This is a genomic window from Litorivivens sp. (assembly GCF_057445395.1).
This window is the reverse complement of record NZ_JBVBUV010000006.1, coordinates 1-54,625: the sequence shown is the minus strand read 5'-3', so window position 1 is coordinate 54,625 and position 54,625 is coordinate 1. Positions and strand designations below refer to the sequence as shown.

The following is a 54,625-nucleotide window of genomic DNA, read 5'->3' as shown; positions in this document are numbered from 1 at the left end:
TGCCAGGCAGATTGCGCAGCAGTTTGGTTTGCCTCTCAGCGAGGCCGTTGCCTATGGTGATTCAGTAAACGACGCCGCCCTGTTTCGCAATGTCCGACGCTCAATTGCGATTATGCCGGGTCAACGATTGCGCGCCATGGCCCGGGCTGAGGGGTGGGAAGTGATTGCCGGTTAATCAATCAAGAGGAGCAATGTTATGGTCAGGTTAGTGCTATTCGTAAGTGCCGCGCTGTGCAGTCTATCGCTGGTTGCCCAGGGCATGCCGCAGGCACAGCCGCATCAGCAGGTTAAGCAGCTTGATGCGGTAGTCAAACTGGATGCTCAGCAGGAGCGTGATATTGAAAGGATGCTCACTGATTCGCGTGAAAAAACGGACAAGCTATACGGGCGTATGCAGGCGCTGAAAATGGCGCTGGGGGGTGAAATAGGGCCCGAGTTTGATGAGGATGCGATTCGCGAGAAAGCAAAGGCGCTGGGTGAACTCAGTGGTGAGCTCACTGCCGAAACCGCGCTGCTGCAGGCCAGAATTCAGGGAGCCCTGACGGATCAGCAGCGCCGGAAATTACGACAGCACGCCCAGCCGCAATAGTGCGCCGAGGTGCGCTTCAGGAGAGGTACGCAACGCCGCTCAATGATTCTGAAATATTCCACAGTTGCTTTGCGGCGACTTCATCGCGGCACTGAGGGTTTAGCTTGGCTTTGCCGGGCTTGCCGCCAATCTCAAACAGGCCGCGCGGTCCGTAGTAGTCGCCACCCTGAACCGAATCGCCGCAGGCGGCAAGCAGTGCCGATCTGGCGGCGGCATCAGCAGTGGGAATCAGTGGGGTAAGTATGGTCTGCATTTTTCGGCGGATGGGCCCCTTGGGGGCTACCGACGGGCTGTTGCCAGCGTTGGTGTTAGCGAACCCCGGGTGGGCCGCCAACGCGGTCACCGGACTGCCGGCAGCCTTCAGGCGGCGGTCCAGTTCGAGGGTAAAGGTGAGCATCGCAACTTTGCTGCGAGCGTAGCCCTGCCACTCGTTGTACTCTTCTTTTTCCCAATTCAGGTCATCCAGAACCAGCTTGCCGAAGCGGTGGGCCAGGCTGCCAATGTTGACGACGCGCGGTGAGCCGCTGTCACGAAACAGGGGCAGCATCGTGCCGGTGAGGGCAAACGCGCCGAGATAGTTGGTGGCAAACTGCATTTCGTGGCCCTGGCTGTTTCTCTCAAACGGCATGGCGACGATGCCAGCGTTGTTGATCAGCAGGTCAAGGGCGCCGACCTGTGCTTTGAATTGCTCGCCAAACGCGGCGATCGACTTCAGATCTGATACATCAAGTTGAATAACCAGAGCGTTGGCGCCGGGTACTCGTGTCAGTAGTTGTTGCTTGGCGTCCGCGGCCTTTTGCAGGTTGCGGCAGGCCATTATCACCTGATAGCCGCGCTCAGCCAGCGCGCAGGAGATTCCAAATCCGAGGCCAGAGTTGGCGCCGGTAACAACGGCAGTCTTGTGGGGCACGATTTTGCTCCGGATGTTGGTTGGTCAAGTGCTCAAGGATAGTATATTACTATCCAACATTGGTGATTAATAGTGCCGCCTGTACCTGTGCCTGTCCCGCACCCTAGAATAGCGGGTACTGGATTTGGAAATCGCAACCCGAGAGATTTTATGCTGACACCACGCGATGCCGAAGATTGGCTGCGGCTGCAAGCTCTGGCCGGCGAATTGCCGGAGCCAGGTTGCCTGGTTCTGGATTGTCGGGGGGCGGGTGTTTCTGAGCGTCTGTCAGCCAGTCTGGCGCAATTACTGGTAGGCTGGACGCAGCCAGTGATAGCGCTAACGGCGCAGCCACTGCCGCGTGTGTTGGCCCGCGCTGTGGATTGCGTGCTGGAAGACGAGCGCGCGCTACGGGCTATTGAGGACAATGTGCGCCATGCGCCGATTGCGGCAATGAGTCTGGTCAGATTGGCTCGGGCGATCGAGCAACTGGATGTGGATGCCGGGCTGGATATGGAATCTGTCACCTATGGCTGTTTGCAGGATGGCCCGGAATACAAGCGTTGGCTTGCTGCCCATAAGCCCGAACCAATGCCCGCGTTGGCAGATGGGCCGCCGCTGCGACTTGAACGCGAAGGAGCGATGTTACGGGTTAGCCTGAATCGACCAGAACTGCGTAATTCGATGACAGTGGAAATGCGCGATGCGCTGGTGGAGGTCTTCAGTATGGCTTTGCTGGACGACTCGATAGTGAAAGTCATCCTCACGGGTGAGGGTAAGTGTTTCAGCGTGGGCGGCGAGCTGCGTGAATTTGGTCAGGTGGCTGACGCGGCCACGGGGCATTGGATACGCGCATTACGGTTGCCCGGCCGCTGGCTAGCGCGGCTGGGAGACCGCGCTGAAGTGCGGGTACACGGCGCGTGTATCGGTGCGGGCGTGGAGTTGCCAGCGTTTGCGGCGCGCGTGACGGCTGTAAAGAATAGTTATTTTCAGTTGCCGGAACTGCAGTTTGGTCTGGTGCCGGGGGCTGGCGGTTGCGTCAGTATTGCGCGACGAATTGGCCGCCATCGCTTTAACTATATGGCGCTGTCGGGAAAGCGAATCACTTGTCAGACGGCGCTGGACTGGGGGCTGGTAGATGAGGTTCTCACCTGAGTAGCTTGCTTACAGCTGGTTGCGCCAGACCTCGAAGCCGCCATCCACGCTATAGACTTCACTGAAGCCCTGCTCTGAAAAATACTGTGCGGCGCTTTGACTGCTGTTGCCGTGATAGCAGTAGATGATCAGGGGTTGGCTTTTGTCGGCTGTCTGCAAGAATTGGTCAACATTATTGCCGTCAAGGTGCGAGGCCTCGGGCACGTGGTTTTGGGCAAAGGATTGTGAATCTCGAATATCCAGTAGCGCACAGGTTTGGTTGTTCAGCAGCTCCTGGGCTTTGCTGACGGAGATGCGTTGGAAGCCAGGTTGGTTCATGGGTGTTTCCAGTATGAATTGCGAAAGTCATAGAGTAACCGCTATGCTCTTGCGGACAAAGCCCGGACAGGTGTGTTCTGTGCCGGTAAGCCAATAATAATGTTGTTAAGGAAGATTTTGCCCGCTTCACCACGCTTTACACTTTCCGCCCGCTGGCGCAGCTTCAAGCATGCGCTGAACGGGCTGCGCCTGCTACTTGTAGAGCAGCACAATGCGCGCCTGCATGCGGTATGTGGCTTGATGGTGCTTGTGCTTGGTGTTGCGCTTGGGCTCAGCCGCCTGGAGTGGCTGCTGGTCGTGTTGGTCATTGGCTGGGTTATCAGTCTGGAGGCGCTGAATTCGGCGTTGGAGTATGTGTGTGATCGACTCAGTCCCGCTCAGGATGAGCTGATTGGAAAAGCCAAGGATGTTGCGGCTGGGGCTGTACTGATCAGCGCCGTGAGCGCAGCGCTAATCGGGTTGGTTATCTTTGTGCCTAAAGTGGCCGCAATCTGGTCTTTGTAGGCCGCGTTTCCGTGTTGGAGGAGGTAAGGGATGCCTCAACACTGCGCTACGGTTCGCTGGCACTGTCGGGACGGCGAGCGCTTTCTCGACAATCAATACAGTCGGCGTCACAGTTGGCATTTTGATGGCGGACTGGTGGTGCCGGCGTCCGCGTCGCCACACATCGTTCCCTTGCCGTACGCTGCGGCAGAAAATGTCGATCCGGAGGAAGCCTTCGTCGCCGCGCTGTCGAGCTGTCATATGCTGTTTTTCCTGGCCTTTGCCGCCAAGCGTGGACTCGATGTCGAGGGTTATGATGATGAGGCCGTAGGTGTCCTGGCCAAGCCAGTCAGCGGTAAGCTGCGTATGGTGCAGGTTACTTTACGCCCGAAAGTAACCTTTGTGGGGGAGGCGCGGTTCGCGCGCGACGTGATAGAACAGCTTCACAGTCAATCGCACGAGGCTTGCTTTATCGCGAATTCGGTCAATAGTGAGGTTATCGTCGATCTGTCGCGACAGCCGTAGCTTGCTTGTGGCATTTGCGGTGATTGGCTCTTCTCAATAGCTATCAATAAATACACGGACACTGTCATGCTTTCCTACGACGAAAAAAAAGACTTTATCGATAAATACATCCGTTATCACGCTGAAGCTGACCGCCGCAACGAATGGACCTTTTTTGTGGATGAAATCTATGCTCCCGACTGTATTTATACCTGTGAGTATGCGGGCGTTATGTTGGTTGAGGCGCGTGGCACCGAGCAGATTAAGGCGACGCATTACGGTCGCGACATGCAGCACGGTTGGGAAGACTGGAGCTTTCCCTATAAAGGATTCTATGTGGGGGAGGGCAATGAGATCGTCACCCATTGGGTGAATCGGGGGCCGGGCTTGCGAGAAGATGGCAGTCACCGAGAAACGCCTGGGATTTCCTTTCTCACGCTGGACGACAATTGTCAGATCTGCCGTCAGTTTGACATGTTTGATCTGGCGCACCAGATGGCCTTGTGCGACGAACTCGAGGCGGCGGGACTATTGTCGCCGGCGTTGAAGGAAAACTGGGTGATGCCAATGAAAAGGAAACTAATCAGCCAATTGCAGGAGAATCTCTGAAGACGGTGGCGAGGGCTACAGCTGTAAGCCCTCGCGCGATGGGCAGTCCTGGTGGCTGTAAGGGCTAGCTCATTTGTGACTGCAGGTAATTTTGCAGGCCGACTTTCTCGATCAGGCCAAGTTGGGTCTCCAGCCAATCGACGTGCTCTTCTTCGGATTCAAGAATCTCCTTGAGCAGGTCGCGACTCACGTAATCGGCCACTTCCTCACAGTAGGAAATACCTTCCTTGAGATCGGGGATGGCTCTGAGCTCAAGCTTCAGATCGCATTTCAGCATCTCTTCGGTATTCTCGCCGATGAGCAGTTTGCCCAAGTCTTGTAGATTGGGCAGCCCCTCAAGAAACAGGATTCGCTCAATTAGCCGGTCGGCGTGTTTCATCTCGTCGATGGATTCGTGGTACTCGTGTTCCCCGAGTTCTTTCAGGCCCCAGTCTTTGTACATGCGGGAGTGGAGAAAATACTGGTTAATGGCAACCAGTTCGTTCCCCAGTACCTTGTTGAGCAACGCGATGACTTTTTTGTCGCCTTTCATAGGGGCCTCTAATCCATAAAAAGTGATGGAGTGAGGCTACCCCTAAAGGGTTAGCGTGTCAATCTAAGCTATTGATTGTTAAGGAATTATGAATAATAGTGAGAATGCGAGCCATTAGTGTTTACACGGCGGCATAGAAAGGCGCGCTGCCGGTGGTCTGCAGTTTGTAGTCTTCAATGATTTCGCGCGCCAACTCCTCACAGGAGCCGCACTGGCTCGCCACCCCCAGAGATTTGCTCACCTGGCGGAAATTGCGGCTGCCACTTTCCAGGGCGCGATGGATGTCGCGATCGGTCACACCATTGCAAACACAAACGTACATAACTGTGAAACTCGGGTTGTCCTGATGGTGCGTAAATACTAATGAGAATGATTGTCAGTTGCAAGTCCGAGCGGTAACCTGTCGTAAATTTAATCAATAGAATTTATCTATCGATGACGCGCAATATTCACCTGTGCCTGATTGCTGATGGCGTGTATCATGCCTGCACACACTGGGCCGGCAGCAGCTGGCTGATCTACTTTCTAACACTAATTTCAATCTTGGAGGTTTTATCACCATGGGTGTACTCGTAGGTAAACCTGCTCCCGACTTTACTTGTGCCGCTGTTCTGGGCAACGGCGAAATTGTTGACGAATTTACGCTGAGCGAAACGATCAAGGGTAAGTACGCACTGATTTTCTTTTACCCGCTGGATTTCACGTTTGTCTGCCCTTCTGAGCTGATTGCACTGGATCACCGTGTAGCCAAATTCAAAGAGCTGGGTGTGGAAGTGATTGGCGTGTCCATCGATTCTCAGTTTACCCACAATGCCTGGCGCAATACGCCCGTGGACAAGGGCGGTATTGGTGCTGTGGGTTACACTCTGGCGGCCGACGTACGCCACGACATCTGCCGTGCCTACGACGTAGAGGCTGACGGTGGTGTTGCTTTCCGTGGTGCATTCCTGATCGACAAAGAAGGCCTGGTGCGCTCTCAGATCGTTAATGACTTGCCATTGGGTCGTAACATCGATGAGCTGATCCGTCTGGTTGAGGCTCTGCAATTCCACGAAGAGCACGGTGAAGTTTGTCCTGCTGGCTGGAATAAAGGTGACAAGGGCATGAATGCTTCACCGGATGGTGTTGCAGCTTACCTGTCGGAGAATGCCGAAGGGCTGTAAGCGTTTCTCGCAGGCAGCATCGCAAAAGGCCGCACAAAGTGCGGCCTTTTTTATGCTCTGGTGTTCTGCGTTGGCGCTGCATGCAGATTGAAGGCGTACGCTTGGTGGTTGTGCTGTGGCCGGTTTTTCAGCGGCATCAGCGAACAGTTGCTGCCAAATTTCTGCTGCGCCCAGGTAAGTACCATGGCGATGGCTTTGTTACGGTTGCTAGCGTCTATGCGGTGGGAAATTGTTTGTTGCGGCGCGGTTGCTACTTTATACGATACTACCGCGTGAAATGATTTGCCGTGTTCTCGGAGAATGCGAACATGTCCAAGTGTTTCGCCCTTTTGGGACAGCCGAAACAGATCTATCGTGACCATGCAACAAAACCTCGTTACTACCGTATTCATCACGTAGCAGGATAGGACAATCGGGCTGATGGTTGCGCGGTGAATGTCAGGTAATATTTAGTTAATCGAGGTTATTTTCGGCAATATTGCGTAAAGCCTATTCGTCGGTGTCGGGCTCCGGCCACACCCAGCCTCCCATCTCGTGCCAGCGATTGACGATAGTGCAAAATAGTTCGGCAGTTTTTTCGGTATCGTAAGCTGCGCTGTGTGCTTCACGGTTGTTGAAATGAATTCCCGCGGCATCGCAAGCCTTAGCCAATACGGTCTGGCCATAGGCAAGGCCGGCTAAGCTGGCGGTATCGATGACCGAAAAAGGATGGAAGGGGTTGCGCTTTATGGCGCTGCGTTCGGCGCCGGCCATCACAAAGCCCAGATCGAAGTGCGCATTGTGGCCTACCAGAATTGCGCGGTTGCAGCCGCTATTTTTGACCTTCTGCCGCACGGCTTTCAGCAATTCACCAAATACAACGACTTCTTTACGTGCCTCGCGATCCGGGTGTTCGGGATCGATACCGGTGAATTCCAGTGCAGAGGGTTCCAGGTTGGCACCGGCGAAAGGTTCGACCTGATAGTCGAGAGTCTCGGTGACTACGAGTTGGCCGGCGTCGTCAAAATCGACAAAGCTGGCAGCAATTTCCAGTATCGCATCGGTCGACGATTGAAAGCCGCCGGTTTCAACATCAACAACGACGGGCAAGAAGCCGCGGAATCGAGTGGCGATTGGAAAGTTGGTGTCATCCATCGATAACCGCCCACGTCAGTGTCTCGCCAGCGCGCAGAGGAGTTAGTGGCTGTTCTCCCATGGGAAGTTCAGCAGGCACCTGCCAAGGTTGCTTGACGAGGGTAATGTGATCGCTATTGCGCGGCAGGCCATAGAAATCCGCCCCGTAAAAACTGGCGAACGCTTCGAGTTTGTCGAGCGCGCCAGCATGCTCAAATGCCTCGGCGTAGAGTTCAATCGCGGCGTGGGCGGTGTAACAGCCCGCACAACCGCAGGCAGTTTCTTTTTTGTTTTTGGGGTGCGGCGCTGAATCTGTACCCAGAAAAAACTTGGGCGAGCCAGAGGTGGCTGCGGCAATCAGTTTCTGCTGGTGGCTGCCGCGCTTGAGGATGGGCAGGCAATAGTAGTGGGGGCGAATACCACCTACTAGCATGTGATTGCGATTGTAGAGCAGGTGATGGGCCGTGATAGTGGCGCCCACCTTATCGTGTGCGGTGGCAACAAAGTCTGCTGCATCACCGGTGGTGATGTGTTCCAGCACTAGCTTGAGGCTGGGGAAGTTCTTCACCAGGGGGGTGAGCGTATCGTCGATAAAACGCTTCTCGCGATCGAAGATGTCCACGTCATCGTGTGTTACTTCACCATGCACCAGTAGCGGGAGGTCGTACTTTTCCATTGCCGCCAGCACTGGAGCTAGCGCGCTGATATCGGTGACGCCCGAATCTGAGTTGGTGGTGGCTCCCGCCGGATACAGTTTTGCGGCGTAAACGTTAGCGCTTTCGGCAGCGCGTCTGATTTCATCTGGCGAGGTGTTGTCCGTCAGATAGAGCACCATCAGGGGCTCCATTTGGCGGGGCAGCCCGGTCATGGCGGCAAGGATGCGCTCGCGGTAGGCCTCAGCCTGCGCCACCGTGCAAATCGGTGGCGTCAGGTTGGGCATAACGATTGCGCGCCCCATATAGCGGCTCATATCACGCGTCGTAAGGGGCAGGGCGTCACCATCGCGCAGGTGAACATGCCAGTCGTCAGGGCGGGTAAGGTGTAAACGGGTCGGGCTAGAATCGGCCATGAGAGGTGTGGAACTCCTGTCTGTGCGCGCATGCTACCGGATTCGGCAGCGGTGTTAAAGCTGGTGGCGCTGGATAGGTGGGGGCTTTTAGACTCGTCGGAGCAGCGTCAACGGGCATCGGACGGGTCGCGGCAGGGCCCCAGGTTGGGGCTAGGCACTGTTGTCGACGCCCCGAATACGGTAGAATTCGCCCCCTTTTGATGACGCTAAACCGCAGTTTCTGGAGAATTGAATGTCTGCTATCAACAAAGTCGTTCTCGCCTACTCAGGCGGTCTCGATACCTCGGTAATCGCCAAGTGGTTGCAGGAAACCTATAACTGCGAAGTGGTGACTTTTACAGCCGATATTGGTCAGGGCGAAGAAGTAGAGCCCGCGCGCGCCAAAGCCAAGGCGTTGGGTATCAAAGAGATTTACATTGACGACCTGCGTGAAGAGTATGTACGCGATTTCGTCTATCCCATGTTTCGTGCCAACACGATTTATGAGGGTGAATACCTGCTGGGCACCTCCATTGCGCGCCCGCTAATTGCCAAACGGCTGATTGAGATTGCCAACGAAACTGGTGCTGATGCAATTTCTCATGGAGCCACGGGCAAGGGTAATGACCAGGTGCGTTTCGAGCTGGGTGCTTACGCCCTGAAGCCGGGCATCAAGGTGATTGCGCCCTGGCGTGAGTGGGACCTGAATTCCCGCGAAAAGCTGATGGCATACTGCGAGCAGCACAGTATTCCTGTGGATTTCTCCAGCAAGAAGAAAAAATCCCCTTACTCCATGGATGCCAACCTGCTGCACATTTCTTATGAGGGCGGCAATCTGGAAGACCCGTATTGGGAAGCCGAAGAAGATATGTGGCGCTGGAGTGTTAGTCCGGAAGCAGCGCCAGACAAACCCACCTACATTGAACTGGGCTACAAGAACGGTGACCCGGTAACGCTGGATGGCAAAGAGTTGAGCCCAGCGACGATGCTGGAAACCCTGAACAAGATCGCTGGCGCCAACGGTATTGGTCGTCTGGATCTGGTGGAGAACCGCTACGTGGGCATGAAGTCGCGCGGTTGCTACGAAACCCCCGGCGGCACGATCATGCTGCGCGCCCACCGCGCGATAGAATCCATCACGCTCGACCGCGAAGTGGCTCACCTGAAAGACGAGCTGATGCCGCGCTACGCCAAGCTGATCTACAACGGTTACTGGTGGAGCCCTGAGCGCAAGATGCTGCAGGCTGCCATCGACGAGTCGCAGGCATTTGTGAATGGCGTGGTTCGCCTCAAGCTTTACAAAGGCAATGTGATTGTCGTGGGGCGCAAATCTGACAACTCGCTGTTCGATGAAGCCATCGCCACTTTTGAAGACGATGCGGGCGCCTACGATCAGAAAGACGCGGAAGGCTTTATCAAGCTGAATGCACTGCGTATGCGTATTGCTGCAAATAAAGGGCGTTCGCAACTTTAAGTAGTCGATTGCTGCTGGCGCCAGTCGTTGTTTTCGTGGCATATTTTCGCGACCCGATAGGGAGGTTGAAATATGTTACGGAAGATAACGGCAGGTGCTGCATTTCTTCTGGCTGGCGCATCCGCGCTGGCCGCAACACCACATCAAAACCCTCACGGCATGCTGTCCTTGCGCGCAGTCGGTCTGGTTGATCTGCCCGCGGAAGACGATGCAGGCTTTGCTGCCGGCTTAGGCTTTGGTGTTGGCTTGCATCTGAATCAGGTTTTTGTCGAGTACGATTACAGCAGGGTATTGGAGGTCGAGCCGGATTCGGAAGCTACCTTTATGAGCTTTTCCACGGCGTCGGGCGGTCAGTTGGTATGGCGGCCGGAGATCGACGCCTATGCCCACAGCGTTTTTGTCGGGCGCCGCTGGGGCCGGTTTGCCTTTGCAGAATTCAAGCTTGGGCACAGCTATCAGCGCTTTAAAGACGGTAGCGATGTGCTCGCAGAGGTAAATACCCCCGCTGCCGGGCTGGAGATTGGGCTCGGTGGATCCGCTGCCGGACTCGGTTTGCAATATTTGTGGCTCGGCGACAACTACAAGCAAGTATCGCTTAGCTTTCGGGCTTATTTTTAACTTGGCAAGCTTTACTGCCGCACCGGTTTTTTAAGCAGTTTGCGCTGCAGAGTGCGGCGGTGCATGCCCAATGCACGCGCGGTAGCCGAGACATTGCCGTCGTTTTCTGCCAATACTTTCTGTATGTGCTCCCACTCCACCCGCTCTACTGAGGGGGGATTGTCGGGTATTTCAACGTTGGCAGAGGTAGGGTTGTCGAAAGCCGCCAATATCTCTTTAAGTGAAGCAGGCTTGCACAGGTAGTTATAGGCGCCAAGACGCATCGCTTCCACGGCGGTGGCGATACTGGAATAACCAGTCAGCATGACGGTGCGGCAGTCGGGCTGGCGTGCCTGGAGCTGTTCAATCAGAGCCAAGCCGGATCGTCCCTCCATTTTCAGATCAACCAGTGCATTGTCGAAACGGTGACGGTGCAGCAGCTGTTCTGCCGCGTCTACATTGTGCGCGGTAAGCACGGTAAAGCCGCGCTTGGACAGCGCCCGTTCCATAACCTCAACAAATACCGGGTCGTCGTCTACCAGTAAGCAGTTTCGCTCATCAGCCATCCACAAAGACTCCTGCGCTGGGTAATCGCAATTCCACCCGGCTGCCGCGTGGGCTGCAATTGTGCCACAGCAACTTGCCACCATAGCGGTTGGCCGCAGCGTTGCTGACAAACAGGCCGAGGCCGAGGCCACGCCCCTTGGTCGAGTAAAAAGGGGTGCCCAGTTTGTCGGCGTGGGCGGCGGGAATACCGTCGCCCCGGTCTTCTACGGCGATAACCAGTTCTTCTCCCTGGAGAGATGCGGTGAGGGCCACGTGGTCGGGGCTGGCATCGGCGGCATTGTTGAGCAGATTGATAATGGCCTGCTCGAGGGTGGTATCCATGACCATCATGGCATCGCCTGGCAGCTGGATGTCGAAACGGGCGGCATGGATGGACGGCCTCAGCAGCTGCCAATGCTCCTTGAGTAGATCGAAAAATTTAATAGGCCGTATGGTATCCGTTGTGCCGACGCTGAAATCGCGCGCAGTGCTTGTCAGTCTGCCGAGAATGTCCTTGCACAGGTTGAGCTGCGAATCCAGTGTGGCGATGTCGCGGTGCACCGCCTCCGGCAGCTCAGGGTCGTCAAGCAGCTCGTCGGTCACAATGCGCATGGTCGATAGCGGTGTGCCTAGTTCGTGTGCGGTGCCAGCGGCCAGTGTCGCGATAGCCAGCAGCTGTTCGTCCTGCAGGCGCTGCTCTCGTACCTCGGCCAGCGCCTGGTCGCGGCCGCGCACGGCAGTGGCCATCTGCACCACAAAATAGGTGATCAGCAGCGCGCTTACCGCAAAGTTGCCCCACATGCCTAAAATATGGGGGTTCAGTGTTGAAGCGCCGTGGTGGGGTTCCAGTGGCGCCAGGGTGTCGTGAAAGAACAGCAGAAAACTGTAGGCAGAAACGGCGCAGGCGGTGACCAACCAGGTAAAGCGCCAGGGGAGGGTGGTGGCAGCAATACAGATGGGCACCAGGAAAAAAGAGACAAAGGGATTGCTGGCGCCGCCGGCCACGTAAAACACCAGTGTCAGCGCGGCGATATCGACCAGCAGGTGGGCGACGAATTCGCCGTCGGTAACCGGCCACGATTGGCTGGCACGCCACCAGGACAGCAGCGTAATCAGCCCCATGCAAGCGAAGATAATACCCAGTGTGCTAGTCGGGAGTGGCCATTCCAATACCTGCAGGGCAAACGCGGTGGTTGCGCACTGTCCGGCCAGAACCACGCTGCGTATCAGGCAGAGGCGCTTGAGGTTGAGTGGGGCAGAGTCGCGCAGTTCCTGAGTCACGGGCGAGGGCTTCTCGGGGGATGATTTCTCGGAGGAAGGAGCCTAGACATGAGTTACGGTGCCGGTATTAACGCAAGGGTGAAAAGTATACGGGTTACAGACAATTGCGCCAGTGCGTCAGTTTGTCGCATTTTTAACACTGTCTTAGATTGTTAGACTGGCGCGTTTTTACCATAGCGTAGGAACACCCATGATTACCCGCCTCGTCCCCCTGGTGTTGCTGTTGCCGGTGTTGGCACTAGCCGATGCTGTAGGTTCAATACCAGCAAGTATTGGCCCCACCTCCCACGCGCCCATTGGTGTCATGGGCGACCACACCCACCGGGCTGGCGAATGGATGGTGTCGTACCGGCTCATGGATATGGAAATGGATGGCCTGCGAGATGGTGATGATCAGATTTCCGCAGCACAGGTAACCGGTACCATGATGGCGCCGGGCGCCTATAGGGTTGCACCAACACGCATGACCATGAGCATGCAGATGCTGGGTGTGATGTATGCGCCCAGCGATTCGCTTACCCTGATGGCGATGACTTCCTATAAGGCCCACGAAATGGACCACATCACCCGTATGGGGATGCGATTTACTACCAAGGCGGAAGGGCTGGGTGACACCCGATTGGCCGGGCTGTTCAAGGTCTACCAATCTGCAGATCACAGCCATCATGTTCATGTGAGCGCAGGTCTGAGTGTGCCGACCGGGTCAATTGACGAGCGTGACGATACCCCCGCCATGGCCGATGCCAAGCTGCCCTATGGCATGCAATTGGGCAGCGGCTCCTATGATTTGATGCCGGGGGTGACCTATCAGGGCTATGCAGGGCATTACAATTGGGGGGCTCAGCTTGCGGCGGTCTTGCCGCTGGAGCGCAATGATAATAAATACCGCTTCGGTAATCGCGGGGCGGCCAGTGTCTGGGTGGCACGCAAGGCAAGCGATTATTTATCCTACAGCTTGCGTTTGTATGGTGAATCACAGGGCAAACTGGACGGTGATCGCGACGACCTGAACCCCATGATGGTAACCACAGCAGACCCCGATAATTATGGCGGAGAATATGCGTCTCTCAGCTATGGGCTGAATCTCTATCTGCCGGGAGGTGCTTTGAAGGGGCATCGGTTTGCGCTGGAATACACCATTCCCCTGTACCAGAAAATGAATGGTATTCAGCTAGAGCGCGAACCCAGCCTGAATGCCGGCTGGCAGCTGGCCTTCTAGCAGATAAAACCGGGGTCTGACCCCGGTTTTTGTTCAGGCAGCGTGGCGCGGTTTGGGCGCCGGCTTTTTATCACCCAAGGCATAGCAGTTCAGGCCTGCAATATGCACTTTGCGCAGGTAGTGTTCCCAGTCGATCAGTGCAGCATCTACTGGAAACAGGGCGTCCGGGCCCACCTCGCCCATGCGCTGTGCCAGCGCCAACAGGTTGTCGCTGTGAAACACATAGTTGGGCGTCGCGTAGAAGGCGAATATTTCTGCCAGCTTGTTCATGGCGTTGAGATTGCGCAGCAGTCGCATGGGTTGCGTCCGGCCCACCAATTTTAAGGTTTTGCCGGTTGTGCTGAGCGTGCGGCACAGCAGGTAAATCGAAATATCAAACAGTCGACGGTTGACCACTTTGAAAGGCTTGCGTGGTTCAACCTCGAACAGCTTTTCATAGGTGAGGTGATTTTCCTTGGCCTCAGCCATCAGGTGGTCGATGAAACTTCCCAGGGTCAGCGGGTTCCGCGCGCCACTGCAGGCCTGGTAAATGCGCTGGGCGCCCGGACGGGCAAGCAGCTCCCCAGCGGCCAAAATGACCGCGTTGGCCACCAGATCGGCAGGTATTACATCAATCACGCCACTGCGTTTGCCGGGGAAAAACACTACCTTCTGGCGCGCGTAAGCGAGCAGCACGGCGTCGGCTACTTTCACCCCTTCAATCCAGCCGGGGGTGGGCTCTTTTAAGGTACTTTCGATAATGGCTGGACGCACAATCGTCAGGTTTTTGCCGGCCAAGGCTTTGCGCAGATACTGCTCGCCGAGCCATTTGGTAAAGGTATAGGTATCGTTCCAACCACGACTGCGCGCTTCGCGTTCGCCGAGCAATACCAGCTGTTCTGCCAGCGCGCGGCCACGATACTGGGTGTTAAGCTCATCGATCTTGCCCTGCAGCTCGGTGATGACGGGGGCGATGTCGTAGCGCCCATCGGCATCAACTGGAAGTGCGGCTTTTGCGGGTGGCGCAAAGGATTCGTGTATATCGCCGCGATTAAAGCCGTTCACGTAGCAGGTGGAGACCTGCAGCACCGGAATGGCGCCACCGGCCTCGGAGAGCGCCACAATATTGTGCAGGCACAGGGTATTGATCGATAGCGCAATGTCCATGCGCTCGCGGAAGTTGACGCTGGCGGCAGAGTGAATAATCAGGTCGAGCTTGTTGGCTAGCTGATGAAAGACATTGTCGTCTAGCCCGAAACAGGGCTGGGTAACCTCGCCGGTAACGCAGCGTACTTTTTCGCTTAGTAGGCGTTCGTAGCGCACCCGGTCGTGCTGGCGCAAAGTGTTGAAAATGCTGGACGACGCTACCTCAGCCAGAAAGCGTTCGCGGGCAGTCGGGTTGGCGCGATTGCCGCGAATCAGCAGGTATATGCCGCCGATCGTCGGTAAATCCCGAAGCAGCTTCTCTAGCACCACCTTCCCCAGAAACCCGGTAGTTCCAGTAATAAGCACATGTTTGCCCGTGAGTTGGCGTTGAACCAGTCGCGGGGTGATGGGAGTTTGTGTAGTCATAGAGTTCTCCAGCAGTGAGCGCAGGGCGAGCCGACGGAAAGTGCTCGACAGAAGCGTAAGCCCCCAAAGTAAGTGGTTGGGATTGCAGGGGCGTTACAGGCATCCTGTTTGGCATCAGTAGGGTTTAATGCATTAAACGGGCCAGACGAAAAGCGGACGTACCAGAGCAGTTTCGTGAGTGGGCGCCATACTAGTGGATAAGAATCCGTGTAGACAGGGCGGCGGATCGGTATAATTCACGGCCATTTCACAGTCGATAGCGAAACCGATACATGAGCAGTTTTACCGACGCCGTAGCCCGACGCCGAACCTTTGCCATCATCTCTCACCCCGATGCGGGTAAGACGACTATTACCGAGAAACTCCTGTTACTCGGTCAGCTGATTCAGGTGGCTGGAACCGTCAAGGGGAAGAAGTCCGACCGTCATGCCACCTCCGACTGGATGACGATGGAGCAGGAGCGAGGTATTTCTGTCACCTCGTCAGTGATGCAATTTCCCTACAAAGAACGGATGGTCAACCTGCTTGATACCCCGGGCCACGAGGATTTTTCCGAGGATACCTACCGCACTTTGACCGCTGTGGATTCTGCGCTGATGGTGATAGACGGCGCCAAAGGTGTTGAGGATCGCACCATCAAGCTGATGAACGTCTGCCGCCTGCGCGATACGCCCATCCTGAGCTTCGTCAATAAACTCGATCGGGATATTCGCGACCCCATCGACCTACTCGACGAAGTTGAATCCGTGCTCTCGATCGAGGCGGCTCCCATCAATTGGCCTATTGGTATGGGCAGCGAATTCAAGGGTGTTTACAACCTGTATACCGATACGCTTCACGTGTTTAAACCGGGTCAGGGCAAAGTGATTGCCGACGATATACGCATTCAGGGTCTTGAATCTGACGAGGCAAAGGCCTTGCTGGGCGAGGAGCATGCAGACTATCTGGATGAAATCGAACTGGTGCGCGGCGCCAGTCACGCCTTTGATCTGGAGGCCTACCGAGCGGGTAAGTTGACGCCTGTATTTTTTGGTACTGCACTGGCGAATTTTGGCGTGCGTGAAATGCTCGACGGTTTTGTGGAATGGGCGCCGGCGCCACTGGCGCGTGAGACCGAGAGCCGCAAGATTGAGCCGGTAGAAGAAAAGTTCAGCGGCTTTGTCTTTAAAATCCAAGCCAATATGGATCCGCGCCACCGCGACCGCATCGCCTTCTTGCGCATCTGCAGTGGCAAGTACACTAAAGGCTTGAAAATGCGCCATGTGCGCCTGGGTAAGGATGTAAAAATCGCCGATGCGGTCAGCTTTGTCGCTGGTGATCGCGAGCTGGTTGAAGAGGCCATATCGGGCGATATTATCGGTTTGCACAACCACGGTACCATTCAGCTGGGCGATACTTTTACGGAAGGCGAAGATCTCAAATTTACCGGTATTCCGCACTTTGCACCGGAGTTGTTCAAGCGTATCCGTCTGCGCGACCCGATGAAATCCAAACAGTTGCAGAAGGGTTTGCAGCAGCTGGCAGAAGAGGGGTCGACTCAGGTCTTTATGCCGCTCAATAACTCAGACCTTGTTGTCGGAGCGGTCGGTGTACTGCAGTTTGAAGTTGTGGCCTACCGGTTGAAGGATGAATACAAGGTCGAGGCCATCTACGAGCCGGTAAATGTGCACACGGTGCGATGGGTAGAGTGCAAAGATGCGAAAAAGCTGGAAGAGTTCAAACGCAAATGCAGTGACAATCTCGCTGTGGATGGTGGTGGTCATCTGACCTACCTTGCGCCGACGCGGGTAAACTTGCAGTTGACCCAAGAGCGCTACCCCGACATCGAGTTTTTCGCCACGCGCGAACACTGATGAAATCCTGTGGTGGTAAGGCCCGTGACGAATAATCCGGCATCAGACAAGACGCTGCGGTTGGACAAGTACGTTGCCAGCGTCACGGATTTTTCCCGCAGCGATGTAAAGAAATTGATCAAGGCAGGTGATATAGAGGTTGACGGGCAGGTCGTCATCAACCCCGCCACCCTGGTGTCCAGCGATGCTCAGCTAGCGCTCGACGGGCAACCGTTGCGGGCGGCGACGCCGCGCTACTTTATGCTGCATAAACCAGCAGGTTTCGTCAGCGCCACTCGGGATAAGTGGCATCCAACCGTCATGGAGTTGTTGCACGAAGATAATCTGGAGCGGCTGCATATAGCCGGTCGGCTTGATGCAGATACCACCGGACTGTTGTTGATTACCGACGATGGCCAGTGGGCGCATCAGGTGATGTCGCCCAAGTCGCGCTGTTACAAGCGCTATCATGTAACGACGGAGGCGGATATTCCCGCAGCGGCGGTTGAGCGTTTCGCGCGTGGGCTTTTTCTCGATGAGGAGAAACGTCGCACGCTACCGGCACGGTTGGAAATCCTGTCGCCCCGGCAGGCCTGGTTGGAAATTTGCGAAGGCAAGTTTCACCAGGTGAAACGTATGTTCTCGGCACTGGATAACAAGGTGGTCGCATTGCACAGGCAGGCGGTGGGTGAATTGGAACTGGATGAAACCCTGGCTGAGGGCGAATATCGCGCGCTTACCGCAGATGAGGTGACGATGCTCGCCCGGGAAGCCGGCAATGACTGATGCGTCGCTTGAGTTGCTCTACCGTGCACTGGAGTCGAAGCCCGCCCGTGGCCTATTGCTGGCGGACGAGCAGTGTATTGCGGAGCCAGGTATACAAATTCCTGTGATCACCAATCGCGTGGATGTGGCGCAGCGCTTTCAGGCGGCGGGCTTCAATGCTGCGCTTTCTGATTTTGATCTGTCGGTTATCGACGTTGACTCCATCTACTATCGCGTCAGCAAAGAAAAGGCGCTGGTTCACCACCTGATAAACCAGGCATTACTGCGCTTGCCCATTGGCGGGGAGCTGGTTTTGACAGGTGAAAAAGGTGATGGACTTAAAACCTATGCAGACAAGGCGCGCACTCTGGTCGGTTCTGACAAGGATCTGAACAAGGGGCGCGGTGGTGCGTTGCTGGCGCGCATTCGCAAACAGCGTGAACCCGAGACTTCGCTGGATGACAGCAATTACCGTCAACTGTGTGATATCGCACCACAAGGTCATGTGGCCCTCTACAGCAAGCCCGGGGTCTATGGCTGGCAGAAAATTGACCGAGGGAGTCGACTGCTCATCGGTGCGCTGGGCGATGTGTTGGATAAAAACGGGGCGCAGGCACCGCGTGATGTTCTGGATCTTGGTTGTGGCTATGGTTATCTGACGGTAATGGCGCATCAGCGTTTGCCTGACGCTCGGTTTGTGGCAACAGACAATAATGTGACTGCGTTGGTGGCCTGCACGAAGAATATAGAGACCCACGCTATTTCCGCTCAGGTGGTGCCTGCCGACTGTGCTGATGGTATTGGCCAACAATTCGATCTGGTGTTGTGCAACCCGCCCTTTCACAAGGGCTTCGATATTCATGGCGATCTGACCCTCGCCTTTCTTAAAGCTGCGGCCGCACGTCTCGCTCCGGACGGGATGGCGCTGTTCGTGGTCAATCAGTTTATCGCGTTGGAGCAAAAGGCCGAGCCCTTGTTTGCCAGCTGTGAGCGCGCTGGCGAGGGCGAGGGTTTCAAAGTTTATTTGCTCAAGCGATAGGAGCCATTGGCTATAGCCTGGCGATGTTTTTGGGCGCAGGCTGAGGTTCCTTCCTTCCCTTGTCCCGGATGGGATTAGCCGCTATGATGTAAACGATTACAGCAAGTGCATCCCGCGAGGGCATAATAAAATGCAAAAACTGCCATACGAGACAGGGCTGCCCATGGAGTTCATGGTTTGAGTCGGCTCGCTGTCACGGGCCGACGAGCCCTGCTTGGTGCACTGATTGCGGCTTATCTTTATGCCGGATTGGGGGTCACCGCCGCGGCGTTTTACGAGCTATACCACCTTATCAAGATCGAATTCGTGTACTACTTCTACAGCGCCTTTAAGGCGGCCAGTTATTACTTGCCGCGCTGGGAGTGGTATTGGCTGTTTTGTGTGATGACCGGATTGATGATCAGTCTGCCCTGGTGGCAGTTTCTGAAGGCCCGACGAGGAGTGAAACCATGAATCGCAGGGAGTTTCTCGAATGTGCCGCTGTAATGGTGGGCGGGCTGTCGCTGCATCAAGTGGGCTTCAGTCTGTCGCAGGAGCAGCGGGTTTATCTGGCTACAGCGCCGTCGTATATCGCCAGAAAACCAGCGTATTTGAATGTTGCCCAGAAGAAAACGCTGGCCATGTTGACTGAAACGATTATGCCGCGCACGGATACACCGGGTGCTATCGACGCGGGAGTGCCACGCTTTGTAGAACTGATGGTGTTCGAATGGTTGACCGACGAAGAACGGTCGCTGTTCGTCGGCGGACTGAATGCGCTGATGAGCGAGACCGAAGCCACGCATCAAAAGCCTTACGAGCAACTAGCCGAAAAGCAACGCGTGGCGATTCTGGAAGATCTGGAAAAGGCCGCCGGCGATTCCGCCTGGTATGACATTGGCAGCGCCGCAATGCGTGATTTTATCAGTGATGCCCCTTTTGTCTGTCAGCTGAAAGAACTCACGATCTGGGGCTTTTTTACTTCCGAAGTGGGTAGCAAGCAGGTGCTGCGTTATGAGGCGATGCCGATGAAGTTCGATGGGCACCGTTCCCTCGATGAAGACGACAGCAGCTGGGCGACGCCGTTCATATAGGAAGACAATATGCTTCACACTGCCAATTATGATTTCGACGCAATTGTTGTGGGCTCAGGTATCACCGGTGGCTGGGCGGCGAAAGAGCTGACCGAAAAAGGTCTGAAGGTACTTGTTCTGGAACGCGGAAAAGATCTTCAGCACAGCGTGGACTATCTCGGCGAACACGCGCCGGACTGGAAGTTGCCATATCAGGGTAAAAGACCGCGAGAGCTCTACCGAGAAGAGTATCCGGTGCAAAGCAAGAGCTATGCATTTAGCGAGGCAACGCGCCATTTCTTCAACAATGACAAGGAAAACCCCTACGTTCGCGATGAGGATAAACCCTTCGATTGGATTCGCGCCAATGTGGTGGGGGGGCGTTCACTGTTATGGGGGCGGCAGACTTATCGCTGGAGCGAACAGGATTTTCAGGCAAACGCCCAGGATGGTCATGGCATTCCCTGGCCAATTGGCTACAGCGATCTGGCGCCCTGGTATAGCTATGTAGAGAAGTTTATCGGTGTGAGCGGTGAGGCTTTGGGATTGGATGAGCTCCCCGATAGTGAGTTTTTGCCGCCAATGGGTATGCATAAAATTGAGGAGACTATTAAAGGGCGACTTAAAAACAAGGCGCCAGACCTCAAAATGACTATGGGGCGGGTGGCCATTCTGACCGAGGATCACAACGGTCGGGCGGCCTGTCATTACTGCGGACCCTGCCATCGCGGTTGCTCTACCGGCAGCTATTTCAGTTCTCAGAGTTCAACGCTGCCGGCTGCGAGAGCCACGGGCAACCTGACCTTGCGTCCTAACTCTGTTGTGGAAAAGCTAATCTTTGATCCGGCGACCAAGAAGATCAGCGAAGTACGCGTTATTGATAGCCAGAGCGGAGAGCGCCACGCCTTTCGTGCGCGTATTGTGTTTTGCTGTGCATCAACGGTGGGCTCAACGCAATTGTTACTGCAGTCAGCGTCAGAACACTTTCCCCATGGCCTGGGTAATCGCAGCGGCGCGCTGGGTCATTACCTGATGGACCACGCACTGGGAATGGCAGCGCTGGGTTTTTTCCTCGACGATATGGACAGCTATTATTTCGGCAATCGCCCGAATGGCACGTATATCCCACGTTTTCGCAACCTCGCTGGTAAACCCGCCAGCGACGATTTCCTGAGAGGCTACGGATTCCAGGCCAATGTGATTCGCATGGACTGGCGGACCGGGTTCAACCAGAAAGGTTTTGGTGCTGGTCTTAAAGATTCATTGCGCAAGCCGGGACCGTGGGTATGGGCACTATCGGCCTTTGCCGAATGTCTGCCGGACAGCCGCAATCGTTTGTATTTGCATCCCACGAAAAAAGATCGCTTCGGCATTCCTCAAGTTGCCTTTGATGCAGCTTGGCGCGACAACGAGCATAGATTATGGGGTGATGCGGTCTCTCAGGCTGATCGGATCATGAAGGCCGCAGGCGCCGTGTTTAGTATTAAGCAGGAATCCATTGAGGCACCCATGGGGGCCGGCATTCACGAGATGGGTACTGCGCGAATGGGGAACGACCCGCAGCAGGCTGTGCTGAACGCCTACAACCAGGTGCACGATGTTCCGAACCTGTTTGTGACGGACGGTGCCTGCATGACCTCGTCGTCGTGTGTTAATCCATCACTGACTTATATGGCGCTTACCGCGCGCGCGTGTGATTACGCGGTAAAACAAATGCAGGCTGGTCTTGTCTAGCGCGTGATTAAAAGGGGAAGGAAACAAGCAATGAAAACCTGGCTTAAACGTATTTTATTGAGCTTGATGGTCTTGGTCGTCGGCGCAGTGGGCTATGGCTATTACCAGCTAAAATCGGTCGGTCTCATACCACGCAAGGATTATGACACCGTTGCGCCGGTACTACCGGAATTCAAAAAGCCCGCCGTGCTGGTATTCACCAAAACCAACGGGTTTATTCATAAAGATGCTATTCCCGTTGCAAAGCAGGTCTTCAAGTCGTTGATCGAGCAGCAGGGCTGGCAAGCCTACCTGACTGATAACGCTGCAGTGCACTCGCCTGAACTGCTGAAGCGATTCGATTTTATTATCTGGAATAATGTGTCTGGCGATGTACTGACCGCTGAGCAGCGAACAGCCATGAAAACCTGGATTGAAAATGGCGGTGGCTGGCTGGGTGTGCATGCCTCCGGCGGCGATTTTTCCTATGACTGGGAGTGGTATGTACAGACTCTGATAGGTGCCCAGTTTATAGGCCACACCATGGATCCGCAGTTTCAGAACGCCGATGTTATTGCCGCCGACCCCTCCCTGCTGATTACTGCTCATCTGCCCAAGCCCTGGAGGGTAAAGCAGGAAGAGTGGTACGCCTTTGACCAGAACGTTCGTGATAAGGGCTATGAGGTTCTGTTGACCCTGGATGAATCTAGCTATCACACAGCGGGTGAAACCTGGCTGGGCAATGACAGTATGCCGGGTGAGCACCCTATTGCGTGGCGTCATACCGTGGGCAAGGGTCGCGTGTTCTACAGTGCCATCGGGCACCAACCGGCCACGTATGAATATCTGGAATATCAAGCCTTTCTGCGTAAGGCAATGCACTGGGTCAGGGGGCGCGACGGTGACCAATAAGCGCAAAATCCGCATGGGTATGGTGGGTGGCGGTCCCGGCTCGATGATCGGCCCCATTCACCGTATGGCTGCTGCCCTTGATGGTGAGATTGAGCTGGTGTGCGGTGTGTTTTCCAGCGACCCGGAAACGTCGCGAAGGGCAGCTGCACAGTGCTATCTGCCAGCCGACCGCTGCTATGACAATTTCCGAAGCATGATGGAATCAGAGGCGCGTTTGCCAGAAGGCGAACGGATGGACTTTGTCGCGGTGGTAACGCCTAATCATCTGCACTTTCCAGTGGCCGAGGCGGCACTGAAATGCGGTTTCCATGTGCTGAGTGACAAGCCGGCGACACTGAATTTGGATGAGGCGCTGGCGTTGCACTCGCTGGTGAAGGACAGCGGCTTGTTGTATGGGCTTACCCATACCTACGCTGGGTATCCGATGATCAAGCAGGCCCGCGAAATGGTAGCTGCGGGCGCCCTTGGGAGCGTCAGGAAAGTCTTGGTGGAATATCCCCAGGGCTGGCTGTCTGACGCGGGGATTGAGAACAGCAGTAAACAGGCGCAGTGGCGTCTCGATCCGACGCGAGCCGGTATCAGTAGTTGCGTGGGGGATATTGGCTCCCACGCGGCCCACATTTGCGAGTACGTCACGAGTAGTGCGATCTCCGCTATCTGTGCCGATCTGGGCAGTGTTGTGGCTGGCCGTAGCATGGACGATGACGCCACCATCATTCTGCGTTTTGACAACGGCGCGCGCGGGGTGTTGATTGCCAGTCAGATCTGCGCAGGTGAAGAGAACACGCTCAAACTGCGGGTATACGGCGAGCGCGGCGGTCTGGAATGGTCGCACGCTGATCCAAACTCGCTGTTGCACAAACCGTTGGAGCAGCCTGTGCAGATCCTGCGTGCCGGCGGCCCCGGGTTAAGCAACGCTGCGCAGGCCAACTGCCGGACCCCGGGCGGTCACCCGGAAGGTTATCTGGAAGCTTTTGCCAATCATTATCGAAATTTCGCCGGCCAGGTACGTGCCCGCCTGCAAGGTCGGCCGGTCAGTGCGGTGGAAGCCGATGTGCCGGACATACACGACGCGCTGCGTGGTATGCGTTTTATTGAAGCCACCGTGGCTGCGTCGACCTCAAACCAGAAATGGGTGGAGCTTCAGCCGCTTTGCGCATTGCAAGGAGATCAATCATGAAAGGCCCTGCCATTTTTCTGGCGCAGTTTGTGGGCGACCAAGCCCCATTCAATTCACTCGATGGATTGTGTCATTGGGCGGCGGATCTGGGCTACAAGGGTATCCAGCTTCCTACCTTTGAGCGCGGTCTTATTGATCTGGAAACCGCAGCAGAGAGCCAGGACTACTGCGACGAGCTCAATGGTCGCGTGGCTGCCGCAGGGCTTGAAATTTCCGAACTGTCGACGCATTTGCAAGGACAGCTGGTGGCAGTGCATCCAGCGTACGATGAAATGATGGATGGTTTTGCGGTGCCTGCGGTTCGAGGTAATCCGGCAGCCCGCACTGCCTGGGCGATTGAACAGCTTAAATTGGCGGCCAAGGCTAGCCAGAGGCTGGGTTTGACTGCCCATGCCACATTTTCCGGAGCACTGCTGTGGCATACCTTTTACCCTTGGCCGCAGCGTCCGCCGGGATTGGTGGAGACCGGATTCGCCGAGCTGGCAACGCGTTGGCGCCCCATATTAGACGCCTTCGATGAGGCGGGCGTTGATTGCTGCTTCGAAATCCACCCTGGCGAAGACCTGCACGATGGCGCCAGCTTTGAGCGCTTTCTGGCAGCCGTAGATCATCATCCACGTGCGAATATTCTCTATGACCCCAGCCATTTGATTTTACAGCAGCTGGATTATCTGGCCTTTATCGACCTATACCACGATCGCATCAAAGCCTTTCACGTAAAAGATGCGGAGTTTCGACCCAATGGCCGCAGTGGTGTTTACGGCGGTTTTGAGGGGTGGGTCGATCGTCCAGGTCGTTTTCGGTCTCTGGGCGATGGCCAGATTAACTTTGGCGCAATCTTCAGCAAGTTTGCACAGTACGGTTATGAGGGGTGGGCCGTACTGGAGTGGGAATGCTGCCTTAAGCACCCGGAAGACGGTGCGCGCGAAGGAGCTCCCTTTATTCGCGACCATATGATCCGGTTAACCGATCGAGCTTTTGATGATTTCGCCGCGGTGGATTCCGATGAGGCCTTCAATAAGAGATTGCTGGGTCTCGTCGATTGAGCGCGTTGCAAAAATAACATAACAGTGAGGCAGAACGAGCCATGGTAGAAAATCTGGATAAAAAGCGACTATTTCTCGTGGGCAATCTGTCCATCTTCATGATTGGGCTTGGCTTTGCCGTGCGTGCAAGCATTGCCTCGGATATACAGGGAGATATCTTTAACGAGCTGGATCTGGCGCGATCGGCTGGGCTCGTTGGTGAGGTGTTGGGCGCAACCTTCATAGGGTTTGCGCTAACGCTGCTGTTTGGCAGTGCGCTGGTGGACAAGGTGGGCATGCGCGCCATGCTGCTGTTTTCTGCTGTGGGCTACATTGTTGGTAGCGTGCTGGTTGTCGCAGCGTCTTTCATGCCCGTTTCCTCCCTCAGTTATTGGCTGATCTTTGTGGGCTTTCTGCTCACTGGTTTGGGTTGGGGCGCCGTAGAAGCTGCCAGCAATCCGATGATTACGGCGGTTTACCCCGAGGAGAAAACGCATCGTCTGAATATCTTGCATGCTTGGTGGCCTGCCGGAATTGTCGTCGGCGGCATTGCCGGGCTTGGCTTTTCCGCGCTGAATTTGCCTTGGCAAACCAACCTGCTGATGTTGATTGTGCCGGGCGCTGTGCTGGCTTACCTTACTTTTTCAACCGTTTTTCCGGTTACTGAGCGGGTGCAGTCAGGCGTGTCCTACGGCGATATGTTCAAGGAGTTGTTTCGTGCGCCGAGCTATTTCATCTGGTTTTTTGCGATGATGATCACTGCCGCTGCTGAACTGGCGCCGGGTCAATGGGTGGATCTGGCGTTGACCCATGTGGTGGGTATGCAGGGTATTCTGGTGCTGATTTACGTGAGCATGCTGATGTTTGTCATGCGTCATTTTGCTGGTGCCATTGCCAAGCGAATTTCGTCTGTCGGGTTACTGTTTGTAGGGTGTATTTTTGCAGCCACCGGTCTGTACGGTCTGAGCCTTTCTACGTCACCGCTGACTGCCTTTGCCTCCGCCACACTATGGGGCATCGGCGTCTGTTATTTCTGGCCCACCATGCTGTCGGTAGTGAGCGAGCGATACCCTCGCGGTGGTGCGTTGTTTCTCGGACTGACAGGATTTGCTGGTGGGTTATCTATCCAGTTTGTCCTGCCGCAGATGGGTGCGATTTTTGACGCTGCGAAATTGGAAGCTGCCGGTGGTGTGGAACGTCTTGCCACACTCAGTGGGGAACAGATGGACGCCGTATTGCGCTATGCATCGGTGGAATCTTTTCAGGCGGTCGCCTTGCTACCATTGATCCTTTTGCCGGTATTTGGCGCAATCTGGTTGCGCGATCGGTCCCGTGGTGTAGCATCTACTGCCATTGAATCGCAGTAAGCCGTTGCGCTCGTAACGAGGATTTTCATGGTTACCATCAAAGACGTTGCGAAATTGGCCGGCGTATCTATCGCAACGGTGTCGCGCACATTGGCTGAGCCACATAAGGTGTCGGAGAAAACCCGCGACAAGGTGATGGAGGCCGTTGCCTCCAGTGGTTATGTCACCAATACCCTGGCGCGAAATTTTCGTCGCCGCCGCAGTAACACCGTGGTGGTGTTGGTGCCAGATATTGCCAATCCCTTTTTTGCCAATATTATTCAGGGCATTGAGCGGGTTGCGAGCCGGAGTCAGTACCGGATTCTGTTGGGCGATACCCAGGGCAACGAGAGTAGCGAGCACGCCTACGCTGAACTGGTGTCGCAGCGGCAGGCCGACGGTGTGATCTGCTTGGGGCGCAATATTCCCTTTCCCTATCGCAAGGGGCGAAAAACCCTCGACCCCGACTGGCCGCCATTTGCCATGGCTTGTGAGTATCACGGCGAAATTCCTGTGCCGACGGTCTGTATTGACAATGTCGCTGCGGCTGCAGAAGCAATTAATCATCTCATCGAGCTTGGGCACCGCGACATTGCGTTTATCAATGGTCCGGCGGATTCCCCTTTGTGTGACGACCGCATGCTGGGATTCCGACAGGCGATGCAGGCGGCGCAGCTTCCGGTCAACAGTCGCTGGCTGAAAAGCGGAGATTTTACCTTGGCGTCGGGTTATCGCTGCATGGAGGAACTCTTGACGCTGTCACGTCGTCCTACCGCGCTGTTTTGTGCTAACGACGAAATGGCGATTGGAGCCATGCAGGCGTGTCGGGATGCCGAACTAAGTTTGCCTGAGGACATGTCTGTAGTCGGGTTTGATGATATTGCCTTTGCGGCGTATTCCCACCCCCGGCTGACCACTGTAAATCAGCCGCGCAACCGGATTGGCGAACAGGTGATGAAGATGATGCTGGCGATGCTGGCGGGTGAGAACCCCACTGAGTCTAGGCTGGTGTTGCCACATGAATTAGTTGTTAGGGAGTCGACGTGCGCGGTGTAACACCGGCCACTAGACTACCGTCCCGTCACCCCCTCAGGAGTCTTGACATAATCCCGTGTGCGCATCGCGTGGCTCAGTCTTGCTGGCCGTAGCTTCCGAACTTTTCCAGTACTTCCCGCATTTCCCTGTCAGTCAGTAGCTGTGGTTCGCCGATAGCAAGACATTGGTAGTAGCCTGCCGCAAGGTCTTCCACCTGAATCGCCAGATCCAGCGCCGCATGGGGCGTGGCGGCATACGCGATCTGACCGTGGTTGGCCATCAGGCAGGCGCTGCGGTTGCGCAGCGCTTCTACAACCAGTGTCGCCAGTGTGTCGGTACCAAAGGTGGCGTAGTCGGCGCATTCTATGGAGTCGCCGCCAGCAACGGCAACCATATAGTGATAGGCGGGAATGCCTTTGCGCAGGGCGGCAAGGGTGGTCGCAAAACGTGAGTGACAGTGCACGATGGCGCCGGCATCTGGGTAGTGGCGATAGATGGCGTTATGCATATGCCACTCGCTCGAGGGCTTCAACTGACCTGCAGGCGTGTTGCCACTATCATCGACAAAAACCAGATCGTCTGAGGTGGCGTTAGCGCAGGCTTGGCCCGTGGGGGAAATCAACATGCCACCAGCGACGCGAACAGAGGCATTGCCGGTACTGCCCGGGCTAAGCCGGGCAGTACCGAGATCGTGCAAGGCGTGACACAGGGCTACTCGCTCGGCGTTGAAGTCCTGTATCGGCTCCATATTACTGGGCGCCGTAGCGCAGGGCCTCAATGCGTTTTTCCAGCGGTGGGTGGCTGCTGAAAAGCTCAGCCAGCGATTGACCCTTGGCCTTGCGGATACCAAAGGCGGTCAGTTCGCCAGGCATATCACCGGGGTCAACGCCCTGTTCGGCTTGCAAGCGCTGCAGGGCGGCAATCATTGATTGCCGATCGGCCAGTGTGGCGCCTGCGTGATCCGCGCGAAACTCGCGCCAGCGCGAGAACCACATCACGATGGCGGAGGCCAGTATGGCCAGCAACATCTCGGTGATCATCACGACAATATAATAGCCAAAGCTGTAGCCGCGCTCGGTTTTAAATACGACCCGGTCGATGGTGTGGCCGATGACGCGAGCAAAGAACATCACGAAGGTATTCACCACACCCTGAATGAGCGTAAGGGTCACCATATCGCCGTTGGCTACGTGGCCAATCTCGTGGGCGAGCACCGCTTTTACTTCCTCGGGACGGAAGCGTTGCAGGAGCCCGGCAGACACTGCGACCAGTGCATCGTTGCGGTTCCAGCCAGTGGCAAAGGCGTTGGAGCTGTGGGAGGGAAAGATGCCCACTTCCGGCATTTTAATGCCGGCTTTGTCTGACAGCTCTTGAACCGTTTGTATCAGCCAGCGCTCTTCGCGATTGCGCGGCTCTGTGATGATCTGGGTGCCGGTGCTGCGTTTAGCCATCCATTTGGACAGGAAAAGCGAAATGAGTGAGCCTGACATGCCAAAGATGCCGCAGAACACCAGTAAGGCGGTCATGTTGAGATCCACCCCGTTGGCTTGCAGGTAGCCGGAGAACCCCAGAAGGTTCATAACCGTGCTTGCAACAATCAGGATGGCAAAGTTGGTGACGAGAAAGAGGGCGATTCTGAGCATCGACGTGATTCCGTTAGCCTTGTTCGGCTGATATATGGGGGCGATCAGTGGTGGTTTCAAGCGGCGCCTGGTCGTCCTCAACCATTGGCAGCGGGATGTCTGACGCTTCAACCTGTGGATTACCGAAGTCGTCCACCTCGCATTCGAGATAGTGGGCGCGCAATTCCATGTCCTTGGAGCTGAGTTCAAATACCATATTAATAGCATCGACCTTGTCGGCGCAGCGAAATACGACGCGCCGGTCCCTGCCGTCTGTCCATTCCTTTTGCTTGTTCAGATAGTGGCCGTGCTGGTTTTGAATCACAAAGGTTTTAGGCATAGCGGTTAGGTTGAGTCCTCATGGTTACAGGTTAACGTAGAGAGATGTCAATTCGCGTATTGTCTCTGAAAATAGCGCTGCAGGTAAGTATTACTCATCCAGCAGGATATCTTTGGCCAGGTTGATCTGCGACGCCAGATAGTCGTTGCCGCCGCGATCCGGGTGCAGTTTTTGCATCAGGCTGCGATGGGCTTTGATAATGGCATCGCGATCTGCGTCCTCGGTCAAACCGAGGACCGCCAGTGCCTGCGCGCGTGTCATGCTGCTGCCGGCATTTGATTGATTGGACTGGGATTGGTTCCAGTTGTCGCCAAATCGGTATTTGAAATAAGCATTGAGCAGATTAATGCTGTCTTGGTCGTTCTCGCAGCTCAGGTAAAGTTGTTGCAGCTCTTCCTGCGATAACGAATCCAGTGTTTTACCGGCAAAGCTGCCCTGCTTAACGGTCCCGCTGAGGCGGTTGCTGTCGTGATCCATACGCATCTGCAGCCAGTCAGTTTCTACTTCTGAGGTGTTGCCGCCACTGGCACCTTGCCCTGCAGCGCTGGCTTTGCGTTGATGTTGTATGAAAGGAATCATCCGAATCAGTAGAGGAAAGGCCTGGCGTACGAAGGGCAGCAGCGCGCCGATGAGCGCGCCAATCCAGTGGACCCGGCCGGTTAGAGCCAGTAGCACCAGCGCGCCGGCCAGTACGGTTACGGTCAGGGTGAAATAGTATTTGCGGCGATCGGCGGGCGGCTTGCTGTTGGTTCGGCGCACCACGGTAATAATCGCAAACAGTACCGCACCGGCCAATAATAATCGCAATAACACTACAGCTGCTCCAGTAAATGTCTGGCGGCATTATCCTGTAATTTGCGCAGGGCATCCACGCCGCCGCTGGCATAGCTTGCGACAGCGCGTAGCAAATCCCGCAATTGGGCGGCGCTGGCCGCATCAAAGCGCGCATAAGCGCCACCGCTGAGCTTGGCCAGGCGTTTGAAAACGCGGGTGACATCGCCGTCACTGCCTTCCTGAAAAAGAAACAGGGGTAGCTGACGCAGGCCGCACTCGCCGGCGAGACCGCACAGAGCGTCGACGGACTCTTCCACGGCGTCGCCGATAAAAATCACCGCCTTGAGCTTTTCCTGCTGGTGTTCAGCGAGGCAGTGACGCAAGAGGGTATGAATCTGGGTATAGCCTGCAGCGCAGCGTACGCTGACCATTTCGTCGTGTAACTGGCCGGGGGAACGGCCCCAGGGGCTGGCATGGAATTGTCCGAGCCCTCGGTAGTAACACAGTTGAATGCTCAGGCCACCCAGCGTTTTGCTGGCGTCGAACATTTCGCCGTGCAGGGCCCGTGCCTGATCCCAGGTGGGCTGGCGGCTGGCGGTGGCATCGAGTGCAAACACTAGTCTGCAGCCGCTAACACCACGTTTTGCGGGCAGTTTCTCGGCTTTATCGAGAAATGACGCAATGGCTTGGCTGGATGAGCGTTTTTCGGGGAAACTCTCGGTCACCGCATTCTCCTGTACCCTGCAAGCTGTGCTAAAGTCCGCTTAATTATACAGATAACACGAAAACTCCCTATGGAATCCACTCCTTCTTCGGTTATGGGCTGGCAGGATATTTCCTCAGCACACCGAGAACGCCTCTTCAAAACGCTCAGTGAGCAGCAAACTGGCGACAGCGACTGGGATCAGGTTTTTGCGCTGATGCGCCAGGGCCAGCGGGCTGCGGAGCAGGCGGATCTGGGCGATTTGGCAGATCAGTTCGCCGCCGGCCAGCATCTTGTGATCGATGAACTCAAGAAAGGTGGTCGTTTTTACGAATGGGAGCTGCAGTTCATGCAGTTGGGCATGGCTACCGGTGCCTTGTCCCTGGTGTACGATCGAATAGCCGCTCACTACCGCCTGCTGGGCGCCTTTCTTGATGAGATGCGCCGTAACCTACTGGCACCGGTCGTGATCATGCTGGCGCTTATTGTGGGTATGCCAGTAACCAGTTTTGCACTGGGAGAGATCAGCCTCTATGCAGCACTGGGGAATTTTCTGTTGGCATTGCTGCCGGGGATTGTACTGGTTTGTGTCGTGCCGCTGTCGCTGATGGCCTATCGCTCAGGTTGGGTGCCGGACGGGCTCAAGGGGCTGGTGTTTCGATTGCCGGGGATTGGTCGTTTACTGGCGCGCTACCAGACCTTTCATTTTCTGAGCCACCTCAATTTGTGTATTGCGGCTGGCTTTACCTTGCCTCAGGCTTTGAAGCACGCCGCGCGCCGGATGCCAGGAACCCCGATGAAAGCGCGTTTTCTGGGAGTGCATCACGCGGTGGAAGGTGGCGACAAATTGTCGGCTGCCCTGCAGAACAGCAAGATCCTGGACGGTGTTGCGGTGCCGGGGCTAGCCAGTACGGCGACTGCACTGGATGCCCAGATTGCACTGACCAAAGCGGTGTACGAGGACTGTGTTGCGCAGGCGGAATTCTGGTCGGGCGCGCTGCCTTGGCTGCTATTGGCACTGGCGCCTTACGTCGTGCTGATTAATGCCGTGTCGTTGTAGAAGGCGCCAGAACCCTTTTCTTACCACTCAGTTCGGCCATTTGATCCAGGTAATGCTTGCGCGCCAGCAATTCCGTCTCGATCTTGCGCCGTTCCCGAGCGCTTTCCCACTCATCGTTCTTTAATAGATCCAATAACTTGCGGCTGCACAGCGCCTTTACATTCAAATCTTTTTCCTGGGTCTTCATAAGTCTCTACCTTGTTCTTGTCTGCCTTTGTAGTGACGTGTATTTTGCGTGCTTTAAATGACACCCAAATGACAGGGTGAGTTCCCATGTCGCCCGTGGTAAAACTGCCGCTCCCAGGCGTGAAATATTGCCTTGCGCGGGCATGAATATTTTATTTGCGTGTGTCGAAATATGCTGTACGATTCGCGCCCTTTTCCGGTACCCCTGATTGGCAGTGGCACCACCAACCTGGCTAAAGCGGGGTTTATGCAAATGGAGCAAACGGTTCTTCCTGAAAGCAACTGGCAGCGAATTCGCGATTTTGCCGCAGACAAGCAAACACCTTGTCTGGTGGTGGATCGCGATATAATTCGTGGAAAGTTCCAGGAATTGCGGGAGGTGTTCCCTTACGCGTCTGTTTATTACGCAATGAAGGCGAACCCGGACCAGGCTGTTCTCCGTTGCCTGGAAGAGATGGGCTCCAATTTTGATATTGCCTCTGTCTATGAGCTGGACAAGCTGCTGGATCTGGATGTCAGTCCGGATCGCATGAGTTACGGAAACACGATCAAGAAGGCCCGCGAGATTGAATATGCCTATAACAAGGGTATTCGTATGTTCGCTACCGACAGCGAGTCGGATCTGCGCAACATTGCCAAATACGCGCCGGGCAGCAAGTTGTATGTGCGTATTCTGACTGAAGGGACCGAAACGGCTGACTGGCCTCTGTCGCGCAAGTTCGGCTGTCAGGCGGATATGGCTATTGAGCTGATTGTGCTGGCGAAGGAGCTGGGTCTGGATGCTTGTGGTATTTCTTTCCACGTGGGTTCCCAGCAGCGTGACATCGGTGCTTGGGATGCGGCCATTGCCAAAGTGCGCTTCATCTACGACCGCGTGGCTGAACACGGTATCAAACTGCGCCTGATCAATATGGGCGGCGGTCTGCCAGCGGTCTACAGTAACCGCAGTCACGATATCGAAGCTTACGGTACTGCGATTCGCCGTTTTCTGGATGAAGACTTCGGCGATGACCAGCCGGAGATCATCATCGAGCCCGGCCGCTCTCTGGTGGGGGAGAGCGGTGTGCTGATCAGTGAAGTGGTACTGGTTTCGCGCAAATCTCGCGATTCGCTTTACCGCTGGGTGTTTTTGGATGTAGGTCTGTTTGGCGGCTTGATCGAGTCTCTGGGCGAGTCCATCAAATATCCGGTGTACTGTGATAAAGCGGGTGTGTGTGGTGAAGAAGAGGAAGTCGTGCTGGCCGGGCCAACCTGCGACAGTATGGATATTCTCTATGAAGACCATCGCTATGCACTGCCGCAATCCCTCGAGGCAGGCGACCGGCTATACTGGTTGTCGACGGGTGCGTACACCACGAGCTACAGTTCAGTAGAATTCAACGGTTTCCCGCCGCTGAAAACCTACGTTATCTGATAACTATTGCGCCGGTGCGGTCGGCCTTTGTCCGATGTTGTCCTATCGGGAGAGGTCGGCTTTTGCCCCTTTAGCCATTCACTGCCAGCTTCTGTCCTGATAGTCGGCAGACGAGTTGGTCAATCAGCTCCCAAGGTTGCCCTGGCTGCTGGCCTTTAAAGGTCAAGTCTATTTTCTGGGCTAGTAGTAGCAGGCTAGCCAGTTCCCGTTCTTTGATTTTTGTCAGCGTCTGCTTGTACAGCGGTTTGCGTTTGTCCCAGACTCCGGCGCTATCCAACACCCGATCGATACCGGCGCCTTGGGCCAGCATTTGTGAGCAGCGGTGGAGCGTGCGCAATTCCCGGGTGATAGCGCCCATCATTGGAATGCCTTCGGCGCCTTCGGTGCGCAGTCCTGCCAACATTTTCAGGGCGGTGGTGGTTTGCCCCTGCAAAACACAGTCAATCAGTTTAAAGACATCGTAACGCGCACTGCTGGCCACCAACGCGTTTACCTCGTCGCCGCTGACTGCTTTGTCGCCCACGAGTATGCGCAGTTTTTCCAGCTCTTGGGCGGCGGCCAGCAGGTTTCCTTCGACCCGTTCAGCGAGCAGCGCAATGCCGGTGCGATCGATATTCAGACCAATCTGCTGGGCCCGTTGCTGTAACCATCGCGGCAGTTGGCTGCGGTCAATAGGCCAGATCTGAATCAGGGCGCCTTTGCTTTCAATGGCCTTCACCCACTTGCCGCGCAAGGCATTGCGATCGAGTTTGCCGGCAGAAATCATAAGCAGGGTATCGTCGCCAGCGGATTCGCAGAAGTCGACAACAGCCTGAGAGCCGTCTTTGCCCAACTTCCCATTGAGTCGGAGGTCTAGGATTTTGCGATCACCAAACAGTGACATGGACTGACTTGCAGCGGTCAGGTGGCCCCAATTAAAACCGCTGTCGGCATCGAGTACTTCGCGCTCGATAAAACCTTGATCGCGTGCGGCGGCGCGTATTGCGTCTGCAGTTTCCTGTGCAAGCAGCGGTTCATCGCCGGTAATCAGGTACACCGGTAACAGCGGGGAGCTGAGGTGTTTAGAAAGTTGATCCGCTCTCAATTTCATGATGTTGCCTGTCCAGCCAGCGGGTGAGTTGCAGTGCGATCTGTCGGGCTGCCGCTTCTTCGAGCTCGCTAACCACAAGTTGTGACTCGGTGCCTGAGCCTACCGGGTTTTCCGGGTCGGTGAACAGTACGCGTTGTTCGCGGACGAGCTGGGATTGCAGAATATTGCCGTCGCTGTCGAGCAGCGAAAGCTCGGCGGTAATAATGAGCAGCCGCTCGGCCGTACGCACATCGCTGTCGAGGGTGAGTACCGTATCACTGCGCTCGACCTTGTCAACCACGAAGCGGTATTGAGCTTGCGCCGAGGCTTCGGCGGCCACCACATTGTGAATGGCCAGTTGTTGCTTGATGCGCCGTCGCAGCAGATTATCACTGTGGTTCTGCTGGATTAGAACCGGGTCGTGGTAGGCGCCCGCAGTCTGCTGCGTGCTGCGCAACTGAAAACCGCAACCGGCGATAATGAGAGCGATTGCAGTGATGAGCAGTGCGCGCAGGCTGCCCATTAGCCCACCACAATATTGACAAGTTTCTGAGGCACAACGATTTCCTTGCGGATTGTCTTGCCGTCGATAAAGCGCAGTACATTTTCGTTGCTACGGGCGATGTCTTTAATACTTTCTGCGTCGGCATCGGCGGCAACTTGAATTTTGCCGCGCACTTTGCCGTTGACCTGAACCACCATCTCAATCGAACTTTTGACCAGCGCGCTTTCGTCGACCTGAGGCCAGGGCGCGTCGATAACCGCCTCGCTGTGGCCTAAGTCTTGCCACAGGGCGTGGCAGATATGAGGCACGATAGGGGACAGCAGAACGACACAGGCTTCGAGGGCCTCGCGGGTCACAGCCGGATTTCCTTCAAACTTACCGATCTCGTTGAGCAGTTCCATTACCGCAGCGATTGCCGTGTTAAACGTGAGGCGCTCACTATAATCGTGGCTCACCTTGGCGATGGTTTCGTGTGTTTTGCGGCGCAGGTCGCGATCTGCATCATTCAGCAATTCGATGTTAAGTGCGGCTGTATCGCCACTCTCTACGTGTGCGTGAACCGCCTTCCACAGTCGACGCAAAAATCGGTTCGCGCCCTCCACGGCAGAATCAGACCACTCCAGGCTTTGCTCGGGTGGTGCCGCAAACATCATAAACAGGCGCACAGTGTCCGCACCGTACTGTTCAATCATAGCTTGCGGGTCAACGGTGTTGCCCTTGGATTTTGACATCTTGGCGCCATCTTTAAGCACCATGCCCTGACACAGCAGTTGTTTGAACGGCTCGTTGCTACTGAGCAGGCCTTCGTCGCGCATCAGTTTGTGGAAGAATCGCGCGTATAACAGGTGGAGTATGGCGTGCTCGATACCTCCTACGTACTGATCAACAGGCAACCAGTAATTAGCCTGCTCAGGGTCGAGCATGCCGTCGGTGAAGTCGGGGCAGGTGAAGCGGGCGTAGTACCAGGACGACTCCATAAAGGTGTCAAAGGTATCGGTTTCTCGTTCGACCGCTTTGCCGTTCAGCTCTTCCTTGCGCCACTGCGGATCGGCTTTAATGGGTGACTGAACCCCATCCATCTCTACATCTTCCGGCAATAGCACTGGCAGTTTGTCTGCCGGTACCGGGATCTCGCCGCCTTCGGGCAGGTTGAACATGGGGATTGGGGCGCCCCAATAGCGCTGCCGTGATACGCCCCAGTCGCGCAGGCGATAGTTGGTGGTTACCTTGCCGGCACCTTTGCCTTCCAATACGCCGGAGATCGCGTTAAATGCGCCGTTGAAGTCGAGGTCATCGAATTCGCCGGAATTTACCAGAACGCCTTTGTCCACGTAGGCTTCTTTGTCGAGATCGACAGAGCCACCGTCAGCTGGTGCTATAACCTGTTTAATGGGCAGATTGTATTTGTGGGCAAATTCCCAGTCGCGCTGATCGTGGGCGGGTACGGCCATAACCGCGCCTGAGCCGTAGTCCATCAGCACATAGTTTGCTACCCATACTGGCACGGGTTTGCCGGTCAGCGGGTGAATGGCATTGATGCCGGTGGCCAGCCCCCGCTTTTCCATTTTGGCCATGTCGGCCTCGGCGACGGAGCTGGTTTTGCAGGTTTTGATAAAGTCTGCAAGTTCCGGATTGTCGTTGGCCAGGGCAAGGCTTATGGGGTGTTCAGCGGCCAAACTCAGATAGGTGACCCCCATCAGCGTGTCGGGCCGGGTGGTGTAAACGTCAAAGCCATCAATGCCTGCAACCGCACTCTCTAAGGTGAAGTGCATCTCCACACCCTGCGAACGGCCAATCCAGTTGCGTTGCATGGTTTTGACCTGTTCTGGCCAGCCGTCCAGGCTGTCAAGGTCGTCCAGTAGCTGGTCGGCGTATTCGGTGATGCGAATAAACCACTGGGGGATTTCCTTGCGCTCTACGGCGGTATCGCAGCGCCAGCAGCAACCGTCGATGACCTGTTCGTTGGCCAGAACCGTTTCATCCACCGGACACCAGTTAACCGCTGACGTCTTCTTGTAGACTAGGCCCTTTTCGTAAAGGCGGGTGAAGAACCACTGTTCCCAGCGGTAATATTCCGGGGTGCAGGTCGCCAACTCCCGATTCCAGTCGTAGGCAAAACCCAGCGCCTGTAGCTGTTCACGCATGTAGCGAATGTTTTCATGGGTCCACTTGGCTGGCGCTGTCTTGTTTTTGACGGCAGCGTTTTCGGCAGGCAATCCGAATGCGTCCCAACCCATGGGCTGTAGCACGTTCTTGCCCAGCATACGCTGGTAACGAGAGATCACATCGCCAATGGTGTAATTGCGCACGTGGCCCATATGCAGCTTTCCGCTGGGATAGGGGAACATGCTCAGGCAGTAGTATTTTTCGCGGCTTGGATCGCTCTGAACGGCAAAGCTCTGTTGGTCTTGCCAGTACTGCTGTACGGCTTTTTCGATCTGGTCGGCGTTGTAGTGTGTATTCATTGAATTTCGGTCAAGGGCTCTGGCGGCGTGGACGCTAAGGGCGCGCATTTTACCAGCTATGCACCCCGAGTGCTAAAGCCCGCGCGATTTGCTGGCGGATTTATTGTTGTTGGCTTTGTTGTTTGCTTTGTTGGCGGCGGGCTTGCGGGTAAACGCGGCCAATGCTGCCAAGCCAAAACACAGCAGCCACGTGGGCCAGGAGCCAGCAACCAGGAAGGGCGTATTACCGCTGCGTCCGCGTACGGTGGTGCTTAGTACGCCAGCCTCAAAGGCAGGAATTCTGGCGCTTACCTTGCCATGGGCGTCGACGACCGCCGTGGTACCGGTGCCGGTGGCGCGTATCAGTTCGCGGCCAGTTTCCAGGGCGCGCATCCGCGCCATCTGGAAGTGCTGCTTGGGTCCGATAGAGCGGCCAAACCAGGCATCATTGGATACAGTGAGTAGTAACTCGGCACCATTCATCTGCTTAACCAGAAAATCCGGGTATACCACTTCATAGCAGATATAGGGTGCCACGCTGTGGTCTTTGATCTGCAGTGGTTTTTGCTGGGGCGGGCCTTCGGTAAAGCTCGACATTGGCAGATTGAAAAATCGGATCAGCCCGCGCAGCCAGCTCTCGAGCGGCACGTATTCACCAAAGGGGACTAGCCGTTGTTTGGCGTATACACCGGTGCCTCCGGTTAGTACTACCAGCGCGTTGTAAACGCCCTCGGGCGTGCGCAGCGGAATACCGGTGACCAAGGCAGTGTCGGATTGCTCGGCCATTTGGGCCATGAGGTCGAGATAATCTTTGGCGACGTGATAGTAGTTGGGTATCGCGGCCTCTGGCCAGATAACCACGTCGTGTTGGCCTAGCAGTGGTTGCGTCATTTGGTCGTAGAGCTTGAGTGTTGGCTTGTAGCTCTCAGGTAGCCATTTTTTGTCTTGGGTAATATTGGCCTGTACCGCTGCAATTTTAAGTTCGCGCCCGTTGGTTTGGGTCCACTCGACGGATTGTAGGGAGTAGCCCAATACCCAGAGCCCCGCGGCGCCAACTATCAGTACATAGCGGCGGTTCAATAGGGCCTGGCTCAGGCAGGCACCGGAGAGGTACACCATCAAGCTTAATAGAAAAACGCCGCCAACCGGCGCCCAGCCTGCCAGTGGTGTGTCGATGTAGGCATAACCCAGATAGAGCCAAGGGAAGCCGGTAAGTAACCACACGCGAACCCATTCCGACAGCAACCACACGGCGGCAAAGCCAAGCACCCGTCCACCCATACCATCGCGCAGCCAGCGGCAATATACCCAGGCGGCAAGGGCGGGAACCGCGCCGAGAAACAGGCAAAACAGCGCAGTGAAAATGCCTGCCAGCGGCGCGGAGGTGAACCCGTAATCGTGAATGGAGATATACACCCACGACACGCCGCTCCCGAACAGGCCGACGCCATAGGCCCAGCCCAAAGCAAGCGCGCGGCGGGGTGTGGATTTTTCGAGTGCGAGGTTGAGCACTGCCACGGCCACGATACTCAGCGGCCACATGCCAAAGGGGGCGAACGAGAGCGTGACGGCGATGCCGCACAGAATCATTGCGACCAATGCGAGGGCAGTATGTGGTGTATTTTTGTGGTTCATTCGGTGCGCTTCACAGATTTGAGCTTATAGTAATTCAAGAACTGCATTGTCATCGATCAGAATCGCCATTTTGTGGCGACAAAAACAGGTGCGCATTAGGTTGGCGCTCAGGGTAGAGGATATTGAGTGGCTCGGGGATGCCGCGGTCATTGATGATGTGAGCGTGTCGGCGCTGTAATTCCCGGGCTTCACGCGCGCCGCAGGAGTGCGCAATAACTCCGACCTCTTGCATCAGATTGCTGGCGTAGTTGGCAACACGTATGGCTTTGTCCGCCGGCACCAGCCCTTGTTGCAGATCGGGATTGTGTGTAGTGACGCCGGTTGGGCAGGTGTTTTTGTTGCACTGCAGGGCCTGTATGCAGCCCAGTGCAAACATGAAACCGCGTGCGGAGACGATAAAGTCGGCGCCGACACACAGTGCCCAGGCGACGTCGGCGGGATTGATCAGCTTGCCGGAGGCTATCACCCGAATCCGCTGGCGCAATTGCCACTCGCTCAGTTTGTCCACTACCAGCGGCAGGCTGCGTCGGATCGATAGACCAACGTAGTCCATCAGGCTCTGTGGTGCGGCGCCGGTACCGCCATCGCCGCTGTCAATGGTGATGAAATCCGGGGCGCAGTCCAGTCCACGCTCGGTAATACGCTGGCACAGTTCGTCGAGCCACTCCATGTCGCCCATGACGGCCTTAAAGCCGGTGGGCTTTCCGGTAATATCGCGCACGCGAACAATCAGGTCGAGCAGCTCGTCGACATTTCGCGCTTCGATATGGCCGTTGGGGCTGATGGAATCTTGCCCTTCAGGGATGCCGCGAATGTTGGCGATTTCTGCGGTTACCTTGGCGCGCGGGAGAATGCCGCCTTTACCGGGTTTGGCCCCCTGGCTGAGCTTTATTTCAAACATGCGCACCGATTCATGGGCGGCTATCTGGCGCAGTTTTTCGTCGCTGAACAGGCCGTTGGCATCGCGTACGCCGTATTTAGCAGTGCCGATCTGGAAGACTAGGTCACAGCCGCCGCTGAGATGGTAGGGCGACAAGCCGCCCTCGCCGGTGTTGAGCCAGATTCCGGCCTGGGCGGCGCCATTCGACAGCGCGGTGACTGCGGGTACGGAAATGGCACCAAAGCTCATGCCGGAAATGTGGAAAAACTTGTCGGTGGTGTAAGGCTTGGGACAGTAGCCTTCGCCGACGGTAATGGCCGAGGCCGGCACAAAATCTTCGCGCAGGGTGGGGAAGGCGGCGTTGAGAAAAATGACGTCGTTGGCCTGATTCATCGGGTGGGTGGAGCCGAAAGCCACGGTGGTGTCGATATTTTTGGCGGCCCGGTACACCCATGCTCGCTGAGCGCGGTTGAATGGCAGTTCTTCCCGATCCATAGCAAAAAAATACTGCCGGAAGAATTCGCCCATGTGCTCAAACAGATAACGGAAACGACCGATCACGGGGTAATTGCGGCGAATGGCGTGCTGGGTCTGGCGCACGTCAACGATATAGAGATAGGCGATCAGTAGCAGACCGAACAGGAGCAGTATCAGAAAGACGACGACACTGAGTTCGATGAACTGTTGGGCAAAGCGGTGCAGGGAATCGTTCATAGGCTCCGACACATGATTGTCGTGTCAGAGCCTAGCATTAGTGAGACTACTGAACCAGCTCCTGCTGATCTACGTCGGCTTCTTCCAACAGGCGCATGCGCAGCAGGTGTATCTGCCGGTTGTCGGCATTGATTACCTTGAACTCGCAGCGGTCGATGGTAGTCACTTCATTGCGGCTGGGTAGGTGGCCCAGTTGCTGCAAAATGATACCGCCGATGGTGTCGAATTCTTCATCGCTGAACTCGGTTTTGAAGGTGTCGTTGAAATCGTCGATTGGGGTCAGCGCCTTGACGATAAAGTCGTTATCGGCAATCTTGCGGATAAAGGCGTCGTGATCTTCGTCGTATTCATCTTCAATTTCACCCACTATCTGTTCCAGCACATCCTCAATGGTGACCAGGCCGGCAACACCGCCGTACTCATCGATCACCACCGCCATATGGTTGCGCTTCTCGCGGAAATCACGCAGCAGTACATTGACCCGTTTGCTTTCCGGTACCAGAGTGGCGGGCCGCAGTATGCTCTGCAGATTGACCTCCTCGGGGTTCTCGTTCAGCAGCTGGGGCAGGAGATCCTTGGCTAACAGTATGCCCAGTACCTCGTCGGCGCTTTCGCCAATAACGGGGTAGCGGCTGTGAGCAGATTTTATTATCAGGGAGAGGATCTCATTGAAGGGCTGATCTACCTTGATCACCACCATCTGTGGGCGAGGCACCATGATCTCACGGGCCTGCATATCCCCTACATTCATCGCACCTTCAATAATCCCGAGTACATCGCTGTCTATCACCTCGTTCTGGCGCGCAATGCGCAGAATGTCGATAAGGTCATCTCGGTTTCTTGGTTCGCCGGCGAAGGCCTGAGCAATTTTTTCGATCCAGGACTTGTCGCCTGAATCGTTGCCAGATCGGTCGTCGCTCATGAATTTGTGTGCTGTCCTCCTGTGGGAGCTATCTTGCGTTTACGCTGCATGGGTTTGTGGGATTATCAATCCGGCCGGCTAGTTTGCCAGATAGGGGTTCGCAAACTCCAGTCTTTCCAGAATATCTATTTCCAGCGCTTCCATTTCCTGGGCTTGTGTATCATCAATGTGATCATAACCAATCAGGTGTAACGTGCCGTGTACCACCATGTGAGCCCAGTGGGCCGGGGCTGTCTTGCATTGTTCGGTTGCCTCTCGTTCTACGACGCTGGCGCAGATTACCAGATCGCCGAGTAAAGGCAGACCGAGCTCCGGTGGCAGGTCGGCGGGAAAAGAGAGCACATTGGTGGGTTTGTTTTGCTGGCGATACTGGTGGTTCAGTTCGGCACTCTCGGCTTCGTCTACAACGCGAATGGAGACCTCGGCTTCGTCGCGCTGTCCGCTCAGGGCAGCATGAACCCAGCGTTCAAAGTCGGCTATCTGGGGTAATGCAGAGGCCGAACTGGCATTGTGCAGATCGACGATCAGGTTCATGACTTGGTTTTGTCTAGGGAGGCGGTATCGCCGCTATACGCTTCGTAGGCTTCGACAATGCGCTGCACCAGTGGGTGGCGCACGACATCCTTGGACTGGAAGAAGGTCATGCTGATGCCGTCAATGTCTTTCAGTACATTCAACACGTGAGTCAGTCCTGATGGGGTGCCTCGCGGAAGGTCTATCTGGGTCGCATCGCCAGTAACAATGGCCGTTGAGCCGAAACCTATCCGGGTCAGAAACATTTTCATCTGTTCGCGCGTTGTGTTCTGCGCTTCGTCCAGCAGGATGTAGGAATTATTCAGGGTGCGACCACGCATATAGGCCAGTGGCGCAATCTCAATCACATTGCGTTCAATCAGTTTGCTGACCATTTCAAAGCCGAGCATCTCGTAGAGAGCGTCGTACAGTGGGCGCAGATAGGGGTCTATTTTTTGTGCAAGATCGCCGGGCAAAAAGCCGAGTTTTTCGCCTGCTTCCACGGCCGGGCGAACCAGTAGTATCCGTTCCACTTCGTTGTTCATCAGGGCTTCAACCGCGCACGCGACGGCGAGGTAAGTTTTGCCGGTGCCAGCCGGGCCAACGCCGAAGTTGATGTCGTTGGCTTTGACTGCGCGCACATATAGCTGCTGGTTTTTGCCGCGCGGTTTGATGGTGACCTGTTTGGTGCGGATGATTGTCATCGGCGCGACCGTGGTTTCAGCATCTCGCGCCTGTTCCAGTCCCGCTTCCTGCAGGTGCAGGTGTACTGCCTCTAGATTGAGGCTGGCACCGTTTTCGCACTCTCGGTAAAGGCTGTCGATGACCGAGGTCGCCGCTTCAACGTTTGTCTGCGGACCTTCAAGCGACAGGGCGTTGCCCCGAATGCCAATGCGAACGGCCAGGCGCTGTTCAATCAGCTGCAGGTGTTCGTCAAATTGGCCGCAGAGCTGTGCCAATAAGTGTGGGTCGTTGGGTTCGAGGGTGAGAACAGTTTGTATGGGTGCTGAAGTCAATGTGTTACCAGAATTACCGTCAAAATGACGTCGATGATGGTTTTAGGATAACCGAGTTTATGTGCCTGCCAAACCATTATTGCGCGCAGAGCTCGCCGCGCAGGGAGTTTGGCAGTGCCTGAGTGATGGTGACTTTAGCGAATTCGCCGATAAGTGATTGATCTGCTGAGCTAAAGTTGACTACTCGGTTGTTTTCGGTGCGACCCTGCAGTTGCCCGGGGTCTTTTCGGGATACGCCGGTCACCAGCACTGTCTGGGTGGTGTCAACCATGTTTTGGCTGATTTCCTGGGCTTTCTGTACGATGCGTTGCTGCAGGATCTGCAGGCGTTGCTTCTTGAGCGCTTCAGGCGTTTCGTCATCTAGCTGGGAGGCGGGGGTGCCGGGTCGGGCGCTATAGATAAAGCTGAACGAAGTATCGAAACCGATGTCGGCAATCAGGCGCATGGTTTCGCTGAAATCCTGTTCGGTTTCTCCGGGAAAGCCCACGATGAAGTCAGAGGAGAGGCTGATATCCGGGCGAATTTCCCGCAGTTTGGCGATTTTAGCGCGATATTCATCAGCCGTATGGCCGCGCTTCATAGCCTTCAGAATTCGGTCAGAGCCGCTCTGAACAGGTAGGTGAAGGTGGTTCACCAGCTGCGGTATATGGCGATAGGCCTCTATCAGAGCGTCCGAAAACTCCACGGGGTGGGAGGTGGTGTAGCGAATGCGATCTATGCCGGGAATTGCAGCAACGAAGCTGAGCAGCTCTGCGAAGTCGACGATATCGCCATCGGAGGTGGCGCCGCGGTAGGCGTTAACGTTCTGACCGAGCAGGTTTACTTCGCGTACACCGCGATCGGCAAGGGATTCCACTTCGGCGATGACTTGTTCCAACGGCCGGCTGACCTCTTCGCCCCGGGTATAGGGCACGACGCAGAAGGTGCAGTACTTGGAGCAGCCTTCCATAATGGAGACAAACGCACTGGGGCCGTCTACAGAAGGTTCCGGCAGGCGGTCAAACTTCTCAATTTCCGGGAAGGTAACGTCGACAACAATGGGGCCATCGGGTTTGCGGCTTTTCAGCATGTCCGGCACGCGGTGTAGGGTCTGGGGGCCAAAAATGACATCCACATAGGGTGCCCGCTGGCCGATGTCAGCGCCCTCTTGACTGGCGACACAACCGCCGACGCCAATCACCAGATCAGGGTTTTTGTCCTTGAGCTGCTTCCAGCGGCCTAGCTGGTGAAATACCTTTTCCTGGGCTTTTTCCCTTATAGAGCAGGTATTTAGAAGGAGAACATCCGCTTCTTCCGGGTTGTCGGTGGGCTCCAGGCCATGCGAGACCCCCAGCAGATCCTGAATACGAGCGGAATCGTACTCGTTCATCTGGCAGCCGTGGGTTTTGATGAAAAGCTTTTTCGGTGCGTTGGCCATAAGGGTGCCCGGAACTCGCAACTGTCTGAAAAATGGGCGGCCATTATACAGAGCGGGGGCTGAAACCCCCAAGCGGAGTTGCTGTTTTTTTGCACGCCAAATTCGCAAATGTGCTACTATCGCCGCCCTTTTTTTGATACTGCAGGTTGCTGGTGCGCGAATGAGCAAAACGCCCATCTACAAAGTTATTTTTTACAACCAGAATCAGGTATACGAGCTGTACGCCAAGGCAATTTACCAGAGTGAGATGTACGGCTTTCTGGAGGTGGAAGAGTTTGTGTTCGGTGAAATCGGGCAGGTTATTGTGAATCCGGGTGAGGAGAAGCTCAAAAATGAGTTTGCCCAGGTAACGCGTTCCTATGTGCCTATGCACTCCATCATCCGCATTGATGAGGTGGAGAAAGAAGGTGTGGGCAAGATTCACGAGCTGCCGGCAGGCAGTGGCAAGGTCGCCAATTTTCCAACTATGCCCCAGCGCCCTGGCAGCATTACTGGCGATTCAGGAGACTAGAGCGCCAGTCCCAACGGGTTGGTTAGCCACCTATGGGCGGGAGCCCCGCCCATAGGTGGCGCTGTTTAGGCGGCTTTCAGCCACTGGCGCACAGTTGCCAGCTTCACACAGGTCACAAACACATCGGTGGCCGCCTCAATATCTGCCACTGTCGGTACGCTCGGTGCAATGCGGATGTTTTTGTTTTCCGGATCTTTACCGTAGGGGAAGGTTGCTCCTGCTGGGGTCAGCTTGACGCCAGCCTCGGCGGCCATGGCAACGACTTCGGTGGCCAGCCCCGGCAGTGTGTTGAAGGAAATAAAGTAACCGCCTTGCGGTGTAATCCATTCGCCGGCTCCGGTTCCAGCCAGGCCTTTTTCCAGCCCTTTTAGAACCGCATCAAAACGCGGTCTGAGCAGTTCCGCGTGCAGTTTCATGTGGTTGAGTAGTTTGTCGTAGCTTTGGAAAAACTCGACATGGCGCAGTTGATTGATTTTGTCGGGGCCAATCTGGGTCATTCCCAGCTGCTTGCTGAAAACGGCCAGATTCTTTTCTGATAGGCCCATAAACGCAACACCTGCGCCGGCGAAAGTGACCTTGGAGGTGGAGCCAAAAATATACACGCTGTCTTCGGTTCCCGCCTTGCGGCAGGCGTCCATGATATTAGCGAGTTGCGGTGCATCTTCGTTCAGGAAGTGAATGGCATACGCGTTATCCCAAAAGATGCGGAAATTGCTACCCGCCATGTTGCCCAGCTCGGCGAAGCGCGCAACTACCGCGTCGCTATACACGTGGCCCGTGGGATTGCTGAAGCGGGGAACGCACCAGATACCTTTGATCAGAGGGTCGGCTTTTACCAGGCGCTCGATTTCGTCCATGTCGGGACCATCGTCGAGCAGTGGTACGGGAATCAGTTCTATGCCCAGAGTTTCCGAGACGCTGAAGTGTCGGTCATAGCCGGGAACGGGGGCGAGCATCTTTATTGGCCCGTCTTCCTTTATCCAGGCGGTATCTGGGCCATTGGCCCCCAAGTGCATGGCAAAGTGCGCGGCAAAGTACATCAGCGTGAGGCTGCTGTTGCCGCCCACCAGGGTTTCGTCAGGCTTGACGCCAATGACCTGTGAGAACAGCTTGCGTGCTTCGGGAATGCCGAGCAGGCCGCCGTAGTTGCGCAGGCTGGCATCGGCGAGCGCCTGCTGTGCAATATCACCGAGCAGGCCGTTAGAGAGGTTGAGCTGGTCTGTGCTGGGCTTGCCCCGGGTCAAGTCGAGGTTGAGGCCGCGCTGCTTAATCGCCTCATACTGCTCGCTGAGCTCAGTTTCGAGGTTGCGCAATTCCTGGGCGTTCATGTTGGCGTGCAAGACTAATCCCCTTCACAAAAAAGAAACAGCGGCCGTTGCCGGTTATCGGCGGGCAATTATACGCGGTTTGCGTTGAGAAAAAACGGAAATGCTTGGGGGATCAGCCGCTGGCTTTCAATGTTTCATTTTCTGGGCTGTGCAGACGCTTGCGCAGACGTTTCAGGCTGGAAATCAGCTCTACACCCTTGGCGGTGTTGAAGTCGATCAGCTTGAGACCGTTGAGAAGGTCCCGTTCAATCTGATCGCCCAGGAACTCGGTATTGGTATAGCGCAGTTGTTTATCGTCGCAGTGCAGATACCAGATGATATCGTCGACCAATGACAGCGCTTGCTGGGTAGAAATGGCGTCTTCGCCGTCTTCCAGCCAGATTTTGGCAATCACGCGATTCCATAGGCTAAATACCAGCTTGTGCAACAGCGGTGGCACATCGCTCATGTCCTGCATCTTTTCTTCAAGGCGTGCATTAACCTTGTCGAGGTGATTGATTGTCGCTTTCGGTTTGTGGGGTTGCTCGATGGATTCCTGCTCTTCGCGCTCCAGGCGGTGCATTTGATAGGCGAGATAATCCATCAGTTCTTGGTGCAGAATTTTTAAAAGGGCGGGGTCGCCACGATAACTCTGGGTTCCGGCGCCAACGCCCATATCAATCGACTGCTTGACGTTTAATAGCATTTTCCTGCGTTCGGAGGGGGGGCTGCTGACCCAGTTTGCCACCGTCGCGGTTACCTGATGCACGAGCTGTTTCGCTGGATGCAGTGACTGCATAAAGGAGCCGCGATCCGCCAGGGCAACGCTTTCGACGGTAGGGCGGATGCGAGCAGCGAGAGATTGGAGCGAACGCGGTACCCCGCTCATGGTGGTGAGGGGGTGAAACAGGCGGTCAACGTCTGCCAGCAGTTCTTCATCACTGTATTGTCGGTGCTGGAGGTCGTCGTGAGGGTGGAACCAGCGGTCGCGCAGAGCGCGGGCCGCCTCGCTCATTGTGTCGAGCTCATCGAGCTTGCTGCGGAGTTCGTTCAGACGGTCGACCGCCATCGCGCGAGTTGATGCGTCGATGGAGGTGTCGCGGAGTTTCTTTTCAAGGTGGTTGATCCATGCCTCGATATTGGAGCGTCGGTCGATATGGGTGGCAGTTGACGAGGCCGTCATTTCCAGAAGCCCGACATAGAGCTGCCCCAGGCTGTCTATAAACTCCTTGCGAAACACCTCGCGCGCGGTATCCCTGGCGGCCTGCGCCGGATCAAGCAGGTTGAATGCCCGTTGAAACAGTGTGGCGAACACCTCTTCGCGCAGGGTTAGGCAGTAATTGTACAGCTCGTCTTTGCTGCCAGCTTTGTTGAGGAGCGATTGCAGCTCCGGGCTTGGCCGTTGCTGCGGTATGACTTTGATTGAAGGGTCTTCGCCGCGGGTAGCATTGTGCACCAGCTGTTGGAAATGCTGGCAGATGCGCTGGCGATTGTTTTCCAGATATTTGTGGTGTTTGAAGTACAGGAGTGCGTCATCGCGCTCCGTCTCACTCATTGCCATATCCAGCAATTTTTGCGAGAGTTCGCCAACGCAGAGAGAAATCTGGTTTTCCACCCACCGCATCGTGTGGTTGTGGAAAGCTTCCAGCGATGCATGCCCCTCAGCATCTTGCATGGCCATGTCTCCAAGGGTTGTGCTACTGATCCATCTGCACAATATTAAATTATTAGTCGATTGATCATACTTTGAACAGTTTATACTTGTAAAGTCAATAAGTCACATTTTGTGTTCACTGCTAACGAGGCAGATTGATGAGTATAGAAGAAGAAAACAAGCGGCGAGTTGAGGCTTTCTTTGATGCCATGAATGCCGCCGACTCGCAGCGTATCGCGGCCGCATATGCCGAGGATGGAACCTGCTGGACGTCGGGCAATACGCTGATTTCAGGTACGTTGACGAAGCCGCAGATTGTAGCTGGCGCTAGTGCGGTGCTGGATGTCTTTCCCGAAGGTTTGGCGTTTACCGTACATGCAATGACCGCTGAGGGTGAGCGGGTGGCGGTAGAAGCTGAATCGAACGGTCAACATGTGTCGGGAAAATGGTACCGCAACCTTTACCATTTCCTGTTTGAGTTCCGAAACGGCAAGTTACTTCGCCTGAAGGAATATATGGATACCGAGCAGATCACAGACGTGCTGTGTGGTGGTGAGCGCCCACCGCAGGCTGAATAGTCAGGGCGCGTCGGCTAATACAATAGCGCGCAGTGGTGCCGGATGGCCTTCCAGGGTCTGGCTGTGGTCTTGCGGGTTGAGAAATTCTGCCAGCGAATGAAATTGCATCCATTGAGTACGACGCTGTTCCTCAGTCGTCGTTTTTGTTACGTCTACGGTGCGAACATTTCTAAAGCCTACCTTGCGTAGCCACAATTCCAGCGTGCCTGTGCTGGGCAGGAACCAGACATTACCCATGCGGCTGTAGCGCCCTTCAGGTACCAGGCAGTAGCCGGTGTCGCCTTCTACTACAAGGGTTTCCAGAACCAGTTCGCCGCCGGAACAAAGCGCGTCGCGCAACTGGATCAGGTGATCAAAAGGGGAGCGGCGGTGATAGAGAATGCCCATCGAAAACACTGTATCAAAGGCGCGCAGTTTTTCCGGCAGGTGTTCAATGCCAACTGGCAGAACACCAACGTGGTGATCCTGCAGGTAGTGCTGAAGGGCCTGAAATTGCACAACGAAAAGTGGTGTTGGCTCAATGCCAACGACCAACTGCGCGCCGGCGCCGCGCATTCGCCAGCAGTGGTAGCCACTGCCGCAGCCAACATCCAGAACTCGACGCCCGGTGAGATTGGCGATATGGGGAGCAAGACGTTGCCATTTCCAATCAGATCGCCATTCGGTGTCAATGAATGTGTCAAAGAGTTGAAACGGGCCTTTGCGCCACGGGTGCAGCCCTCGTAGAGCGGCGTCGAGCTGTTGCTGCTGATCGGTGCTGATTTCGCCCGCGACTGTCACGGTATCGCGATTGATTTGTTTGTCTGTTACCAGCGTTGTTGGTAGCGCATTCAGGCAGTCCAGCCAGCGCGGCAGGTCTCCATAGCGCTTTAGATCAAGACCTGCTGCGATCTGATCGTTGAGAAGTGGCAGCCAGCTCGCCAGCGGTGTGTCGCTAAAGTGCGCAAGAAAGTTGTCGAAATTCATGCCTTGATGGCCACCAGAGAGGCAAAATTAAAGCATTGAAACCATACATCTACACTACTGAAGCCGGCGCTGCGCAGGCGTTGTTCGTGGGTGTCGAGAGTTTCTGGTTGCAGAACGTTTTCCAGGGCGCTGCGTTTCTGTGCAATTTCCAGGTCGCTGTAGCCATTGGATTTTTTGAAGGCGTGGTGCAGGTCGGTATTGAGTTCCTGCAAATGCGGGTCGGCGAAGCGAATTTTTTCTGACAGTATCAGAATGCCGCCTTTAACCATGCCGTTGTAAATCTCGCGCAGCAGGGCATTGCGGGATTCAGGCTCGAGAAACTGTAGGGTAAAGTTTAATACGACCACCGACGCGCTGCGGATGTCGATGTTTCGGATGTCAGCGCACACCATGTCGACCGGGACGGTGGAATCGGGCAGCCGCTCCGACAGGCGAGTGAGCATGGCTTGGGAATTGTCTACGGCGACGATGCGGCAGTCGCGGTCGTTCAAGTATTGTGCCATGGCAAAGCTACTGGCCCCGAGGGAGCAGCCGAGATCGTAGCAGCGGGTGCCGGGTTTGGCGTAGCGATCTGCCAATACCCCGGTCATGGCCACGATGGTGCTATAGCCCGGTACCGAGCGCTGAATCATGTCGGGAAAGACCGAGGCGACGGTATCGTCAAACGCAAAGCGATCTATCGCGGTTCGCGGCGTAGAGTAAATGGTATCTCGAGGGGTGCTCATGGGGCTCTGTATCAGCTGACAACGCCGCAAATTTTACCACAGCAATTGGCAGCGCGCGGGGTTCAGCCAATTGGCATGCGTAGCGACGTTATAAGTTTGAAAAGCAATGCCAGCCGCATTATGACCAGATACAAAAAACCCACCGCATGGGTGGGTTTTTTGTATCTGGTAGCAAGGGGCGGATTCGAACCGCCGACCCCAACATTATGAGTGTTGTGCTCTAACCAACTGAGCTACCTTGCCGCAAAGAGGCGCGCATTTTCCCGGGCTGGCTGAAGTTTGTCAAGGAAAAGGCAGTGATAGTCTGTCGAGATAATATGGGGATGTTTTGTTTGGTTGATTTGCGATCAGTCGATGCGCGCCAAGGTGGCGTTGCGTGTTGACTAGGCGTACGTGTAGGCGTACGCTTCTAGTGTTGGAGGAGTCTTATGACCACACTGAACGCGACGGAAGCGCGATCCAAGCTCTACGCTTTGATCGATGAAACATCTACCAGCCATCAGCCAATTGTCATCACTGGAAAGCGGGGTAATGCGGTGTTGCTGGCGGAAGAAGACTGGAACGCTATTAATGAAACGCTTCACCTATTATCACTACCTGGTATGCGTGAGTCGATTAGGGAAGGCATGGAAGCTGATCTGAACGATTGCAGCCAGGAGCTCGATTGGTGACGTGGAAACTTTACTACACGAAACAGGCGCAGAAGGATGCCCGCAAGCTGGCATCCGCAGGTCTAAAGGAGAAAGCGGCCGAGCTTCTCGAAATTCTGAAAAATAATCCCTTCCAGAATCCGCCTCCCTTCGAGAAGTTAGTGGGTGATCTGGCTGGTGCCTACTCCCGACGGATCAATATTCAACATCGTTTGGTGTATCAAGTGCTCACGGAGGGCAAGGCGGTAAAGGTGTTGCGGCTATGGGCGCACTATGAGTAGTCACGCCGAGCGTGCGTTACGCTATGTTTTTGCGGATGATTCTTTTGTGACGCCTTATAGCTTTAAGGCGTCACATATGAATCATATTTCGAGGTAAGTAGTATCGCTAAACGTTAAAGCGAAAATGCACGACGTCGCCGTCTTTGACGATGTAGTCTTTCCCTTCCAGTCGCCATTTGCCGGCATCTTTCGCGCCCTGTTCGCCTTTGTACTGAACGTAGTCATCGAAACCGATCACTTCTGCGCGGATAAAGCCTTTTTCGAAATCAGTATGGATCTTGCCCGCAGACTGAGGGGCGGTGGCGCCCTGGGGTATGGTCCAGGCGCGAACTTCTTTGGGGCCCGCGGTGAAGTAAGTATGCAGGCCGAGCAGCTGATAGCCGGCGTGGATCACACGGTCGAGTCCGGGTTCTTCCATGCCGAGATCGGCCAGGAATTCGGCTTTTTCATCGTCTTCGAGTTCGGCGATTTCTGACTCAAGCTTGTTGCAGATGGGGACTACAATCGCGTTTTCGGCCGCGGCGATTTCGCGCACGGCATCAAGATAGGGGTTGTCGTCAAAGCCATCTTCGTTGACGTTGGCAATGTACATGGTGGGCTTGGTGGTCAACAGGTGCAGTTGCTGGCTGAGCGCCTTCTCGTTGTCGTTAAGGCTCAGAGAACGCACCGGTTTGCCTTCGTCGAGGTGGGTCTGCAGCTTCTCCAGCACGGCTTTCATGGCAATGGCTTCTTTGTCGCCGCTTTTGGCGGTGCGCACGACTTTCTGCAGCTGTTTTTCCACGCTTTCCAGATCGGCCAGGGCCAGCTCTGTGTTGATAACGTCGATATCGTCAGCGGGATTCACCTGATTTGCAACGTGAATCACGTTGTCATTGTCGAAGCAGCGCACGACGTGGGCGATGGCGTCGGTTTCACGGATGTTGGCCAGAAACTGGTTGCCCAGGCCTTCGCCTTTGGAAGCGCCAGCGACGAGGCCGGCGATATCCACAAACTCCATGGTTGCCGGAATGACCTTTTCGGGTTTGACGATATCTTTCAGGGCGTTCAGGCGCGGGTCGGGTACAGCGACGATGCCGGAGTTGGGCTCGATGGTGCAGAAGGGAAAGTTTTCTGCATCAATACCCGCTTGTGTCAGTGCATTAAACAGGGTGGATTTTCCCACGTTGGGAAGGCCGACAATGCCGCAGTTAAAACCCATGCTCAGGATTCCTTGAAAGTGTGTAGCCGGTTCATGGCTTTGCTTATATCGCCGCTAATAACGTCCGGCAATACACGCAGGGATTCGTCAATGGCCGCCATTATGCGTTCGCGGTCGTCCTGGCTGGGCTTATTCAGCACGTAACCGGACACCTTGCCGGCGTGGCCTGGGTGGCCAATACCAATTCGCAGGCGGTGGAAGTCTTTCTGGTTACCTAGCGCTTTGACTATGTCGCGCAGGCCGTTGTGCCCACCGATGCCGCCACCGGTTTTCAGGCGTGCAGTGCCGGGCTCGATATCCAGCTCGTCGTGTACGATCAGTACCTCGCCGAGGGGTATCTTGAAAAAATTGATAATGGTGCCGACGGCCTGACCGCTGAGATTCATGTAAACCGAGGGAATCAGCAGACGAATGTCACTGCCGCCTAGGCGGATCTTGGCGGTGCGGGCGTTAAATCGGCTTTCGCCAGATAGAGCAACGCCGGATTGCCGTGCCAGTTCTTCAACCAGCCAGGCTCCGGCGTTGTGGCGTGTCTCTTCATATTCCCGGCCCGGGTTGCCCAGGCCGGCTATGAGTTGAATTGCCATCGCAGAAGAGGGTTAGTCTTCAGACTTCTCTTCAGTCGCTTCGGCGTCATCATCACCTTCGGCGTCAGCATCGTCCTGAACGCCGCCGCGCGGAGTAATGACGTTGGCGACCGGAAGGTCGTGATCTTCGCCGTGCGACAGGGCAACACTTTCAACACCTTCCGGCAGTGACAGGTCGGAAATGTGCACAGTCTGGCCGACTTCGATGTTGAGCATATCGACTTCGATAAACTCGGGCAGGTCTTTCGGCAGGCAGGTCACTTCAAGTTCGGTCATGGCGTGGGCCACGATACCGCCCTGCATTTTCACGCCGTGGCACTTCTCTTCGTTGATAAAGTGCAGCGGAACGCGCATGGTGATCTTGGTGGTGGCATCAACGCGCATAAAGTCAGCGTGGGTCAGCTGTGCTTTGGAGGGGTGACGTTGCAGGTCTTTCAGAACGACCTGCTCGGTGCCCGCGCCTTCAATTTCCAGGGTGATCAGGCTGGTGTAAAAGGCCTCATCTTCCAGGTCTTTGACCAGATCTTTCTGCAGAACAGAAATGTTCAGCGGATCTTTCTTGCCGCCGTACACAATGGCTGGAACTTCGTTCGCCAGACGACGCAGGCGGCGGCTCGCACCTTTCCCCGCGTCCTGACGCACTTTCGCATTCAGGGTATATTCGCTCATCGTATTTCCTCCGATGTGGGCGATACACTGTCTTACCTGCGACCGGCTCGACAGTGGGTTTCAGTTATCCGTCAGCGCTTCTATGACGACGCAGTATTAACGAAACAGTGCGCTGATGGACTCTTCATTGCTGACTCGACGGATGGATTCCGCGAGCAGGGACGACAGCGTGAGCTGTCGAATTCGTGTGCAGGCTTTTGCTTCCGGGCTGAGCGGAATGGTGTCGGTCACTACCAGTTCGTCGAGCTCGGAGTTTTCAATATTGTCGACGGCCTTGCCCGACAGCACCGGGTGGGTGCAGTAGGCGACGACTTTGGATGCGCCGTTGGCTTTGAGTGCGCCGGCGGCTTTACACAGGGTGCCGGCGGTGTCGACCATGTCGTCAACCATGATACAGGTGCGGCCGTCGACCTCACCTATAATGTGCATGACCTGGGTTTCATTGGCTTTGGGGCGACGCTTGTCGATGATCGCGAGATCGGCATCATTGAGCTGCTTGGCAATAGCGCGAGCGCGCACCACACCGCCGATGTCAGGTGAAACTACCATCGGATCGTCGTGAAACTGTCTGGCGATATCGTCTAGCAATACGGGCGAGCCGTAGACGTTGTCGACCGGAATATCGAAAAAGCCCTGAATCTGTTCGGCGTGAAGGTCTACCGTGAGTACGCGGTTAATGCCCACGCGGCTCAGTATGTCGGCCACAACCTTGGCACTGATCGGAACTCGCTGGGAGCGAACCCGGCGGTCCTGGCGGGCGTAGCCGAAGTAAGGCATTACGGCCGTGATGCGGCCGGCCGAGGCGCGGTGCAGGGCGTCGGCCATCACCGCGACTTCCATCAGGTTGTCGTTGGTCGGTGCGCAGGTAGGCTGGAGAATAAAGACATCAGCGCCGCGCACGTTTTCATTGATTTCGACCATGATTTCGCCGTCGCTGAATTTGTCGACGGTGGCATCACCCAGCGGAATGTGCAGGTGGTCTACAACTTTGCGGGCCAGTTCCGGGTTGGCATTCCCGGTAAAGATCATCATTTTTGACACGGTAGTAAAGTCCTGTCTTTCTGATCGCCTGGAGGTTCGAAACACATGCGGCGTTAAATTCCTCAAGGCTCTGCCCTGAGCCCTGACAGCTGTCACGCCGCCGGAAAAATCGCGGGGCCTGAACGAAAAATAGCTGCGGTGGGCAGCTACATCAAAATAAAGCACTCGATGTCGGTTGGTTCGGGAGTCGGGGCGGGAGGATAGACTCAAACAGCCTATGGGCTGTTTTCGCCCTACGGGCTGCGTCGCTATCGCTCCTTGTCCCAACTGTTGC

60 protein-coding genes and 1 tRNA gene (1 of these 61 cut by a window edge) are annotated in these 54,625 nt (G+C 55.6%); 27 read left to right on the top strand and 34 right to left on the bottom strand.

The genetic code is table 11. The annotated features are described in order from the left end of the window. Together AC222A_RS03710 and AC222A_RS03705 are read left to right on the top strand one after the other, a co-directional pair. Positions 1 to 175 carry the 3' portion of an HAD family hydrolase gene (locus tag AC222A_RS03710; protein ID WP_372748433.1) on the top strand. Its footprint begins 470 nt before the window's first position, so 175 of the gene's 645 nt are visible here — the last part of the coding sequence; its start codon lies beyond the left edge, outside the window; it ends in the stop codon at positions 173 to 175. 21 nt (positions 176 to 196) lie between these two features. Further along, the gene (locus AC222A_RS03705) at positions 197 to 589 is read left to right on the top strand and encodes a hypothetical protein (RefSeq protein ID WP_372748432.1); all 393 of its coding nucleotides are present in this window, start codon (positions 197 to 199) and stop codon (positions 587 to 589) included. Positions 590 to 605: 16 nt separating this feature from the next. Here AC222A_RS03705 and AC222A_RS03700 read toward each other — a convergent pair whose 3' ends face one another. Next, a complete protein-coding gene (locus AC222A_RS03700) occupies positions 606 to 1,499 on the bottom strand; it encodes an oxidoreductase (protein ID WP_372763583.1) in 894 nt (297 codons plus the stop codon). Between the two features lie 150 nt (positions 1,500 to 1,649). Here AC222A_RS03700 and AC222A_RS03695 point away from each other — a divergent pair, with 150 nt between their 5' ends. After that, positions 1,650 to 2,633: an enoyl-CoA hydratase/isomerase family protein gene (locus AC222A_RS03695; protein ID WP_372748430.1), complete on the top strand. Its 984-nt coding sequence runs from the start codon at positions 1,650 to 1,652 to the stop codon at positions 2,631 to 2,633. Positions 2,634 to 2,642: 9 nt separating this feature from the next. On the opposite strand, the gene glpE is transcribed toward AC222A_RS03695, so the two are convergent. Continuing rightward, entirely contained in the window at positions 2,643 to 2,951 is a 309-nt protein-coding gene (gene glpE / locus AC222A_RS03690; protein WP_372748429.1) for a thiosulfate sulfurtransferase GlpE, read from the bottom strand. A 117-nt stretch (positions 2,952 to 3,068) separates the two neighbouring features. Here glpE and AC222A_RS03685 point away from each other — a divergent pair, with 117 nt between their 5' ends. The 3 genes from AC222A_RS03685 to AC222A_RS03675 all read left to right on the top strand — a co-directional run bounded on the left by AC222A_RS03685 (position 3,069) and on the right by AC222A_RS03675 (position 4,547). Further along, positions 3,069 to 3,455, top strand: a complete 387-nt coding sequence (locus AC222A_RS03685) for a diacylglycerol kinase family protein (RefSeq protein WP_372748428.1) — start codon at positions 3,069 to 3,071, stop codon at positions 3,453 to 3,455. A gap of 30 nt (positions 3,456 to 3,485) precedes the next feature. After that, positions 3,486 to 3,959, top strand: coding sequence for an OsmC family protein (locus AC222A_RS03680; protein ID WP_372759251.1), 474 nt, complete (start codon positions 3,486 to 3,488; stop codon positions 3,957 to 3,959). A 66-nt stretch (positions 3,960 to 4,025) separates the two neighbouring features. After that, complete coding sequence (locus AC222A_RS03675) at positions 4,026 to 4,547, top strand: nuclear transport factor 2 family protein (RefSeq protein WP_372759250.1); 522 nt, start codon at positions 4,026 to 4,028, stop codon at positions 4,545 to 4,547. Positions 4,548 to 4,611: 64 nt separating this feature from the next. Here AC222A_RS03675 and bfr read toward each other — a convergent pair whose 3' ends face one another. Together bfr and AC222A_RS03665 are read right to left on the bottom strand one after the other, a co-directional pair. Continuing rightward, positions 4,612 to 5,079 (bottom strand): bacterioferritin, encoded by a 468-nt coding sequence (bfr, locus tag AC222A_RS03670; protein ID WP_372763585.1) that lies wholly within the window; start codon positions 5,077 to 5,079, stop codon positions 4,612 to 4,614. A 121-nt stretch (positions 5,080 to 5,200) separates the two neighbouring features. Further along, positions 5,201 to 5,401 carry a bacterioferritin-associated ferredoxin gene (locus AC222A_RS03665; protein ID WP_372759167.1) on the bottom strand — a complete coding sequence of 67 codons (201 nt, stop codon included), beginning with the start codon at positions 5,399 to 5,401 and terminating at the stop codon, positions 5,201 to 5,203. Between the two features lie 238 nt (positions 5,402 to 5,639). Here AC222A_RS03665 and AC222A_RS03660 point away from each other — a divergent pair, with 238 nt between their 5' ends. Beyond that, on the top strand, positions 5,640 to 6,242 hold the full coding sequence (locus AC222A_RS03660) for a peroxiredoxin (RefSeq protein WP_372749658.1): 603 nt from the start codon (positions 5,640 to 5,642) through the stop codon (positions 6,240 to 6,242). Positions 6,243 to 6,292: 50 nt separating this feature from the next. Here AC222A_RS03660 and AC222A_RS03655 read toward each other — a convergent pair whose 3' ends face one another. The 3 genes from AC222A_RS03655 to pyrC form a co-directional block, all read right to left on the bottom strand. Continuing rightward, a complete protein-coding gene (locus tag AC222A_RS03655; protein ID WP_372749657.1) occupies positions 6,293 to 6,604 on the bottom strand; it encodes a hypothetical protein in 312 nt (103 codons plus the stop codon). Between the two features lie 127 nt (positions 6,605 to 6,731). Then, the gene (rnt, locus tag AC222A_RS03650; protein ID WP_372749656.1) at positions 6,732 to 7,376 is read right to left on the bottom strand and encodes a ribonuclease T; all 645 of its coding nucleotides are present in this window, start codon (positions 7,374 to 7,376) and stop codon (positions 6,732 to 6,734) included. Beyond that, entirely contained in the window at positions 7,369 to 8,424 is a 1,056-nt protein-coding gene (pyrC, locus tag AC222A_RS03645; protein WP_486774643.1) for a dihydroorotase, read from the bottom strand. The genes rnt and pyrC overlap by 8 nt, the downstream gene beginning before the upstream one ends. A gap of 232 nt (positions 8,425 to 8,656) precedes the next feature. Here pyrC and AC222A_RS03640 point away from each other — a divergent pair, with 232 nt between their 5' ends. Together AC222A_RS03640 and AC222A_RS03635 are read left to right on the top strand one after the other, a co-directional pair. After that, complete coding sequence (locus AC222A_RS03640; protein WP_372781357.1) at positions 8,657 to 9,877, top strand: argininosuccinate synthase; 1,221 nt, start codon at positions 8,657 to 8,659, stop codon at positions 9,875 to 9,877. Between the two features lie 72 nt (positions 9,878 to 9,949). Then, positions 9,950 to 10,495, top strand: coding sequence for a hypothetical protein (locus AC222A_RS03635; RefSeq protein WP_372759813.1), 546 nt, complete (start codon positions 9,950 to 9,952; stop codon positions 10,493 to 10,495). Positions 10,496 to 10,506: 11 nt separating this feature from the next. On the opposite strand, the gene AC222A_RS03630 is transcribed toward AC222A_RS03635, so the two are convergent. Next, positions 10,507 to 11,040, bottom strand: coding sequence for a response regulator transcription factor (locus AC222A_RS03630; RefSeq protein WP_372749568.1), 534 nt, complete (start codon positions 11,038 to 11,040; stop codon positions 10,507 to 10,509). Beyond that, positions 11,033 to 12,301 (bottom strand): ATP-binding protein, encoded by a 1,269-nt coding sequence (locus tag AC222A_RS03625; RefSeq protein ID WP_372749567.1) that lies wholly within the window; start codon positions 12,299 to 12,301, stop codon positions 11,033 to 11,035. Before AC222A_RS03625 ends, AC222A_RS03630 begins: the two co-directional genes overlap by 8 nt. A gap of 190 nt (positions 12,302 to 12,491) precedes the next feature. Here AC222A_RS03625 and AC222A_RS03620 point away from each other — a divergent pair, with 190 nt between their 5' ends. Next, positions 12,492 to 13,520, top strand: a complete 1,029-nt coding sequence (locus tag AC222A_RS03620) for a transporter (RefSeq protein WP_486774642.1) — start codon at positions 12,492 to 12,494, stop codon at positions 13,518 to 13,520. 33 nt (positions 13,521 to 13,553) lie between these two features. Here the strand turns inward: AC222A_RS03620 and AC222A_RS03615 are convergent, their stop codons facing one another. Then, positions 13,554 to 15,071 carry a fatty acyl-CoA reductase gene (locus tag AC222A_RS03615; RefSeq protein ID WP_486774641.1) on the bottom strand — a complete coding sequence of 506 codons (1,518 nt, stop codon included), beginning with the start codon at positions 15,069 to 15,071 and terminating at the stop codon, positions 13,554 to 13,556. A gap of 272 nt (positions 15,072 to 15,343) precedes the next feature. On the opposite strand from AC222A_RS03615, the gene AC222A_RS03610 reads away from it, so the two are divergent. From AC222A_RS03610 to AC222A_RS03560, 11 genes are all read left to right on the top strand, one after another. Next, on the top strand, positions 15,344 to 16,924 hold the full coding sequence (locus AC222A_RS03610; protein ID WP_372748443.1) for a peptide chain release factor 3: 1,581 nt from the start codon (positions 15,344 to 15,346) through the stop codon (positions 16,922 to 16,924). 24 nt (positions 16,925 to 16,948) lie between these two features. Further along, positions 16,949 to 17,689, top strand: a complete 741-nt coding sequence (locus AC222A_RS03605) for a pseudouridine synthase (protein WP_372748444.1) — start codon at positions 16,949 to 16,951, stop codon at positions 17,687 to 17,689. Beyond that, positions 17,682 to 18,707 carry a class I SAM-dependent methyltransferase gene (locus tag AC222A_RS03600; protein ID WP_486774640.1) on the top strand — a complete coding sequence of 342 codons (1,026 nt, stop codon included), beginning with the start codon at positions 17,682 to 17,684 and terminating at the stop codon, positions 18,705 to 18,707. Before AC222A_RS03605 ends, AC222A_RS03600 begins: the two co-directional genes overlap by 8 nt. A gap of 177 nt (positions 18,708 to 18,884) precedes the next feature. Continuing rightward, the gene (locus AC222A_RS03595; protein WP_372748446.1) at positions 18,885 to 19,160 is read left to right on the top strand and encodes a hypothetical protein; all 276 of its coding nucleotides are present in this window, start codon (positions 18,885 to 18,887) and stop codon (positions 19,158 to 19,160) included. Continuing rightward, complete coding sequence (locus AC222A_RS03590) at positions 19,157 to 19,780, top strand: gluconate 2-dehydrogenase subunit 3 family protein (protein ID WP_372748447.1); 624 nt, start codon at positions 19,157 to 19,159, stop codon at positions 19,778 to 19,780. Before AC222A_RS03595 ends, AC222A_RS03590 begins: the two co-directional genes overlap by 4 nt. 9 nt (positions 19,781 to 19,789) lie before the next feature. Further along, a complete protein-coding gene (locus tag AC222A_RS03585) occupies positions 19,790 to 21,493 on the top strand; it encodes a GMC oxidoreductase (protein ID WP_372758590.1) in 1,704 nt (567 codons plus the stop codon). Positions 21,494 to 21,523: 30 nt separating this feature from the next. Beyond that, positions 21,524 to 22,384: a ThuA domain-containing protein gene (locus tag AC222A_RS03580; RefSeq protein WP_372809561.1), complete on the top strand. Its 861-nt coding sequence runs from the start codon at positions 21,524 to 21,526 to the stop codon at positions 22,382 to 22,384. Then, a complete protein-coding gene (locus tag AC222A_RS03575; RefSeq protein WP_486774639.1) occupies positions 22,374 to 23,564 on the top strand; it encodes a Gfo/Idh/MocA family protein in 1,191 nt (396 codons plus the stop codon). Before AC222A_RS03580 ends, AC222A_RS03575 begins: the two co-directional genes overlap by 11 nt. Further along, on the top strand, positions 23,561 to 24,610 hold the full coding sequence (locus AC222A_RS03570) for a sugar phosphate isomerase/epimerase family protein (RefSeq protein ID WP_372759552.1): 1,050 nt from the start codon (positions 23,561 to 23,563) through the stop codon (positions 24,608 to 24,610). Before AC222A_RS03575 ends, AC222A_RS03570 begins: the two co-directional genes overlap by 4 nt. 41 nt (positions 24,611 to 24,651) lie before the next feature. Next, complete coding sequence (locus AC222A_RS03565; protein WP_372749594.1) at positions 24,652 to 25,956, top strand: MFS transporter; 1,305 nt, start codon at positions 24,652 to 24,654, stop codon at positions 25,954 to 25,956. 27 nt (positions 25,957 to 25,983) lie between these two features. Then, positions 25,984 to 26,991 (top strand): LacI family DNA-binding transcriptional regulator, encoded by a 1,008-nt coding sequence (locus AC222A_RS03560; RefSeq protein ID WP_372765074.1) that lies wholly within the window; start codon positions 25,984 to 25,986, stop codon positions 26,989 to 26,991. Positions 26,992 to 27,064: 73 nt separating this feature from the next. On the opposite strand, the gene AC222A_RS03555 is transcribed toward AC222A_RS03560, so the two are convergent. The 5 genes from AC222A_RS03555 to AC222A_RS03535 all read right to left on the bottom strand — a co-directional run bounded on the left by AC222A_RS03555 (position 27,065) and on the right by AC222A_RS03535 (position 30,431). Next, entirely contained in the window at positions 27,065 to 27,718 is a 654-nt protein-coding gene (locus AC222A_RS03555) for a class II aldolase/adducin family protein (protein ID WP_372749592.1), read from the bottom strand. A 1-nt stretch (position 27,719) separates the two neighbouring features. Further along, the gene (htpX, locus tag AC222A_RS03550; protein ID WP_372759014.1) at positions 27,720 to 28,613 is read right to left on the bottom strand and encodes a protease HtpX; all 894 of its coding nucleotides are present in this window, start codon (positions 28,611 to 28,613) and stop codon (positions 27,720 to 27,722) included. A gap of 13 nt (positions 28,614 to 28,626) precedes the next feature. Then, positions 28,627 to 28,932, bottom strand: coding sequence for a hypothetical protein (locus tag AC222A_RS03545; RefSeq protein WP_372749535.1), 306 nt, complete (start codon positions 28,930 to 28,932; stop codon positions 28,627 to 28,629). A 90-nt stretch (positions 28,933 to 29,022) separates the two neighbouring features. Next, positions 29,023 to 29,745 carry a J domain-containing protein gene (locus AC222A_RS03540; protein WP_372759013.1) on the bottom strand — a complete coding sequence of 241 codons (723 nt, stop codon included), beginning with the start codon at positions 29,743 to 29,745 and terminating at the stop codon, positions 29,023 to 29,025. After that, positions 29,745 to 30,431, bottom strand: coding sequence for a VWA domain-containing protein (locus AC222A_RS03535; protein WP_372749533.1), 687 nt, complete (start codon positions 30,429 to 30,431; stop codon positions 29,745 to 29,747). The genes AC222A_RS03540 and AC222A_RS03535 overlap by 1 nt, the downstream gene beginning before the upstream one ends. A gap of 69 nt (positions 30,432 to 30,500) precedes the next feature. Here AC222A_RS03535 and AC222A_RS03530 point away from each other — a divergent pair, with 69 nt between their 5' ends. After that, positions 30,501 to 31,469 (top strand): type II secretion system F family protein, encoded by a 969-nt coding sequence (locus AC222A_RS03530; protein WP_486774638.1) that lies wholly within the window; start codon positions 30,501 to 30,503, stop codon positions 31,467 to 31,469. On the opposite strand, the gene AC222A_RS03525 is transcribed toward AC222A_RS03530, so the two are convergent. Beyond that, positions 31,450 to 31,656 carry a hypothetical protein gene (locus tag AC222A_RS03525; protein WP_372749531.1) on the bottom strand — a complete coding sequence of 69 codons (207 nt, stop codon included), beginning with the start codon at positions 31,654 to 31,656 and terminating at the stop codon, positions 31,450 to 31,452. The two genes, AC222A_RS03530 and AC222A_RS03525, sit on opposite strands and share 20 nt — an antisense overlap. Positions 31,657 to 31,902: 246 nt before the next feature. On the opposite strand from AC222A_RS03525, the gene AC222A_RS03520 reads away from it, so the two are divergent. After that, positions 31,903 to 33,069: a type III PLP-dependent enzyme gene (locus AC222A_RS03520; protein ID WP_372781462.1), complete on the top strand. Its 1,167-nt coding sequence runs from the start codon at positions 31,903 to 31,905 to the stop codon at positions 33,067 to 33,069. 70 nt (positions 33,070 to 33,139) lie between these two features. Here the strand turns inward: AC222A_RS03520 and holA are convergent, their stop codons facing one another. The 9 genes from holA to miaB form a co-directional block, all read right to left on the bottom strand. Then, positions 33,140 to 34,159 (bottom strand): DNA polymerase III subunit delta, encoded by a 1,020-nt coding sequence (gene holA, locus AC222A_RS03515; RefSeq protein WP_372781450.1) that lies wholly within the window; start codon positions 34,157 to 34,159, stop codon positions 33,140 to 33,142. After that, the gene (locus AC222A_RS03510) at positions 34,131 to 34,661 is read right to left on the bottom strand and encodes an LPS-assembly lipoprotein LptE (protein ID WP_372750264.1); all 531 of its coding nucleotides are present in this window, start codon (positions 34,659 to 34,661) and stop codon (positions 34,131 to 34,133) included. The genes holA and AC222A_RS03510 overlap by 29 nt, the downstream gene beginning before the upstream one ends. Further along, positions 34,661 to 37,108, bottom strand: a complete 2,448-nt coding sequence (gene leuS, locus AC222A_RS03505) for a leucine--tRNA ligase (protein WP_372781452.1) — start codon at positions 37,106 to 37,108, stop codon at positions 34,661 to 34,663. The genes AC222A_RS03510 and leuS overlap by 1 nt, the downstream gene beginning before the upstream one ends. Positions 37,109 to 37,180: 72 nt before the next feature. Further along, positions 37,181 to 38,722 (bottom strand): apolipoprotein N-acyltransferase, encoded by a 1,542-nt coding sequence (lnt, locus tag AC222A_RS03500; protein ID WP_372763911.1) that lies wholly within the window; start codon positions 38,720 to 38,722, stop codon positions 37,181 to 37,183. A gap of 49 nt (positions 38,723 to 38,771) precedes the next feature. Next, the gene (locus tag AC222A_RS03495; RefSeq protein WP_372781456.1) at positions 38,772 to 40,316 is read right to left on the bottom strand and encodes an FMN-binding glutamate synthase family protein; all 1,545 of its coding nucleotides are present in this window, start codon (positions 40,314 to 40,316) and stop codon (positions 38,772 to 38,774) included. Between the two features lie 46 nt (positions 40,317 to 40,362). Beyond that, complete coding sequence (locus AC222A_RS03490) at positions 40,363 to 41,238, bottom strand: CorC family transporter (RefSeq protein WP_372748875.1); 876 nt, start codon at positions 41,236 to 41,238, stop codon at positions 40,363 to 40,365. A 78-nt stretch (positions 41,239 to 41,316) separates the two neighbouring features. Continuing rightward, a complete protein-coding gene (gene ybeY / locus AC222A_RS03485; protein WP_486774637.1) occupies positions 41,317 to 41,772 on the bottom strand; it encodes an rRNA maturation RNase YbeY in 456 nt (151 codons plus the stop codon). Further along, a complete protein-coding gene (locus AC222A_RS03480) occupies positions 41,769 to 42,767 on the bottom strand; it encodes a PhoH family protein (protein ID WP_372748873.1) in 999 nt (332 codons plus the stop codon). The genes ybeY and AC222A_RS03480 overlap by 4 nt, the downstream gene beginning before the upstream one ends. A gap of 76 nt (positions 42,768 to 42,843) precedes the next feature. Further along, positions 42,844 to 44,184, bottom strand: a complete 1,341-nt coding sequence (gene miaB / locus AC222A_RS03475) for a tRNA (N6-isopentenyl adenosine(37)-C2)-methylthiotransferase MiaB (protein ID WP_372750391.1) — start codon at positions 44,182 to 44,184, stop codon at positions 42,844 to 42,846. A 160-nt stretch (positions 44,185 to 44,344) separates the two neighbouring features. On the opposite strand from miaB, the gene AC222A_RS03470 reads away from it, so the two are divergent. Beyond that, positions 44,345 to 44,695 (top strand): DUF1820 family protein, encoded by a 351-nt coding sequence (locus tag AC222A_RS03470; protein WP_372750390.1) that lies wholly within the window; start codon positions 44,345 to 44,347, stop codon positions 44,693 to 44,695. Between the two features lie 65 nt (positions 44,696 to 44,760). Here the strand turns inward: AC222A_RS03470 and AC222A_RS03465 are convergent, their stop codons facing one another. Further along, positions 44,761 to 46,023, bottom strand: a complete 1,263-nt coding sequence (locus tag AC222A_RS03465) for an aspartate aminotransferase type Ic (protein WP_372763913.1) — start codon at positions 46,021 to 46,023, stop codon at positions 44,761 to 44,763. A gap of 112 nt (positions 46,024 to 46,135) precedes the next feature. Next, positions 46,136 to 47,677, bottom strand: a complete 1,542-nt coding sequence (locus tag AC222A_RS03460) for a DUF1631 family protein (protein ID WP_372809569.1) — start codon at positions 47,675 to 47,677, stop codon at positions 46,136 to 46,138. A gap of 137 nt (positions 47,678 to 47,814) precedes the next feature. Between AC222A_RS03460 and AC222A_RS03455 the strand changes: the two genes are divergently transcribed. Continuing rightward, on the top strand, positions 47,815 to 48,234 hold the full coding sequence (locus AC222A_RS03455) for a nuclear transport factor 2 family protein (protein WP_372750716.1): 420 nt from the start codon (positions 47,815 to 47,817) through the stop codon (positions 48,232 to 48,234). Here the strand turns inward: AC222A_RS03455 and cmoB are convergent, their stop codons facing one another. The 3 genes from cmoB to AC222A_RS03440 form a co-directional block, all read right to left on the bottom strand. After that, positions 48,235 to 49,200: a tRNA 5-methoxyuridine(34)/uridine 5-oxyacetic acid(34) synthase CmoB gene (gene cmoB / locus AC222A_RS03450; RefSeq protein ID WP_372783297.1), complete on the bottom strand. Its 966-nt coding sequence runs from the start codon at positions 49,198 to 49,200 to the stop codon at positions 48,235 to 48,237. Next, positions 49,197 to 49,925, bottom strand: a complete 729-nt coding sequence (gene cmoA / locus AC222A_RS03445) for a carboxy-S-adenosyl-L-methionine synthase CmoA (protein ID WP_486774636.1) — start codon at positions 49,923 to 49,925, stop codon at positions 49,197 to 49,199. The genes cmoB and cmoA overlap by 4 nt, the downstream gene beginning before the upstream one ends. Positions 49,926 to 50,091: 166 nt before the next feature. Next, positions 50,092 to 50,168 (bottom strand) — tRNA-Met (locus AC222A_RS03440). A 185-nt stretch (positions 50,169 to 50,353) separates the two neighbouring features. Between AC222A_RS03440 and AC222A_RS03435 the strand changes: the two genes are divergently transcribed. Both AC222A_RS03435 and AC222A_RS03430 read left to right on the top strand, forming a co-directional pair. Next, positions 50,354 to 50,596 carry a type II toxin-antitoxin system Phd/YefM family antitoxin gene (locus AC222A_RS03435; protein WP_372780493.1) on the top strand — a complete coding sequence of 81 codons (243 nt, stop codon included), beginning with the start codon at positions 50,354 to 50,356 and terminating at the stop codon, positions 50,594 to 50,596. After that, positions 50,593 to 50,856 carry a Txe/YoeB family addiction module toxin gene (locus AC222A_RS03430; protein ID WP_486774635.1) on the top strand — a complete coding sequence of 88 codons (264 nt, stop codon included), beginning with the start codon at positions 50,593 to 50,595 and terminating at the stop codon, positions 50,854 to 50,856. Before AC222A_RS03435 ends, AC222A_RS03430 begins: the two co-directional genes overlap by 4 nt. 106 nt (positions 50,857 to 50,962) lie before the next feature. Here AC222A_RS03430 and ychF read toward each other — a convergent pair whose 3' ends face one another. The 4 genes from ychF to AC222A_RS03410 all read right to left on the bottom strand — a co-directional run bounded on the left by ychF (position 50,963) and on the right by AC222A_RS03410 (position 54,351). After that, a complete protein-coding gene (gene ychF, locus AC222A_RS03425) occupies positions 50,963 to 52,054 on the bottom strand; it encodes a redox-regulated ATPase YchF (protein ID WP_486774634.1) in 1,092 nt (363 codons plus the stop codon). A 2-nt stretch (positions 52,055 to 52,056) separates the two neighbouring features. Next, complete coding sequence (pth, locus tag AC222A_RS03420) at positions 52,057 to 52,641, bottom strand: aminoacyl-tRNA hydrolase (protein ID WP_372780490.1); 585 nt, start codon at positions 52,639 to 52,641, stop codon at positions 52,057 to 52,059. A 12-nt stretch (positions 52,642 to 52,653) separates the two neighbouring features. After that, positions 52,654 to 53,310 (bottom strand): 50S ribosomal protein L25/general stress protein Ctc, encoded by a 657-nt coding sequence (locus tag AC222A_RS03415; protein ID WP_372780489.1) that lies wholly within the window; start codon positions 53,308 to 53,310, stop codon positions 52,654 to 52,656. 96 nt (positions 53,311 to 53,406) lie between these two features. Beyond that, positions 53,407 to 54,351 carry a ribose-phosphate pyrophosphokinase gene (locus AC222A_RS03410; RefSeq protein ID WP_372780488.1) on the bottom strand — a complete coding sequence of 315 codons (945 nt, stop codon included), beginning with the start codon at positions 54,349 to 54,351 and terminating at the stop codon, positions 53,407 to 53,409. Positions 54,352 to 54,625: the final 274 nt, after the last annotated feature.

What these genes read in the sequence shown, in the direction of transcription:
- AC222A_RS03465 (WP_372763913.1), bottom strand. Translation starts at nt 46,023, where the DNA reads ATGAACGCCCAGGAATTGCGCAACCTCGAAACTGAGCTCAGCGAGCAG.
- glpE (WP_372748429.1), bottom strand. Translation starts at nt 2,951, where the DNA reads ATGAACCAACCTGGCTTCCAACGCATCTCCGTCAGCAAAGCCCAGGAG.
- holA (WP_372781450.1), bottom strand. Translation starts at nt 34,159, where the DNA reads ATGAAATTGAGAGCGGATCAACTTTCTAAACACCTCAGCTCCCCGCTG.
- AC222A_RS03555 (WP_372749592.1), bottom strand. Translation starts at nt 27,718, where the DNA reads ATGGAGCCGATACAGGACTTCAACGCCGAGCGAGTAGCCCTGTGTCAC.
- AC222A_RS03530 (WP_486774638.1), top strand. Translation starts at nt 30,501, where the DNA reads ATGGAATCCACTCCTTCTTCGGTTATGGGCTGGCAGGATATTTCCTCA.
- AC222A_RS03680 (WP_372759251.1), top strand. Translation starts at nt 3,486, where the DNA reads ATGCCTCAACACTGCGCTACGGTTCGCTGGCACTGTCGGGACGGCGAG.
- AC222A_RS03455 (WP_372750716.1), top strand. Translation starts at nt 47,815, where the DNA reads ATGAGTATAGAAGAAGAAAACAAGCGGCGAGTTGAGGCTTTCTTTGAT.
- cmoA (WP_486774636.1), bottom strand. Translation starts at nt 49,925, where the DNA reads ATGAGCACCCCTCGAGATACCATTTACTCTACGCCGCGAACCGCGATA.
- AC222A_RS03545 (WP_372749535.1), bottom strand. Translation starts at nt 28,932, where the DNA reads ATGCCTAAAACCTTTGTGATTCAAAACCAGCACGGCCACTATCTGAAC.
- AC222A_RS03600 (WP_486774640.1), top strand. Translation starts at nt 17,682, where the DNA reads ATGACTGATGCGTCGCTTGAGTTGCTCTACCGTGCACTGGAGTCGAAG.
- AC222A_RS03495 (WP_372781456.1), bottom strand. Translation starts at nt 40,316, where the DNA reads ATGAACGATTCCCTGCACCGCTTTGCCCAACAGTTCATCGAACTCAGT.
- AC222A_RS03490 (WP_372748875.1), bottom strand. Translation starts at nt 41,238, where the DNA reads ATGAGCGACGACCGATCTGGCAACGATTCAGGCGACAAGTCCTGGATC.
- AC222A_RS03560 (WP_372765074.1), top strand. Translation starts at nt 25,984, where the DNA reads ATGGTTACCATCAAAGACGTTGCGAAATTGGCCGGCGTATCTATCGCA.
- AC222A_RS03585 (WP_372758590.1), top strand. Translation starts at nt 19,790, where the DNA reads ATGCTTCACACTGCCAATTATGATTTCGACGCAATTGTTGTGGGCTCA.
- htpX (WP_372759014.1), bottom strand. Translation starts at nt 28,613, where the DNA reads ATGCTCAGAATCGCCCTCTTTCTCGTCACCAACTTTGCCATCCTGATT.
- AC222A_RS03620 (WP_486774642.1), top strand. Translation starts at nt 12,492, where the DNA reads ATGATTACCCGCCTCGTCCCCCTGGTGTTGCTGTTGCCGGTGTTGGCA.
- AC222A_RS03415 (WP_372780489.1), bottom strand. Translation starts at nt 53,310, where the DNA reads ATGAGCGAATATACCCTGAATGCGAAAGTGCGTCAGGACGCGGGGAAA.
- AC222A_RS03630 (WP_372749568.1), bottom strand. Translation starts at nt 11,040, where the DNA reads ATGGCTGATGAGCGAAACTGCTTACTGGTAGACGACGACCCGGTATTT.
- pth (WP_372780490.1), bottom strand. Translation starts at nt 52,641, where the DNA reads ATGGCAATTCAACTCATAGCCGGCCTGGGCAACCCGGGCCGGGAATAT.
- AC222A_RS03660 (WP_372749658.1), top strand. Translation starts at nt 5,640, where the DNA reads ATGGGTGTACTCGTAGGTAAACCTGCTCCCGACTTTACTTGTGCCGCT.
- ybeY (WP_486774637.1), bottom strand. Translation starts at nt 41,772, where the DNA reads ATGAACCTGATCGTCGATCTGCACAATGCCAGTTCGGCCTCTGCATTA.
- AC222A_RS03470 (WP_372750390.1), top strand. Translation starts at nt 44,345, where the DNA reads ATGAGCAAAACGCCCATCTACAAAGTTATTTTTTACAACCAGAATCAG.
- pyrC (WP_486774643.1), bottom strand. Translation starts at nt 8,424, where the DNA reads ATGGCCGATTCTAGCCCGACCCGTTTACACCTTACCCGCCCTGACGAC.
- AC222A_RS03460 (WP_372809569.1), bottom strand. Translation starts at nt 47,677, where the DNA reads ATGCAAGATGCTGAGGGGCATGCATCGCTGGAAGCTTTCCACAACCAC.
- AC222A_RS03570 (WP_372759552.1), top strand. Translation starts at nt 23,561, where the DNA reads ATGAAAGGCCCTGCCATTTTTCTGGCGCAGTTTGTGGGCGACCAAGCC.
- miaB (WP_372750391.1), bottom strand. Translation starts at nt 44,184, where the DNA reads ATGGCCAACGCACCGAAAAAGCTTTTCATCAAAACCCACGGCTGCCAG.
- AC222A_RS03435 (WP_372780493.1), top strand. Translation starts at nt 50,354, where the DNA reads ATGACCACACTGAACGCGACGGAAGCGCGATCCAAGCTCTACGCTTTG.
- AC222A_RS03510 (WP_372750264.1), bottom strand. Translation starts at nt 34,661, where the DNA reads ATGGGCAGCCTGCGCGCACTGCTCATCACTGCAATCGCTCTCATTATC.
- AC222A_RS03525 (WP_372749531.1), bottom strand. Translation starts at nt 31,656, where the DNA reads ATGAAGACCCAGGAAAAAGATTTGAATGTAAAGGCGCTGTGCAGCCGC.
- AC222A_RS03695 (WP_372748430.1), top strand. Translation starts at nt 1,650, where the DNA reads ATGCTGACACCACGCGATGCCGAAGATTGGCTGCGGCTGCAAGCTCTG.
- AC222A_RS03580 (WP_372809561.1), top strand. Translation starts at nt 21,524, where the DNA reads ATGAAAACCTGGCTTAAACGTATTTTATTGAGCTTGATGGTCTTGGTC.
- AC222A_RS03705 (WP_372748432.1), top strand. Translation starts at nt 197, where the DNA reads ATGGTCAGGTTAGTGCTATTCGTAAGTGCCGCGCTGTGCAGTCTATCG.
- leuS (WP_372781452.1), bottom strand. Translation starts at nt 37,108, where the DNA reads ATGAATACACACTACAACGCCGACCAGATCGAAAAAGCCGTACAGCAG.
- AC222A_RS03520 (WP_372781462.1), top strand. Translation starts at nt 31,903, where the DNA reads ATGCAAATGGAGCAAACGGTTCTTCCTGAAAGCAACTGGCAGCGAATT.
- AC222A_RS03565 (WP_372749594.1), top strand. Translation starts at nt 24,652, where the DNA reads ATGGTAGAAAATCTGGATAAAAAGCGACTATTTCTCGTGGGCAATCTG.
- rnt (WP_372749656.1), bottom strand. Translation starts at nt 7,376, where the DNA reads ATGGATGACACCAACTTTCCAATCGCCACTCGATTCCGCGGCTTCTTG.
- bfr (WP_372763585.1), bottom strand. Translation starts at nt 5,079, where the DNA reads ATGAAAGGCGACAAAAAAGTCATCGCGTTGCTCAACAAGGTACTGGGG.
- AC222A_RS03635 (WP_372759813.1), top strand. Translation starts at nt 9,950, where the DNA reads ATGTTACGGAAGATAACGGCAGGTGCTGCATTTCTTCTGGCTGGCGCA.
- AC222A_RS03610 (WP_372748443.1), top strand. Translation starts at nt 15,344, where the DNA reads ATGAGCAGTTTTACCGACGCCGTAGCCCGACGCCGAACCTTTGCCATC.
- AC222A_RS03615 (WP_486774641.1), bottom strand. Translation starts at nt 15,071, where the DNA reads ATGACTACACAAACTCCCATCACCCCGCGACTGGTTCAACGCCAACTC.
- AC222A_RS03665 (WP_372759167.1), bottom strand. Translation starts at nt 5,401, where the DNA reads ATGTACGTTTGTGTTTGCAATGGTGTGACCGATCGCGACATCCATCGC.
- lnt (WP_372763911.1), bottom strand. Translation starts at nt 38,722, where the DNA reads ATGAACCACAAAAATACACCACATACTGCCCTCGCATTGGTCGCAATG.
- AC222A_RS03655 (WP_372749657.1), bottom strand. Translation starts at nt 6,604, where the DNA reads ATGGTCACGATAGATCTGTTTCGGCTGTCCCAAAAGGGCGAAACACTT.
- AC222A_RS03640 (WP_372781357.1), top strand. Translation starts at nt 8,657, where the DNA reads ATGTCTGCTATCAACAAAGTCGTTCTCGCCTACTCAGGCGGTCTCGAT.
- cmoB (WP_372783297.1), bottom strand. Translation starts at nt 49,200, where the DNA reads ATGAATTTCGACAACTTTCTTGCGCACTTTAGCGACACACCGCTGGCG.
- ychF (WP_486774634.1), bottom strand. Translation starts at nt 52,054, where the DNA reads ATGGGTTTTAACTGCGGCATTGTCGGCCTTCCCAACGTGGGAAAATCC.
- AC222A_RS03675 (WP_372759250.1), top strand. Translation starts at nt 4,026, where the DNA reads ATGCTTTCCTACGACGAAAAAAAAGACTTTATCGATAAATACATCCGT.
- AC222A_RS03590 (WP_372748447.1), top strand. Translation starts at nt 19,157, where the DNA reads ATGAATCGCAGGGAGTTTCTCGAATGTGCCGCTGTAATGGTGGGCGGG.